The following is a 56158-nucleotide window of genomic DNA, read 5'->3' as shown; positions in this document are numbered from 1 at the left end:
CACGGAGGTGCGGGTTCATGAAACGTCTCTTCTTTTTATTGAATATGCATTCAATATAATCATATTTTGCGTTGAAATGCAATGGTTTGTGGAAATGCTCAGGTTTCAGGGCGAAAATGTCAGCCCCGGTTCCAGCGGAATCCTGCTTCACCGTGATCTCTGAAAACCCCGGAAAATCCGGGTGTTAGCCAGAGTTCCATAACCTCCACCCGTTGCCGGTCACGCTGCAAATCGCGCCGTCCGACAAGGTATTCCGGGGGGCAAGAAAAAGCCCTGCCGTTCGCGTCGGCCACCAGCGGGGCACGCTGGGCAACCCGCTATCCCGGATCAAAATAGTCGATGACCGATTTTGACCGTCTCTGCCCGTATTAATGTTTCAATCCGGTTACATTGCCGGGCTCCCGTCACCTTTCCGTCGTTACAAGGCGCGATTAAATTCGCTTTATCGCAAAAAGAAAATCAACGAAGGGGGTGATGATGCATGCGAAAGTCCAGATCACCAGCAGCAACCGCTTTCAGGCTCCAGAGCGCGCTGACCGCCGCCCGAAGCTGGCGCTTCGCCAGCGTGCCAGCGACCACCCCATGGCAATGTTCATGGCGCTGGCTGCTTGCGCCTTCGCCGGCATGGCGTTCACGCCGACGGTCGGCCCAGCCTTCGCTTCGTTGAATCCGCCCGCCAACATCGTCGAAGGTGCGCCGACCACGACCACGACCGCCCGCCTGCCGATGCCCGCGATCGATTTCGCCTGCAAGGGGCAGGCTTGGGGCGCCGAGAGCGTGGATTGCCTGCGCGCCATTGCCGAGCAGTCCGGAACGCACAAGGCCCGCGCGATCCGCATGATCGCCAACGCCGCGCCGCTGACCAGCACGCCCAACATCTTCTGATTTCTGTCTCTGGATTTGCCTGGCATGATCCCGAAAACCGGTTCCCGTTTGGGGATCATGCCCTGATCTCCCCGAGCGTCCTCCAGCGCTCCCTTCGGCTCCCGCCGCGATGTCGGCCGGGGGCCTCTTTTTTATGCTTTCGACACGGCCTGCTCGGCGATGGTCGAAAGCACGCTGCGCACATCCAGCGTGCTGAACGGTTTTTCGAGGATCTGTGGCCGCTGCTGCGCCGGCAAGGCTTCGATTTCCGCCTTTGCGCCTATGAGGTCGCCGGTGACCAGCACGAAGCGCCGCGCCAGGTCGGGCCGCTCGGCAAGTAGTTCGCGGTAGATCGAAATGCCTGATGTGCCGGGCATGCGCAGATCCGAAAAGACGATGTCCGGCGGCATGTGGCCGCTCAAGGTGGCGGCGCCCGATTCCCAGACCGGCGCGATCCGCGACTTGATGCCCATCAATTCGAGAATGTCGGACAAGGAACCGGCGACGTCGGGTTCGTCATCGATGATCAGGGCATGGCGCAGGCCGCTCGATCGGGGCTGGCTTTCGCCAGCGGCGGCGATGCCCGCCGAGATAGCCGGCAACTGGACGACGAAACGCGCGCCTCTCGGCTGCACTTCCTCGAACCAGACATTGCCATTGTGCCGCTCGATGATGGACTTCGAAATCGACAGGCCGATACCGGTGCCGACGCCGACCGGCTTGGTGGTGAAATAGGATTCGAAAATGCGCGAACGGATGGCCTCGGGAATGCCGGGTCCGTTGTCCTCGACCGAGAAGCCCGGATTGCCCCGGTCGCTGCGGAAGCTCCGTACCTTGATTAGCCGGTCGCCGGCAATGCCAGCCAGAGCATGCTGGCTGTTGATGAGGAAATTGGCCGCCACCTGCGTCACGTGGTCGGCGTCGGCCATGGCCAGCAGGGGACCCGGTGCGAAATCGGTATCGATGATGATGCCGCTCGAGCGCGCCCCGTAGGCGGTCACCTCGAGAGCGGCGCGGATCACCTGGTTGAGATCGGTCTCGGTCTGCGCCGCCGGATGGAGGCGGACCATCGACAGGAAGCTCTTGACGATGCGCCCGCAGCGCTCGGCTGCGGCGCGCACTTTTTCGGCACGGACCTTGGTCTGCGGGTCCGAGGCGAATTCATGCAGCAGCGTCGATTGCGCGACCACCACCGCCAGCGGGTTGTTGAGCTCGTGCGAAACGCCCGCGAGCAGCGAGCCCATCGCCGCCATCTTCTCGTTCTGGTGCAGCTTCTCGCGCTGCCGGTTGATCTCCTCCTCGGCGCGCAGCCTCTCGCGCAGGTCGCGGATGGAGCCGAAGATAAGCCGGCGGTCGGCGACCCGCATCTCGGTCGCCGTCAGCTCGATCGGGAAGACCTCGCCGGCGGCATTCTGCGTCACCGTCTCGAGCCGCTGGCCGACCATCGGCGCGCCGCGGCCGGACATGTAGTCGGCGCCCGAGGCATAACCCTTGCGGTAGTATTCCGGAACGACGGTATCGAGCAGGTCCTTGCCAAGGATATCGCTGCGCTGGAAGCCGAACATCTTTTCCGCAGCCGGATTGAATTCGATGATCGATCCGGCCTCGTCGATGACGATGATGGCATCGAGCGAGGCCTGCAGCATGGTGCGGCGGATCACTTCGCTGGCATGGGCGTCGGAGGGGGAGTGTTCTATGGCGTCGCCGATGGCGAGCGCGATGATGTGCAGCGTCGCCTCTTCCTCGTCGGTCCATTCACGCTCCTCGACGCAATCATTGACGGCGAGCGTGCCCCACAGATGGCCGTGCGCGAAGACGGATACCGACAGGAAGGACTTGATGTTCTGCTTTTCGAAATCGGCTCTCAGGAACCCTTCGAGATCGCGCGTGTGCCCGGCGAAGACCTTGCCCTGCCGCTCATCCTCGGCCAGCCGCTCCAACAGCGGATCCGAATTGACGATCGACTGCATGATGACGGTCGGCGAGGCCAGTTCGCCGCCGAAATCAGGGTCGATCCAGTAGGCGGCGACCGACTGGGCGAAACCTTGGCCGGGCAATTCGCGCAGGCGGAACAGGATACCGCGCTGGCACTCCATGGCGTGGCACAGCGTTTCCAGTATGCCGTCCATTTCGCGCTGCCAGTCGCCGGCCTCGCGCAGCCGGCGCACGACACGCACGGCCGCCATCGCCGCGCCTTGCCTGAAACCCTGCATATCCGTGCTTGCCGTCTCGCCCGTCATTGTCAGCCGTCATTCCAGAGTCACGTCACTTCGATCGGCTGGCAACGGCTGCGGAGCGGAAACCCTGTGGGTCTGACGCTCAGTTGCCGTCGCTGGTCGGCAGCGAGAAGATATAACCTTCGCCGCGCACCGTGCGCAGGAATTTCGGGTTGGCCGGATCAGTCTCGATCTTCTTGCGCAGCCGCATGATGCGGATGTCGACGGCGCGCGATGATTCCGGATCTTCGGTGAAGCCGATCGCCTCGGAGATCGCGGCCCTGGTCAGCAGCCGGTTGGCTCGGGTCAGGAAAACCTCCAGCACGTCGAACTCGCTCTTGGCCATGTCGATCACCGTACCATTGGCGCCGGTGACCAGCCTGCCGTCGAGATCCGCCTGGAAGGGGCCGAAGGCCACGGAACGGCGGTCGGTCCTGGCTTTCCTGTCCTGCGGCTCCGTCGGCTGCGGGACACGGCGCAGCACGCTGCGCACCCTGGCCAGCACTTCGCGCAGTTCATATGGCTTGACGATATAGTCGTCGGCGCCGAGTTCCAGCCCGACGATGCGGTCGAGCGCGGTGCCGGCGGCGGTCGCATAGATGATGCCGATGGGCATTTTCGAGCGCAGCCAGCGGCCGAGCGATAGGCCATCCTCGCCCGGCATGGCGATGTCGAGGATGGCCAGATGGAAGGGCTGCGTCTCGATCAGGCTGCGCGCGGCGGCCGCGGTTTCCGCGGTCGCCACATCATAGCCGGCGGCGCCGAGATATTCGGCGACCGCGTCCCTCAGGTCGGGCTCGTCCTCGACGATGACAATTCTTGCCCGCACGATGCTCTCGCTCCCACTTTCAGTGGAAAGTAGATTGGGTATAAACATGATGTCCAGTACTCATATCCGGTTGCCAGGGAACGGTTGGAAAACATGGCCGCACGAGCCGTCATCGCGCTTGTTTCCGTTGCCGACGTCGTGGCGACCGAGCTTGCCGACCATCTTGAGCGGCGCGGCCATGACGTGCGCCAGGCGCGGCAGCCCTGGGAGGCGGAATCGCTGCTGGCGGGCAGAGGCATCGATGTCGTCGTCGTCGGGGACAGCGTTAGCCAGGCGGAAGGGCGAGATCTGCTCAGGCGTTATGGGGGCCAAAGTGGGGGCGGCGAGCATGGACCGGATTTCATCCTGATATGCCGGCCGGCCGATCTCCTCGACAAGGTGCTGGCGCTCGAGCTTGGCGCCGCCGACGTCGTCGAAAGTCCGCTCAATGTCAGGGAACTCGCCGCGCGTGTCGGCGGCCTGCTTTCGCGGCGCGGCAGGGGCACCCAGGAACTGATCGTGCTGGAGAATGCGACCGTCGATCTGAGATCGGCGATCGTCATGCATCGCTCCGGTACGCAGGAGCAGCTCTCGCCCGGCCAGGTGGCGCTGCTCAGGCTGTTCCTGGCGAGCCCGCGCAAGGTGCTGACGCGTGACGACATTATCGCCGCCGCACCGGCCGAGAATGCCGACGCTTTCGATCGCTCGATCGACTCGCGTATCGTGCGGCTGCGCCGCAAGCTCGACACCGAGACCATCACCACCATACGCGGCGCCGGCTACAGGTTCGATCCGCCACGGCAGTTCGCCGACTGACGGCTGGCTTTTCCAGTTGGCTCCCCGGATGAGCATCGGACTTTCCATTTCCGCGCCGATGCCCGCGAGGTTCAGCGCACCACCAGCAATGACGGGCCCGAGGCCATGTCGCCGCCGGCGGCGAACTCGCTTGCATGAGCGCGCTCCTTGAAGAGCACACTGGCGAGAGCGGCAAAGCCGAGCAGGCCCTGCGCATACAGCAGTGCGGAAAGCACCGAAGCCGCGAGTTTTGTTTTCATATCGGAATTCCCCAAAAAGATGACTGTATCGCGGGTCGCTTCAGGAAACTCCCGAAGTGCCCGCGCCGCCCACGGAGCCCCCCGTCGCGGCGCGGGCCTTCGGTCCTCTCGGCAGCAAGTTGCCGGAGGGGCCGCGCAATGCCAGCAGCCGAAGGCCAACCCGCCAGAGGGCCTTCAACCGGGCGATGCGCAGGCTGGAAACGATCCAGACCGTGGCGCAAAACAGGGCGACGTGCAGGGTCGAAATCTCACTCGAACTCATCGTCGCCAGCTTTGCCATGGGGGCACCGGCAATGGTGCCGATGCCGCCGATGGCCGCCGCCGCGATGCTGATCCTGAAGAGCCAGGACCGCGTGTTCGTTTTCGTTCCCATGGTCGTTGCCGTCTGCTTTCGTTACGTCAACTTTTGCCTCCGGTCCGTATCCGCATCATGCCGCCAAAATCCGCGATTTGTTGCAGTTTGGTTTCGAAATCGATCTGATCTCTTTCATATGGATGGTTCGAACTTTCGTTTCGGGATGAATACCTATGTACTTCATTCTTGATCCCGCGTTTGGGGGCGGGCAGTGCCGAGAATGCGGGGTTTGGCCTGTTAATCAGAGGAAACAGTTTCGAAACACAAACGAGCACTTCGCGAAATCTCTCCGAAACATGCCGCAGGGATAAGCCGCTCATCGAATTGAGCCGGCCGGGCCGGCAGAGAGGGGACATCATGCACACCACTATTTCCGCAAAGCTCATCAACATCACCTTCGCGGCGCTCGTGGGCAGCGCGCTTCTATTCGGCGCCAACGCCGCCCATGCCGCCAACAGCATCGTGGCGCGCGTTTCGCTGTCGCAGCAGGTCATGGAAGTCTCGGTCGACGGCCGGCCGACTTTCGCCTGGAAGGTTTCCACCGGCGACAGGGCGCATGTCACGCCGACCGGTTCGTTCAAGCCGACGCGCATGCATGAGATGTGGTATTCGAAAAAGTACGACAACGCGCCGATGCCGCATTCGGTCTTTTTCAGCGGCGGCTATGCGGTTCACGCCACCTATGCCATCAAGCGCCTCGGCCAGCCGGCCTCGCATGGCTGCGTGCGGCTGCACCCGGACAATGCCGCCGATTTCTACCAGCTCATCGAGACCTTCGGCCCGGCCAACACCAGCATCGTCATCGTCAAGTAGCAGGCAGGTTGCCGCATTCGGCCATGTGCCGGAGTTGCTGGAGCGACCCCCAAAAAAAGAGGCCGGAGAAATCCCGGCCTCTTTTTGTTTCTTGCGCCTTGTGCCTCAGCTCGGCAGCGCCGGCATTAGCTTTGGATCCGGCTTTTCCGCCAGATGCGGCAGGTCCTTGCTGGCGATGAAGGTGTAGAACATAGGCACGACGAACAGCGTGAACATGGTGCCGACCAGGATGCCGGTGAAGATGACCAGGCCCATCGAATAGCGGGCCGCGGCGCCGGCGCCGCTGGAAACGATCAGCGGCACCACGCCCAGCGCCATCGCGGCCGTCGTCATCAGGATCGGCCGCAGGCGCACCTTGGCCGAGGCGATGATGGCGTCACGCCGCCTCATGCCATGCAGTTCGCGCTGCTGGTTGGCGAATTCGACCAGCAGAATGCCGTGCTTGGTGATCAGGCCGATCAGCGTGATCAGGCCGACCTGCGTATAGATGTTGAGCGTGCCGAGGCCCAGATTGAGCGGCACGATCGCGCCGAAGATCGACAATGGCACCGCCATCATGATGATCAGCGGATCGCGGAAGCTTTCAAACTGCGCCGCCAGCACCAGGTAGATGACGATGACGGCCGCGCCGAAAGCGATCAGGATCGTGTTGCCCTGTTCCTTCTCCTGCCGGGATTGGCCGGAATAGTCGATGAAGAAGGTGTCGGGCAGGCTCTCCCTGGCAATGTCCTCGAGGACTTTCAAACCATCGCCGGTGGTAACGCCGGGCAGCGGCAGCGCCGAGATCGTCGATGAATTCAGCTGGTTGAACTGCTCGATTGCCGCTGGCGACGCATTGTTCGAAATCTTCACCACGGCTGATAGCGGCACCATCTCGCCCGTCACACTGCGCACGAAGTACTCGCCGAGCTTTTCGGGGTTGTCGCGGAATTCCTGCGGCACCTGCGGGATGATGTCATAGCTGTTGGAGTCGCGGTCGAACTGCGCCACTTCGGCGCCGCCGACCAGCAGCGTCAGCGTCCGGCCGATGTCGGCGATCGGCAGGTTGAGCGCGGCCGCGCGGTCGCGGTCGATGGTCACCGTCACCTGCGGTGCGTCATAGGCCATCGAATTCTGCACGACGATGAAGCGGCCCGACGCCTGCGCCTTGTTCTTGATCTTCTCGGCTTCCTCGTAGACCTGAGCGGAATCCCCGGTCGAGCGCACCACCATGGATATCGGCAAGCCGCCGCCGGAGCCCGGCAGCGTCGGCGGTGCGAAGACAAACGCCTGGACACCCGCCACCTTGGCAATACGAGCCGTGATGTCGGCCTGCAGCTCCTTCGAATTGCGCTTCCGCTCCGCCCAATCCTTGAAGGCAAAACCGACGAAGGCGCTGTTGGTCGTGCCGCCGAACGCGACGGCCGAGAACTGCGCCCGGGTTTCGGGAATATCCTTGACCAGGCCCAGGATCTGGTTGACGTACGTCTCGGTGTAATCGGAGGTCGCATAGCGCGGCCCCGTCACCAGCGAGAGCAGGAAGCCCTGGTCTTCTTCCGGCGCCAGTTCCGTCGAGGTCTTGGTGAACATGAAGCCGGTCACGCCGACAAGCGCCAGCACGATGAGCAGCGTCAGCGGGCGATAGTTCAAAGAGCCGGTGACGGCGCGCTCATAGACGTGCTCGACGCGCGAGAAGGTGCCGTCGACGATACGCTGGAAACGGCCGGCATTGCCGGGCTTCAGGAGACGCGCCGACATCATCGGCGTGATGGTGATGGCAATGACGCCAGACAGCACCACCGATCCGGCGAGCGTCACCGCGAATTCGCGGAACAGGGCGCCGGTCAGGCCGCCGGTGAAGGCCAGCGGCGCGAACACGGCGGCCAGCGTCATCGTCATGGCGACGATGGCCGACGCGATCTCACGCATGCCGCTGAAGGCCGCCTGCATGGGCGGCATGTGGTCTTCTTCCATGTGGCGATGGATGTTTTCCACCACCACGATGGCGTCGTCGACGACAAGGCCGATCGCCAGCACCATGGCCAGCAGCGACAGAAGGTTGATCGAATAGCCCACCGCGAACAAAAGGAAGCAGACGCCGATCAACGACAGCGGAATGGTGATGATCGGCATCATCACCGAGCGGAACGAACCGAGGAACAGGAGGATGACGACGACGACGATGGCGACCGCCTCGCCGATGGTCTTGAACACTTCTTCGATCGAGGCGCTGATCTGTCCGGTCGCGTCGTAGACGACCTCGATCGTCATGCCTTTGGGCAGCGTCTCCTGGATCTGCGGGACGAGCTTGGTGAGCGCTGCCGCGGTGGTCAGCGGATTGGCTGCCGGGGTCGGGAAGATGGCGAGGAAGGTCCCGGGCTTGCCGTTGAAGGAGACCCTGGTGTCGGTGTTCTCGGCGCCGAGTTCGACACGGGCCACGTCGCGCAGGCGCACGACATTGCCGTCGGTCGAGCGCAATGGCAACTCGGCGAAGGCCTGCGGTGTCTGCAGCGTCGAGCGCACGGTGATCGACGAGACGACATATTCGTTCTGGGTGTTGCCGGGCGCCGACAGGAAGTTGGAATTGTTGATCGCCGTCAGCACTTCTGCCGCCGTCACGCCGCGCGCTGCAAGCCTGACCGGGTCGATCCAGACGCGCATCGAATATTCCTGGGCGCCGAAGATCTGCACGTCGGCGACGCCTTCGACCGTCGACATGCGGGGCCTGATGACGCGCTCGATATACTCCGTCAGCTGCTCCTTGGTCATGTTCGGATTCTGCATCGAGATGTACATCATCGCGAACTGCTGACCCGTACCCTTGACGATGACCGGGTCCTTGGAGGCGTCCGGCAAGGTGCCGCGCACGCCCTGGACCTTGGACAGCACTTCGGTCAGCGCCACGTCGGGATTGGAACCGAGCTTCATCTGCACCGTCACGGTGCTGGAGGACGGCCGGCTGGACGAGGTGACGTAGTCGATGTTCTCGGTCGAGGCGACGGCGCGCGCGATCGGGGCTGAAATGAAGCCCTGGATCAGGTCGGCGCTGGCGCCCGGATAGGCCGTCGTGATGGTGATCGCGGTTTCGTCGACCTTCGGATACTGCCGGATAGACAGGTTGAAGATGCCCTGGAAACCGAGCAGCAGGATCATGCAGGCAAGGACGGTCGAAAGGACCGGCCGGCGGATGAAGAGATCGGAAAAGCTCATTGCTGGTCGGCCTGCTTGTTTGCCGATTTGGTCGGGTCGATGGTGTTGTCGACGTTGACGGTCATGCCGTTGAAGAGGCGGTTCTGACCCGCGGTGACGACCTCGTCGCCGGCCTTGAGCCCTTCGACGATCTCGACCATGCCTTGATTGCGGCGGCCGGGCTTGACGAAGACCTGCGACAGCACCAGCGTGGGCTTCTCACCTTCGGCCGCCGGCTTGGCCGGATCGGCCGCTGCTGGCTTGGCGGCATCGGAAGCGGCCTTGTCCGCGGGCTTGGCGTCCGCCGGCTTGTCGGTGGCCGCAGCGGCTGGCTTTTCGCCCGGCTTGGCCGGCTGCGCCGGGGACGCCCCGGCGGGTTTCGCCGGTTGCACCACGAATATGTAGTCGCCATAGAGGCTGGTGGTCAGCGCCGTCTGCGGCAGGGAGAGCACGTTCTGCTCCGCGGGCAGTTCGACGCGCACCTGTACGAACTGGCCTGGGGTCAACTTCCCTTCGGGATTGGCGACTTCCGCCCGGATGTTCACCAGCCGGCTGGAGGGGTCGATCTTGGGGTCGATGCCCCGAATGGCGCCGGCAAATGGCTTGTCGTCGCCACCAAGGCCGAGCCGAACGGTCTGGCCGATCTTGAGCAGCGGGAGTTGCTGTTCGGGCACTGAAAAGTCGACCCGCATCGTGTCGAGATCCTGGAGCGTCACCACCGAGGTGCCAGGTGACAGGTACTGGCCGAGATCGATCTTCGGGATGCCGACGGTGCCGTTGAAAGGCGCGGTAAGCTGCTTCTGGTCGAGCACGGCCTGCAGCCTGGTGACCTGGGATGCCGAAGCGGACGCCGCCGCACGCGCGGTGTCCAGCGTCGAGTCGGAGCCGACACCACGCTTTGTCAGTTCGATGGCGCGGGTCAGCGTGGTCTGATCGAGCGCCGCCTGCGCCTTCTGCGCATCAAGATCGGCGCGCTCGACGGCGTCGTCGAGTTGCAGCAGCACCGCATTGGCCGCCACCTTCTGGTTGGCATGGAAAGGGATTTGCTTGACGATGCCGGCGGTCTCGACCGTCAGGTCGACACCGCGCACGGCCCGCACCGTACCGATCGCCTCGACGCCCGGCGTCCAGCTCGACGGCTTGACGATGGTCGTCGACACGGTCGCCGCCGGCGGCTTCATGGTGGCGAAATACTGCTTGATGCCGTTGTCGCGCAGGAAATTGAAGCCGACGATGCCGCCGACCACAATGACGAGCACGGCAAGAACCACAATAATGATAAAGACACGGAGTATGCGCTTGAACAAGGAAGTCCCCTCAGTCGAAAATCCGGCGCGAAGCACGGACTCGGGACACATACGGACTGTGGGTCCCGATTTCAAATGGTGGCGGTCTTACTGTACCGTCTGGACGGTCTTGTCAATTGGGCCTAAGCTTGCGATGGGAGGCACCATGAGAGCCCAAAGACCGAACTCGCGCGAGAAGATTCTCGCCGCGGCGGCTGATGTTGCCCGGGAATCCGGGCCCGGTAGCCTGTCGCTCGATGCCGTCGCCAGCCGCGCCGGCGTGTCGAAGGGTGGGCTGCTCTACAATTTTCCGACCAAGGCCAAATTGATGCAGGGCCTCGTCGAAGACTATCTGCGCGATTTCGAGCAAGCGCTGGAAACCGCGAACAGCAACGACAACGGCAAAAATCCCCTCGCCGTCTATATCAGACTGTCAGCCGAGGATTGCGAGGAAAAGCAGCCGTCGGCATCCTGGATTTTTTCGGCGATCGCCGAGGATCCCGATTTCATGACGCCGATAAAGACATTCAAGCGGCAGCTTTTCGAGCGCCTGAAGGGCGAGGCGCCGGACCTCAGATCGCTGCTGGTCTGCTATCTCGCCATCGAAGGACTGCGCAGCATGAACCTGTTCGATTCCGACGTGCTGTCGAAGGACGAGCGCCAACTCTTGGTATCGTCACTTCTCGAGATCGCCAAATAGGCCTGCCTGCGCGGGTGCAGGACGACGCTGTGATCTCAAATCGCCGGCAAGGCCTTGCCTGTCGAGGGGTCGAACAAGCGAAGCGCGGCCTCGTCGAAGGTGAGGTTGCGCTTTTCGCCCTTGGCGAGCTGGGCTCGCGGCGGCAAGCAAGCCGTCAGCCGCTGCGCGCCGATCCGGGCCGTGGTGACCAGTTCAGGGCCAGTCAGTTCGACCACCTCGATCTCCACCGGCAATGACAGGTCCGTGGCGGCTCCGGTCGCCACACGAAGCGCTTCCGGCCTGATGCCGACGACCATTTGTGCGCGCTCACGAGCCGCATTCGCATAGCGCGCGGGCAAAGGGATCCGTACATCGGACCCGGCAATGGCCAGCCTGCCGCCGGCAATGGTGGCCTGAAGCGTATTCATCGACGGCGCGCCGACGAAGCCGGCGACATAGAGTGTTGCCGGGTCGTTGTAGATTTCTTCCGGGGTGCCGAGCTGCTCGATCCTGCCGTCGCGCATGACAGCGATGCGGCTGGCCAGCGTCATCGCCTCGATCTGGTCGTGGGTGACATAGACGACGGTGGTCTGCAGCATCTGGTGCAGGCGCTTCAACTCGGTGCGCATTTCCAGGCGTAGCTTGGCGTCGAGGTTGGACAACGGCTCGTCGAAGAGGAAGACCTGCGGCTTGCGTACCAGCGCTCGGCCGATGGCGACGCGCTGGCGTTGGCCGCCGGACAGCTGGCTCGGCTTGCGGTCGAGCAGAGGTTCGATCTGCAGCAGCCTTGCCGCTTCGTTCACCGCCCTGTCACGCTCGTCGGCCGCGACGCCGCGCATCTCCAGTCCGAAGCCGATGTTGCGGCGCACGGTCAGGTTCGGATAGAGCGCATAGGACTGGAAAACCATGGCTATGTCGCGGTTCTTGGGGTGTACGCCGAGTATCGAGCGGCCGCCGATCAGCACGTCGCCGCTCGTGGCTTCGGCCAGTCCCGCGATGATGTTGAGAAGCGTCGATTTTCCGCAGCCGGATGAGCCGAGCAGCACCAGGAATTCACCGCTCTGCAGCGCGATGTCGATGCCTTTCAGCGTTTCGACACTGCCATAGCTCTTGCGGACGCCGCGGATTTCAAGCGCGCTCATGCATGGGACCCTCGAACTGCATCGGCCCGCCATAGTTGCGGGGCAAGGTGGAAATGGCGCGCGAGGCGACATGCGTCGCGGCGCGGAGGCAGGCGGACAGCGGCTGTTCCTGTGCCAATGCGGCCAGGAAGGCGGCATTGAAGACGTCGCCGGCCCCGATCGTGTCGACGACACGGACATCGGGCGCGACGGCTTCGACAAGCGTATTATCCGGGCCGATGGCGATGGCGCCACGCGGCCCGCGCTTGACCACAAACGTCGCACCTTGCCTCATGCTGGATCGGATTTCACGCGCCGCTTCCTCAGGACCTGGCAATCCCGCCAGGGTCACCGTCTCGACTTCGTTGAACAACGCCAGCGCGCAGCGCGAGAGCCACGCCCTTGTCGCGGCGCAATTGGCCTCGGTCCAGCCATCGATCGGCCAGCCAGTGTCGAGCGCCACTGATATGCCGTGGCTGTCGGTCCAGTCGAAGAAAGCTTCATAGTCGCGCGTGAGGTCCTCGGTCAGGAAGGAGCCGGAGAGCAATGCATAGCCACCGGAAAGCGCGCCGCCGTCGAGAACGGACAAGACATCGCCGAGGCTGAAGCGGGGCAGGTGGCCGCGCGTGGTCAAGAAAGTTCGTTCGCCATCCGGATGGGTCATGCCGACCGACAAGGTCGTACCTTCGGGACGGACCGCCCATTTCTCGGCGCGAAATCCAAACGCTTCGCGAAGCCAGCGGCCGAACTGGTCGTCACCGACATTGGCGGCAATCGCGAAATCGATGCCCAGCGCTTGCCAGGCAAGCCCGGTGTTGCCGGCCTGGCCGCCGACCCGCAATTCGTCATGGTCGACGACGGTCTCGGTTCCCGCCTTCGGCCATGGCGCGATCGGGCCGACAATCAGGTCGACATTGACGTTACCGATTACCGCCAGCGGACGCATCACTCGCTCCTGGTGATCTTGGTGGTGCGCACGGGCGTGCCGGCATTGTCGACGCGGCTGTCGGCGAAGGCGATCATCAGGCGCTGCGCCACCGGCAGCATGGCGAAGACAGCGGCCATCCCCGATGCTGATCTGAACGAGAGCGTGACGGCGCCGACGACAGGCGGTTGCCCGGACGCGTCGAAGATGACCAGCGGCGCGCCGGCCTCTACCACCGAAAGGGCCATGGCGGTGACAAGGTCCGACGTCGGGTCGTCACCACGAAACAGGACGACGCCGATCTGGGGGCCGAGCATCTCCATCGGCCCGTGCCGCAACTGGCCGCCTTCCAGCGAAAAGCAGGGGAGCCGCGACAGTTCGGTCAGCCCAAGCGCCAGGGCTTCGGCCACGCCTTGCAGGCGGCGACCGGAGGTGACGATCGTGTCCACCTTGCCAAGCGCGACAAGTGCGGGGGCGATGACGCAATCCTGCGGAGCCTCGAGCACAGCAAGCGCGGCGGCCGGATCCTCACCCAGAGCAGCCAGGATGGCCAGATGCAGGGCCAGGGTCACGGTCAGGCTGCGGGTCGCGGCGAAAGCCAGCTCAGTGCCACCAGCGCCGACCAGGCAAGGCGCAGTGCGGGCGAGAAATGAACCGCCTTCGAGCGTCAGGCCGAAAATATCCGAGCTGCCGCCGGTCTGCGAAAACCATCTGACGACCTCGGCGCTCTCGCCGGATTGCGAGGTCACGATCACGGTGCGGTCTTCGAGCGGCAGCGGCTGGCCGAGTTGTTCGGACAGCGGCAGCGCCAGCGCATCGATGCCCAGCGTGCGATAGAGCGGCTCAACGGCACGCCCCACCGCATGCGAGCCGCCCATGCCAAGCAGGAGCAGGCGTCCGGTCTTCCTGATCGAGCCGGCGACCTTTAGCGCCATGGCGGTGTTTTGTTCGAATGAAGCGCGCGCATCCGCATGCTGGCGCTGCATTTCGCGATCGATGGCGACCAGTCCGGCCGGCCGAATTCCTGTTGCAGTCATGGTCATCCTTTCACACCGCCGCTGGTCAGGCCCGAGATCAGCGCCCGCTGCATGACAAGGCCGATCAGCACCGGCGGTAGCGCGGCCAGCACCCCGGCCGTGGCGATCAATCCGTAGTCGGAAACACGGCCGCCGGCCAAATCGGCGATGGCGACGGTCAAGGTCTTGGCGCGCTGGTCCGAGGTGAACAGCAGCGCATAGAAAAATTCGTCCCAGGCCAGCAGCACGGCGAACAGCGCCGATGTCGCCATCACCGGTGCCGCCAGCGGCAACGTGATGATGCGCAGTGTCTGGAACAGGCCGGCGCCGTCGATCATCGCCGCCGCCTCGATCTCACGCGGGATGGAATCGAAACCAGATTTCATCAGCCAGGTGGTGAAGGGCGCCAGGATAGTGAGATACACCAGCGCCAGGCCGAAGACATTGTTGAGCAGGCCGAGATGCGACAGGCCCATATAGAGCGGCACGGCCAGCGCCACCGGCGGCAGCATGTAGGTGGCGATGACCATCGACAGCGACCAGCCGATCGCGGGCGTGCGCGACACCGCCCAGCCGGCGGGAATGGCCAAGGCGAGTGCCGCCAGCGTCGCCATGCCGGCGATCTCGAGACTGTTGCGCAGCGAAGAGGTGAAGGCGGCGCCGGCGCTGTTTTCAGCCGTCGACAGCAATAGCTGGTAGCGGGAGAAATCGGCTGCCTGCGGCCACCAGCGCAGCGGCTTGGCGGCAAGATCGGCGGCCGGCGAAATGCTCATGATGAACAGCCAGGCGATGGGCGCAAGGATGATCGCGGCGAGCAGCAGCGCGCAGGCATAGATGAAGATGGTGAAAGTGGGGCTCTTGCGTTCCATCAGGCGGCACTCCCTGCGGTCTTCCTCACCAGGGCCGCATAGGCGACGGCGAGCAGCGTGATGAGCAAGGTGACGATCAGCGCCAGCGACGCGCCCGAGCCGGCACGCTGGAAGGAGAACGCTTCCTGGTAGACGAGGATCGACAGTGTTCGCGTGGTGTTTGCCGGCCCGCCACGGGTCATCACCCAGATGATGTCGAAGACCTTGAAAGCCTCGATGGTGCGCAGCACCAGCGCCACCATCAGCGGGCCTGCGAGATAGGGCAGGATGACGAAACGGAAGCGATTGAACGGTCCCGCGCCGTCGACGAGCGAGGCCGCGGTGATGTCGCGTGGTACCGCCTGCAGGGCGGCGAGCGCGATCAGCGCCACCAGCGGAAAGTTCTTCCAGCAATCGGCGACGATGAGGGCAGCCAGCGCCGTGCCCGGCTCGCCGAGCCAGGACCGATAGGCGTCGATAAGATGCAGTTGCGTCAGCGCGGCGTTGAGCGCGCCATATTCGGGATTGTAGATCAGCCGCCACAGCGTGGCGTTGACCACGGTCGGCAGCGCCCACGGCAGGATCATGAGGGCGCGCAGGATGGCACGGCCGCGAAATTCCTGGTTGAGCAGAAGGGCGGCCAGGACGCCGATCACCATTTCGGCGGCGACCGAAATGACCGCGAACAATGTCGTGGTGATCAGCGTACGCGAGAAATTCGAGCTCGACAGCATGTTGGTGTAATTGTCGACGCCGACGAAATTGCCGGCCGTGCCGACCAGCTTGGCATCGGTAAAGGAGAGCCCGACCGTATCGACCAGCGGCCAGCCGATGACGGCGACCATGACCACGAGCAGCGGCAGCATCAGCAGCCAGGCGCGGGTTGTCATCCAGGTGCTCGACATCGGAGCAGCCTCTTTCAATTCAACACGATTTCAGAAATAGCACGGGCGGCACAAGGCCGCCCGCAATGGGTGGAAATCAGAGGCCGCTGTTCTGCGCGGCGGTTTTCAGGGCATCTTCCGGCGAGGCCGTGCCGAGCAGCGATTCCTGGATTGCCTGCTGCAGGGCGGTCGACAACTCCTGGTACTTCGGGGTGGTCGGGCGCGGATACATGGCGGCCAGGCCAAGCTTGGCGGCGGCGATCAGTTCCTCCTGGCCCTTGGTGACGGCCGGGTCGTCATAGGACGAGGCCCAAATCGGCAGCGAGAGTTTGGCGTACTGGTTCTGCGTTGCCTGCGAGGTCATGAAGGTGATGTACTTCCAGGCCTCGTCCTGATGCTTGGAGACCGCGGTGACGCCGAGACCCATCGAGCCGTTGACGGCCGACACTTCGCTGGTGCCGGCAACGCCCGGCGCCGGCACGACGCCGACCTTGCCGGCTACCTTCGAGTCCTTCGGGTCGTTGGCCATGTTATACATGTAGGTCCAGTTCAGCGCGAAGGCGGCATCGCCGTTTTCGAAGACCTTGCGAACGTCCTCTTCCAGGAATTCCTTGGAATTGGGATTGGTGAGACCCGACTTGTAGCTGTCTACCATGTATTTCAGAGCCAGCAGGCCGCCGCCATTCTGGAAGTCCGGCTTGCCGTCCTTGAGGAAGTCGCCGCCATAGGCGCTGACCAGCGTGGTGTAGTCGCAGATCGCGGCTTCGGCCTGCGACCAGCTCCAGGCGATCGGTGTCTTCAGCAGACCCTTGTCCTGGATGATCTTGGCCTGTGCGCCGAGCTCTTCCCAGGTCTTCGGCGGGGCCTTGATGCCGGCCTTTTCCAGGATGCCCTTGTTGTAGAACAGGTATTTGGTGTCAAGGATCCACGGCATGCCGTAATACTTGCCGTCATACTGGACGGTGGTCCAGGCGCCGGGCAGCACGCCCTTCTTCATGTCGTCTGTGATCTTCGACGACACATCGACCAGCACCTTGTTGGTGGCGTATTCGGCCGGCCAGATGACGTCGAACAGCACGACGTCATAGCCGCCGCCCGACCCTTGGGCGAGCACGGTCTTGTCATGCAGGCCTTCATAGGGAACGAATTCGAGATTGATCTTGACGTCGGGATTGGCCTTGGTGAAGGCATCCGTCATGGCGCGCACGTCGGCCTCGCTGTAGGCGGCCTGCGCCATGAAGAGCGCATTGAGCGTCGTCTCGGCGAAGGCATGGGGGACGAGCAGTCCTCCGGCAAAAACCGCGCCGACCAGTGTCTTGGTGATCGTCCTAAGCATTTTCTTCTCCCATTGCAGCGTTGACGGGCCGGCGCTGCCAGGCATTCGGCATCGTCTTCCCGGATCCGTTTCGCGTGACCTGATGGTTACCCGGCTGACCAGTGGCGACAGGCGGAGGCCTTGGCCATCTTGTTTTTGGGCGCTCGGTTTGCATTAAGTCAATTCGCTTGACTTAATTAGTGATCAATATCCTAATGGAGTCAAGAGGGGAAACGCCGATGGACGACATCAGCCAGATCCGCGCCAAGAGCGGCACCAACCAGGAGGGCACAAGCGCGCATAATCGCCGCGTCATGATCGAGGCACTGCGCCTCAATGGCGCGCTGTCGCGGGCCGACCTCGCGCGAGCGACGCAGCTCACCAAGCAGGCGGTCTCCAACATCATCGAGGACCTGGAAAGCGATGGCCTGGTCGTCGCGCTCAAGGCGGTGCGCAAGGGCCGGGGCCAGCCGTCGACCCCCTACAGGCTGGTTCCTGAAGGCGCTTTCGCCATCGGCCTGCAGATCGACCGTCATCTGACGCGGGCGGTCGCGGTCGACCTGATGGGCAGCGTGCTGACGCGCGCCGAGGCGAACCTGCCTTTCGATGAGCCGTCAAGGGGCGTCGAGGTGATCCTGGACCTGATCGATGGCGTCCGGCGCGAGCTGTCCGGCATCTCCTCGCAGTCGGAAAAACGCCTCGTCGGTCTTGGCGTCGCCATGCCCGGCCCGTTCGGCCTGAAGAATTCGGACGACAAATGGATGATGCCGGCCTGGCAGAAGTTTCCGCTGCTGGACACGCTGGCCAAAGGCACTGGACTGAATGTCGGCCTGCAGAACGATGCCGCGGCCTGCGCGACGGCCGAGCGCATCGTGGGTGCCGCGCATGGCGTCGATCACGCGGTGTGTCTCTATGTCGGCTATGGCATCGGCGCCGGACTGATCCTGAACGGCGAACTGTACAGCGGCGGCCATGGCAATGCAGGCGAAATCGGCATGGCCTTGCTGTCGCCGGCCGGTCCGGGCTCGACGCCGCTGGAACATCGCGCGTCGCTCGCCTCGCTCTACCAGCATCTTGATCTCGATCCTGCCGACGAGGATCTCTACGGAAAGATCGACGCGCTGGTCGCGGCGGATGATCTGAAGATCATGCGCTGGATCGAGGGCGCGGCGCATGACCTGCGCTGGAGCGTGCATCTCATCGAAACCATCTTCGATCCGCAGACAGTCATCCTGACCAGCGGCGCGCCGGAAGCGCTGGCGCGCCGGCTTGTCGAGGCCATGCATCCGCTGCTTTCGTCAATCGCCGACCGGCCGGGCCGGACCTTGCCGCGCCTGCAGCTCGGCACAACCGATCCCTGGTCGATCGCGCTGGGAGCCGCCGCAGCGCCGATCAGCCGAGCCTTCGATCCGCTGTTCTCGGCGATCCTAAAGACACGCTCCGGTCCCGCCTGAAGGAGACCGCGCGAAAGGCCAGGCCTCTCCGGCGTCACACAGGGTTCATCGTCCGGCCATAGCGTCTTTTCCAGTTCTTTGCTGCAATGCAATAGGAGTGGGACATGGTGGACATAGTTTCCAGTGAGGCGGGCATTCCAAGGCCGGATCATCCGCTGGATAGTTCGGGCGGCGCGAAGTGGTTCCTGCCGGTCTTCGGTGTGCTGGTGCTGGTCGGCGTGGTCTATGTCGGCTACGCGCTGAGCCAGGATCTGGCGGTGGCCAGGACGGTGCCGTGGATCCTGCTCGGCATCGCCTTGCTGATCGCGCTCGGCTTCGAATTCGTCAACGGTTTCCATGACACCGCCAATGCGGTGGCGACCGTCATCTACACGCGCTCGCTGCCGGCGGAATTCGCCGTCATGTGGTCGGGCGCCTTCAATTTCCTCGGCGTTCTCACCTCCAGCGGCGCGGTCGCCTTCGGCATCCTGTCGCTGCTGCCGGTCGAGCTGATCCTGCAGGTAGGCTCCTCCTCCGGCTTTGCCATGGTGTTCGCACTGCTGGTGGCCGCGATCCTGTGGAACCTCGGCACCTGGTTCCTCGGCCTGCCGGCGTCGAGCTCGCACACCATGGTCGGCTCGATCATCGGCGTCGGCCTCGCCAACCAATTCATGGCACCTGCCGGCAGCGCCACCAGCGGCGTCGACTGGTCGCAGGCCACCAATGTCGGCGTGACGTTGCTGGTGTCGCCGATCATCGGCTTCTTCGCCGCCGCCATCCTGCTCTACGCGATGAAGCTTCTCGTCCGCAATCCGGCGCTCTACGAGGCGCCGAAAGGCAATGCCCCGCCGCCCTGGTGGATCCGCGCGCTGCTGATCTTCACCTGCACCGGCGTCAGCTTCGCGCATGGCTCCAATGACGGACAAAAGGGCATGGGCCTGATCATGCTGATCCTGATCGGCGTGGTGCCGACGGCCTATGCGCTCAACCGCACGCCCGACATCAACTATCTCGAAGCCTACAAGTCGGCTTCGGTCAGCGTGGAGACCGCGCTAGGCAAATATGTGAAGCCCGGTGTCACCGTCGCCGATGCGAAGGATGCCAAGGCTGCCGTGCAGGATGCCGTGCGCACCCGGAGCTGGAGCGACAAGACGACCGTCGCTCTGCAGAGCTACATCCACAACACGACGGCCGAGTTGCAGCCTTACGCTTCGGTCGACAACGTGCCGACAGATCTGGTCAGCAACGCCCGCAACGACATCTATCTGATCGGCGAGGCGCTTAAGCTGATCGACAAGAAGAAGTTGCTGCCGATGGAGGCCGCCGATCTCAAGGCGGTCACCGACTATCACAAGGCCGTCGACAATGCGACGAAGTTCATCCCGATATGGGTGAAGGTTGCGGTGGCCCTGGCGCTTGGCCTGGGCACCATGGTCGGCTGGAAACGCATCGTCGTCACGGTCGGCGAGAAGATCGGCAAAAGCCACCTGACCTATGGCCAGGGCGCTGCCGCCGAACTCGTGGCGATGGTCACTATCGGCATGGCCGACCGCCTGGGTCTGCCGGTGTCGACGACCCATGTGCTGTCGTCCGGCGTCGCCGGAACCATGGCTGCCAACGGCTCGGGTCTGCAATGGTCGACGGTTCGCAACCTGCTGCTCGCCTGGGTGCTGACCCTGCCCTGCTCGATCACGCTCGCCTTTGTGCTGTTCATCGTCTTCCGCCAGGTGTTCTGAGCGGGCGAAGCGACGACACTAACGACGGCGCCACATTGGCGCCGTCTCGTTTTCCGGCGACAGGTTCGCGACGATTTCGGGCGGCAGTCATGAACGACGCATCGCATCTGGCCCTGCTTGCCGTCGACGACCAGCATCCGGCGCCTGGCCTGGTCTGGGCCTGTCACGGCTTGCCAGGCAAACCGCCGGTGGCGCTTGCTCCGCGCGACATCGCCACAGCACTGGCGATGCCGGAAGGCTGGGTGTGGCTGCATGTCGATCTCGTCGACCAGCGCGCCCATTCCTGGGTCAGCCGTACCTGCGACTTGCCGGCCCGCCCGAAACTCAGGTCGGATCTTCGCGATGCAGGTCGTGGATGGTGACGCCGTCGGCATTGGTCGGCAGCATCAGCCATTTCTTGTGACGCAGCGTGCGCTCGGTGTCCTCGAGGCCCATCTCCCAATGCTCGCGCATCGAGGTGCCCGAAAACTCATAGTCCTTGGCGTGGCCCTCATAGCCTTTGTGCTGGTAGATCAGGTGGACGATGTTGACCACGCCGGCGTTGGAATAGTCGGCGATCAACTCCTGCTCGCCTTCCCTAAGCTGCTCCGGCGGCACGCGCTTCAGCGCATCGAGCAGCTTCATCTTCAGCGCATGGATGCGCTCGAAGTTATCGGTGTTCTGCCGCGTACGGCTCGAATACATGATGTCCTTGTGGCGCGACAGCACGTCGGCCATGCCGCGCGGCAGCACGCCGCGGGCGCTGAACAGATCGACCTGGAAGACCAGCGAGGAACGGTCCTCTTCCTGGTCGAGCAGATATTGCAGCGGCGTGTTGGAGACGATGCCGCCATCCCAGTAATACTCGCCCTCGATGCGGATCGAGGGGAAGGCCGGCGGCAGCGCGCCGCTCGCCATGATGTGCTCCGGCTCGATACGCACGTTCTCGGTGTCGAAATAGACGAAGTTACCGGTCCTGACATTGACCGCGCCGACGCTCAGCCGCTTCTTGCCGTCGTTCAGCACGTCGAAATCGATCAGGCTCTCCAGCGTGTCCTTCAACTCGGCGGTGTCGTAGAAGCTGGTGGCGCCTTCCGCTCCCGACAGCTGGAACCAGGGATTGGGATTGCGCGGCTTGAAGAAGCCGGGCTGGCCCATCGTCATCGTCATCAACGACGAGGTCTGGTTGCGGATGTCGCGGTAGATGTCACCTTCGGGCGTGTAGGACCAGATCTTGCGGCCGGAAATCGTCTGCCAGAACTGTTCCAGCCGTTGCAGCCGGCGGCTCGGTTCATTGCCGGCGATGATCGCGGCGTTGATGGCGCCGATTGAGACGCCTGATAGCCAGCTCGGCTCGCAGCCTGCGTCGGCCAGCGCCTGGTAGACCCCTGCCTGATAGGCGCCGAGCGCGCCGCCGCCCTGAAAGACCAGCGCGATACGGTCATACTGCGCCGTGATTTCCTCGATGGTGGCGGCGGCTGCCTTGTTGCGGTTACGCTCAAGCACCGACTTTCTCCAGCTCGGTTGCGCTGGCAGCGGATCGGCTGTGGTCAGGGAGGTAATCGTGCACGACTTCGCCCAGGCCGAGCGTCAGATCGGCCTTGAAGTGAACCGCCGACACGATGTCAAGCACAGGCAGCTTCGCCACGTCGGCCATGACATGAGGCCGCAGATCGAGCGCGGCCGGCGCCGTCCAGGCTTCCTTGAGCGTGATATCAGTGAGGTAGTAGCGGACCAGCTCGCAAATGCGCGGCGTGCCGTCGACATGCGGGATAATCTTGATCAGGAAATTGGGGGCGGCGAGCGAAGCGAGCACCTGGTCATGATCAGCCTCACTGTGCTTGTAACCCATCGTGCCGGTGGCGCAGAGCACGCTACCATAGTGCAGCGTGCCGACGATCACCTCGCCTTCATGAACGATCTTGGGATTGGCAAGCTTTTTCGGGAAACCCCACAGTTCACGCCCGCCGGCGATCGGCGCGTCGTCGTCGAGATACATCGAATGGACATAGCCGCCATGTTGGCCCTTGTAGCGTACCGGGATGACCTGGCCGGTCTCGGTGTAGTCGCCGAAGCCGGTCGAATCCGGCATGCGGATGAACTCGTACTTGACCAGCGGCTCGTCGATCTCCAGCGGCGCCGGCACGACGGCTTCGAGCGCCTCGCGTGTCGTGCGGTAGGTGATGATGATGTATTCGCGGTCGAAGAAACGATAAGGACCCGGCGGGAAGGAGGGATTGGTGAGCGGCATCGCATAGGCGCGCTTCACGACATCGGCGATTTCCATCCAGGTGCCCCCAACGGTTCGAAAATGACCCCGCGCGAATGCGCTGGCAAATATGTTGCACGGCACCATGACAATGCCGTGTCACCTCGAAGGCGCCTTCTCACGGAGCTGGCAAAGGCCGTCGCGGGGCTGTAATCGAGCCGACATATGGCCGTGGCATTGTCGTGTTGCGTCGCACAAACTATTCTCATCAGTTCCTCCCACCTCTTGCGAGATCTCCCATGGGTTCCCTGTCTTCGAAGAATGCGCTTGTCACCGGCTCGACCAGCGGCATCGGCTTGGCAATCGCCCGCGCCTTTGCCGCCGAGGGCGCCAACGTCACCATCAATGGCCTGGGCGACGCCGCCGCCATCGAGCAGGAGCGCGCCGGCATCGAGAAGGATTTCGGCGTCAAGTGCCGCTACTCCGATGCCAATATGATGGACGGCGCCGCCGTCACCGCCATGGTCCATGACGCCGAAGAGGCATTCGGCAGCCTGGACATCCTGGTCAACAATGCCGGCATCCAGCATGTGGCGCCGATCGAGGTGTTTCCCGACGACAAGTGGGAAGCCATCATCCGCATCAACCTTTTGGCCGCCTTCTACGCCATCAAGGCGGTGGTGCCAGGCATGAAGAGCCGCAAATGGGGCCGCATCATCAACACGGCCTCGGCGCATGCGCTCGTCGCCTCGCCATTCAAGTCGGCCTATGTCTCGGCCAAGCATGGCATATCGGGCCTGACCAAGACGGTGGCGCTGGAAGTCGCGCAGGACGGCATCACCGTCAACGCGATCGCGCCCGGCTATGTCTGGACGCCGCTGGTCGAGAAGCAGATCCCCGACACGATGAAGGCGCGCGGCATGACCGAGGAACAGGTCAAGCACGACGTGCTCTTGGCCGCGCAGCCGACCAAGGAATTCGTCACCGTGGAAGAGCTTGCGGCGCTGACGCTGTTCCTGTGCTCGGATGCAGCCAAGCAGATCACCGGCACGACCTTGCCGATGGACGGCGGCTGGACGGCACAGTAGAGCTGGTCGAGAGATAACGCCTTCAGGCCGACGCCAGGGCGGCGGCAGGAAGCAGTGCGCGGGCCATGAAAATCATCCAGCTCTCCGATCCGCATCTGATGGCGCCGGGTGGTCGTCTCCATGGCTCCGATCCGCTCGACCGGCTGGAGGCCTGCCTGGCGGACATCGGCAGGAACCATGCCGATGCCGATCTGGTGGTGATATCAGGCGACCTGACCAATGATGGCGAGCGCGCCGCCTATGCGGCATTGAGGGAGGCGCTGTCGGGGTTCGTGCCGCCTTGCCGGCTGATGCTCGGCAACCACGACGACCGTGCCCTTTTTGTCGAGATGTTCCCGCAAACGCCAGCCGAGCGCGGGTTCGTCCAGAGCGTTTTCGATGGCAGCGATGGCCGCCTGATCCTGCTCGATACGCTGGACAGCGGACATGTCGAGGGCAGGCTGTGCCCGGCACGGCTGGACTGGCTGGACGAGAAGTTGCAGGAAGCCCGCGACCGGCCGGTCTTCCTCTTCATGCACCATCCGCCGTTCCGGATCCACATGCCGGTGCTTGACGAGGTCAAGCTCGCCGATGCCGATACCTTCCATGACGTTCTCCTGCGCCACGGCAATGTCGGCCACATCTTTGCCGGCCACGTCCACAGGCTGATCGCCGGCAGCTGGCGCGGCATACCGGTCAGCACGCTGCGCAGCACCAACCATCAGAGCGCCCTCGATTTTTCGGACAGCTGGCGGCTGGGCCACGAGCCACCCGCTTATGCCGTGATCTTCATCGATGCCGATGGAGTGGTCGTCCATTTTCACGATTTTCCTGCCGGATAACACCGCCAACAGGAGCAGGACGCCGACCGCTCAACTGTGAGCCCGAGTGGGCCAATGAATTCCGCGATTTGCCGGCTTTCCAGACCTCTTTCCCACCCTGCGGTGGACCCCGGGAAAGTGCCGCAAAAGCACACGGATTTGGACATTAGTCTTGACAGAAATACAGATGTTCAATACCCGTCAGGCAATTGAACAGGCCTGCATTATGGGAGGAATGAGTGGTATGGCTTCCAATGTTTCGTTGACGGGCCTTGCCCGCGACCTCGAGGAACGCGGCAAATCGGGCAAGCCGATCCGCATCGGTCTGATCGGGTCGGGCGAGATGGGAACCGACATCGTCACCCGTGTCGCCCATATGTCGGGCATCGAGATCGGTGCGATCTCCGAACTGAACCTGCCCGCCGCCAGCAAGGCGGTGGACATCGCCTTCCAGGAAACCGGCCATGCGCGCGAAGTTTCGAACGCTTCGGCGATGACGGCTGCCATGGAGGCCGGCAAGGTGGCGGTGACCAACGACGCCAGCCTGGTCATCAACAACGATCTCATCGACGTCGTCATCGATGCCACCGGCGTTCCCGCCGTCGGCGCAGAGATCGGTTTGCGCGCCATGGAGCATGGCAAGCATCTGGTGATGATGAATGTCGAGGCCGACGTCACCATCGGCGCTTATCTCAAGAGCGAGGCCGACCGGCTCGGCGTCACCTATTCGCTGGGCGCCGGCGACGAGCCGTCCTCCTGCATGGAGCTGATCGAATTCGTTTCGGCCATGGGCCACCCGATCGTCGCCGCCGGCAAGGGCAAGAACAACCCGCTCAACATCGACGCCACGCCGCCCGCCTATGAGGAAGAGGCCAGGCGCCGGCACATGAATGTGCGCATGCTGGTCGAGTTTGTCGACGGTTCCAAGACCATGGTCGAGATGGCGGCGATCGCCAACGCCACCGGCCTGGTGCCCGACAGGGCCGGCATGCATGGCCCGGCCGCGACGCTCGGCGAATTGAACAAGGTGCTGGTGCCGCAGAAGGACGGCGGCGTGTTGTCCAGGGTCGGCGTCGTCGACTATTCGATCGGCAAGGGTGTCGCGCCCGGCGTCTTCGTCGTCGCCGACATGTCGCATCCGCGCATCTCGGAACGCATGGAAGATTTGAAGATGGGCAAGGGTCCGTACTTCACCTTCCACCGCCCCTATCACCTGACGTCGCTCGAAGTGCCGCTGACCTGCGCCCGCGTCGTGCTCTACGGCAAGGCCGACATGGTGCCGCTGGCAAAGCCGGTGGCCGAAGTCTGCGCGGTGGCCAAGAAAGACATGCAGCCGGGCGAAAAGCTCGATGCGATCGGCGAATATTGCTATCGCGCCTGGATCATGACGGCGCCGGAAGCGCATGCCGCCAGGGCCATTCCCTGCGGCCTGCTGCAGGGCGGTTCGGTGACGGCGCCGATCAAGAAGGGCGAACTCATCACCTACGCCAATGCCGCCCCGGCAGCGGGCTCCAAGATCGCCGAATTGCGCGCCCGCCAGGACAAGCTCGTCTACGGAACGGTGGAGGCCTGATCATGGCCGGAGCCAGCAAAGCCGTCGCGGACAGCCGCGCCAACCTGCCCTTCGTCTATCGCCAATACAGCGCCGAGCAACTGAAGCAGGTGCTCTACAAGATGTACCTCATCCGCCGCTTCGAAGAGGGCGCGGAGGAAAGCTACACGCGGGGCTTCATCCACGGCACCATGCATCTGTCGATCGGCCAGGAGGCCAGCGCCATGGGCATATGCATGCCGCTTGGCGAGGATGACCAGATCACCTCGACCCATCGCGGCCACGGCCATTGCATCGCCAAAGGCGCCGAGGTCAAGCGCATGTTCGCCGAGTTCTTCGGCAAGACCACCGGCTACTGCAAGGGCCGTGGCGGTTCGATGCACATTGCCGATGTCGCCAAGGGCAATCTCGGCGCCAACGGCATTGTCGGCGGCGGCATTCCGATCGCCGTCGGTGCCGCGCTCTCCTCCAAGATGATGAAGACCGGCAAGGTCGTGGTCTCCTTCTTCGGCGACGGCGCCAACAATGAAGGCGCCTTCCACGAGGCGCTCAACATGGCGGCGGTCTGGAAGTTGCCGGTGATTTTCGTCTGCGAGAACAATGGCTACGGCATGTCGACGTCGACGGCCCGCTCCACCGCTGTCAAGAACATCGCCGACCGCGCCGCCGCGTATTCGATGCCGGGCGTCATCGTCAACGGCAACATCTTCTCCGAGGTTGCCGAGGCTTCGTACAAGGCGGTCGAGCGGGCACGTGCGGGCGAGGGGCCGACGCTGATCGAATCCAAGACCTATCGCCATCGCGGCCATTCCAAGAGCGACCGCAATCGCTACCGAACCAAGGAGGAGATCGAGGACTGGATGTCCAACCGCGATCCGATCACGCTCTTCGAGACCGACCTGCGGGAATTCGGTTTCATCGACGACAAGGGCATCGAGGCCATCCGCGAGGCGGTGGTGCGGGAGATCGCCGACGGCATCGAGTTCGCCAAGGCGAGCCCTTCGCCCGACGTCAGCGAGACCGGAGATTACGTGTATACGGAGCAGGCGTGATGGACGCGATGGTGCGTGAACTGAGCTACGCCCAGGCGATCCAGGAGGCCATGGCGATTGCCATGGACATGGACGACCGCGTCTTCCTGATGGGCGAGGATATCGGCGTCTACGGCGGCGCCTTCCAGGTGACCGGCGACCTGGTCGAGCGCTATGGCGCTGAGCGGGTGCTGGACACACCGATCTCTGAACTGGGCGGTGCGGGCGTTGCTGTCGGCGCCGCGCTAACCGGCATGCGGCCGATCTTCGAATTCCAGTTTTCCGATTTCGCCACGCTCGCCATGGAGCAGATCGTCAACCAGGCCGCGAAGATGCGCTTCATGCTGGGCGGCGAGGTTTCAGTGCCGGTGGTGATGCGGTTTCCCGCCGGCTCCGGCACGGGTGCGGCGGCGCAGCACAGCCAGAGCCTGGAAGCCTGGCTCGGCCATGTGCCAGGTCTGAAGGTCATCCAGCCGGCGACACCCTATGATGCCAAGGGCATGCTTCTGGCTGCCGTCGCCGATCCCGATCCGGTGATGATCTTCGAGCACAAGCTGCTCTACAAGATGAAGGGGCCGGTGCCGGAAGGCTACTACACCGTGCCGATCGGCAGGGCCGACATCCGCCGCGAGGGCCGCGACCTCACGATCGTCGCCACCTCGATCATGGTGCAGAAGGCGCTCGACGCCGCCGCCACGCTGGAGGCCGAAGGCATCGACGTCGAAGTCGTCGATCTCCGGACCATCCGGCCGATGGACAAGCAGACGGTCATCGATAGCGTCAAGAAGACGTCGCGGCTGATGTGCGTCTATGAAGCAGTCAAAACGCTGGGCATCGGCGCCGAGGTCAGCGCCATGATCGCCGAGAGCGAGGCGTTCGACTACCTCGACGCTCCGATCGTGCGGCTGGGTGGCGCGGAAACGCCAATCCCGTACAATCCGGAGCTGGAAAAGGCCACGGTGCCGCAAGTTCCCGACATCATCACCGCCGCGCGCGACCTCGTGAAAGGGGTTCGCTGAGACATGCCGACCGAAGTCATTCTTCCCAAGGTCGACATGGACATGGCGACCGGACAGATCTCGCGCTGGTTCGCCGAGGAAGGCGCGCACGTCAAGAAGGGCGACGTGCTGTTCGAGATCGAGACCGACAAGGCGGCGATGGAAATCGATGCACCGGCCAGTGGCGTGTTGCGCGACGTGACGGGCAAGGAAGGTGTCGACATTCCGGTCGGCGCGCCGGTTGCGTGGATCTATGCGGAGAATGAGACGTATGGGGACAAGGCGCCAATCTTCCCCCTCGTGGGGGAGATGCCGGCGGAGCCGACAGAAGGGGGCGCTGTCCCGCCAACGCCTCATTCCGTCACGCCCCCCTCTGCCCTGCCGGGTGTCTCCCCCACAGGCGGGGAGATTGGCCAGTCGCCGTCGGGCGGACGCGCGACACCGCTGGCTCGCCGTCTGGCGCGCGAGGCGGGCCTCACCCTTTCAGCCATATCCGGCACCGGCCCGTATGGCCGGGTGGTCAAGGCGGATATCGACGCGGCGATCGCCAAGGGGGACGCCAAGGAAGTTCCAGCCATCGCTCCCGAAGCTCCCATCCCTGCCGCTTCTGCTCCGGCGGTGAAGCCAATGTCGGACGACCAGATGCTGAAGCTGTTCGAGGAAGGCTCCTACGAACTCATTGCGCATGACAACATGCGCAAGACCATCGCGCGGCGCCTGGTCGAAGCCAAAACCACCATCCCGCATTTCTACCTGACGCTCGACTGCGAACTCGATGCGCTGCTGGCCCTGCGCACGCAACTCAATGCCGCCGCGCCGGTGAAGAAGACCGACAAGGGTGAGGCGCCTGCCTACAAGCTGTCGGTCAACGACATGGTGATCAAGGCGATGGCCATGGCGCTGAAGGCGGTGCCGGATGCCAATGCCTCGTGGACCGAGAGCGCCATGGTCAAGCACAAGCATGCCGATGTCGGCGTTGCCGTGTCGATCCCCGGCGGCCTGATCACGCCGATCATCCGGCATGCGGACGAAAAGACGCTGTCCGTCATCTCCAACGAGATGAAGGATCTGGCCAGCCGCGCCCGCAGCCGCAAGCTGAAGCCCGAGGAGTATCAGGGTGGTACGACGGCGGTCTCCAATCTCGGCATGTTCGGCATCAAGGATTTTGCCGCGGTGATCAACCCGCCGCATGCGACGATCCTGGCGGTCGGCGCCGGCGAGGAGCGGGCGGTGGTCAAGAACGGCGAGATCAAAATAGCCACGGTGATGTCGGTGACGCTGTCGACCGATCATCGCGCCGTCGACGGCGCGCTTGGGGCCGAACTGCTGGTCGCCTTCAAGAAGCTGATCGAAAATCCGATGGGCATGCTGGTCTAGCACCGATCTCCGGGTTCTGATGACCTCCCGCCCAGATTCCTCCCGGCGGAGCCTTACACAAAGCGCCCGTTGGGCGTCGACGTGCCTCTCGCGCGAGAAGGCGGCCTGATCTCATCTTGATCCAAGCCTTGATGCGCTGTGTCATCCACCAGTCATATGCGACGTGCAGGGAGGAAGAGACGGGGTGCTGGTCAGGGGCCAGGCCGGTCATGCACAGACAGGACAGGAGGTCTCATGAAGACGCTATTCATCAAGCTGTTGGCCAGCCAGCTGGCGCTCGCGGCAACTTTGTTCGCCGGCGTGGCAAATGCCGAAACACTGACGCTCTACACATCCCAGCCGGAAGCGGACGCGGCCAAGACCGTGGATGCCTTCAAGAAGGCGCAGCCCGGCATCGACGTCACCATCTATCGCTCCGGAACCAGCGACATCCTGACCAAGATGGCGGCCGAGTTCGCCGCAGGCAGCCCGCAGCCCGACGTGCTGCTCATCGCCGACGCGGTCTCGATGGAACTGCTGAAGAAGGACGACAGGCTGATGGCCTATCCCGAGGCCAAGCTCGACGGGGTCGACGCGGATGCCTATGATGCCGACAAGACCTATTTCGGCAGCAAGCTGATCACCACCGGCATCGTCTACAACACCGCCGCCGCCGAAAAGCCGCAGCATTGGGCCGATCTCGCCAAGCCGGCCTATGCCGATGGCCTGGTCATGCCAAGCCCGCTCTATTCGGGTGCGGCCGCCTACCTGCTTTCGGGCTTCGCCGGCGATACTAACTATGGCTGGGATTTCTTCCAGAAGCTGAAGACCAACAATACCGTCAGCGTGCGCGGCAATGGCGCGGTGCTGAAGTCGGTGGCTTCGGGCGAGAAGCCCTATGGCATCCTCGTCGATTTCATGGCGATGAACGCCAAGAAGAAGGGCTCGCCGGTCGAGTTCGTGTTCCCCAGCGAAGGCGTGCCTGCCGTGACCGAGCCGGTCGCCATCATGAAGACCGCCAAGAACGTCGATGGCGCCAAGAAGTTCGTCGACTTCATTCTGTCCGATGAGGGCCAGAAGCTGGCGCTGTCTATGGGCTACCTGCCGGCACGCGCCTCGGTCGGCCGTCCCGACTGGCTGCCGGAAGGCGTCAAGGTCAAGGTGATGAAGTTCGACACCAAGGCGATCGTCGCCAAGACCGACGCCGACAAGGCAAAATTCCAGGAACTGTTCGGCGGCTGAACCGTCGATCGCGGCGGGTGCCGGCAGCGGCATCCCGCTCGCTTCGCCAGAGCAATTCCAGGAAAAGTGCGAAGCGTTTTCCGTCCGGAATTGCGCCGAAATGAACCGCACCCGGTCGCATTGACCCCAGGAAACGCAATCATGCCGACACGCATCAGGGAAAGCCGTGGCCAGGAAATGGTCCTGACGGTGGCGGCGACCGTCGTCATCGTCCTGCTTTCGATGTTGCCCATGCTGCGCCTCGTCAAGGAGATCGTGGCGCCCGGCGGTATCTTGTCGACCGCGGCCGTGGAAGCCGGGCTGAGAAGCCCGGCAACCTGGATCGCGACGTGGCACACGCTGGTCGTCGGCATTGGCGGCACGCTTCTGGCGGTGCTTTCGGGAACACTGGTGGCCGTGCTCGTCTCGCTGACCGACATACGCTGCCGAAGCGCCCTGGTGCTCTGCTACGTCATGCCGCTGATGATCGCGCCGCAGGTGACGGCGCTGGCCTGGCTGCAACTGTTTGGTCCGGCGAGCCCGTTCCTCAAGCTTTTCGGGGCGGCTCCCCCGCTCGGCACGAAGAACCCGCTCTATTCGACCTCGGGCATCATCCTGCTGCTTGGCGTACAGTACGGGCCGCTGGTCTTCCTGCTGGTGCGGGCCGGCTTGCGCAAGCTGCCGCGCGAACTGGTCGAAGCCGCACGTGCCGGCGGTGCAAACTGGTTCACCGTACTGGCTACCATCGTGCTGCCCTTGATGACGCCCTCCATCATGGCGGCGGCAGCACTTGCCTTCGTCTCCTGCGTCGGCAATTTCGGCATTCCGGCGTTTCTCGGCATTCCCGCCAACTACCTGGTGCTGCCGACGCTCATCTATCAGAAGCTGGCCGGCGGCGGTCCGGCGGTGCTCGGCGAGACCGCGTTCCTGTCCGTGCTGATCGGCATCATCGCCATGGCCGGCATCCTCGCCCAGGAGGTGATGAGCCGCCGCCGCGACTACCGCATCTCTTCGACAGCGCTGCCGGCCGAACCTTATGAACTGGGCCGCTGGCGGCCGGTCGTCCAGGCCGGCATGTGGCTGCCCATCGTATCGGTGCTGGTCCTGCCGCTGTTAGGGCTGGTATTGACCTCGCTGGTCCCGGGCTACGGCATTGCGCTCACCGCCAAGACGGCGACGCTCGACAATTACCGTTTCGTGCTGTTCGAGCATGATGCCGCCACCCGCGCCTTCTTCAACAGTTTCTGGCTGTCGATTGCTGCAGCGTTCGTCGCCGTCATCGTTGCCGTGCTGGTTGGCTATCTCATCGCCTGGGGCAAGCAGCGCTGGGTGCGGCTGCTCAATCTCTCGGTCGAACTGCCCTACGCCTTGCCCGGCGTTGTGCTGGCGATCGCTTCGCTGCTCTTGTTCCTGCGGCCGATCCCGCTGACCGGCATCCAGCTCTACAACACTGTCTGGATCATCCTCTATGCCTATCTCGCCCGCTTCCTGGTGCTGGCGCTGCGGCCGACCATCAGCGGCTATCACCAGATCGACCGGGCACTGGAGGAGGCAGCGCAGGTGGCTGGCGCCGGCCTGTTCACGCGCATGCGCACCATCCTCTTTCCGCTGGTCGCGCCGGCTGCGGTCGCCGGTGGCCTTTTGATCTTCATGACGGCGCTCAGTGAACTCACGGTCTCGGCATTGTTGTGGTCCTCGGGTTCGGAGACCATCGGCGTGGTGATGTTTTCCTTCGAGCAGGGCGGCGATCCCAACTACGCGGCGGCGATGTCCGTCATCACGGTCGCGGTTAGCTTCGTGCTGATGCTGGTGACCAACCTGCTTGCCCCTCATCTTCCGAGCGGAGTTCTGCCATGGCGCGACTGACCCTGGACCACGTGACCAAGAGCTTCGCCGATTTCGATGCCGTGAAGGATGTCTCGATCGACGTCGGCGACGGCGAGTTTCTGGCGGTGCTCGGACCTTCCGGCTGCGGCAAGACGACGTTGCTGCGGCTGATCGCCGGTTTCGAGAAAGTGACCTCGGGCGAAATCCGCATCGGCGGCGATGTCGTTTCGAACAGCGGCGGCAGCATCGCGCCGGAAAAGCGGCGCGTCGGCATCGTCTTCCAGAATTACGCCCTGTGGCCGCACATGAGTGTCGCCGAGAACATCGGCTATTCGCTGAAGGTGGCCAAACTCGACAAGGCGGTTGCGCGCCAAAAAGTGGAAGACGCGCTTGCCTTGGTCAATCTGCAGGGCCTCGGTGAGCGCAGGCCCGCCAATCTTTCCGGCGGCCAACGCCAGCGCGTGGCATTGGCGCGTTGCCTGGTGGCGGCACCCTCGCTGGTGCTGTTCGACGAGCCGCTCGCCAATCTCGACGTGCATCTCAGGGCCTCGATGGAGGACGAGTTCGCCGCCTTCCACAAGCGCACGGGCACGACCATCGTCTACATTACCCATGACCAGACCGAGGCGATGGCGCTGGCCGACCGCATCGCGGTGATGGATCGTGGACGCCTGGCGCAGCTTGCGAGGCCGCGCGACCTCTATCATGAGCCGGCAAATGAAATGGTCGCTTCCTTCATTTCGCAAGGCATCCTGCTGCCGGCGGAGGTGCTGACGGGCGAGGAAAGCGGCTATTGCAAGGTCCGGGTACTCGGAAGCGAGCTGGTGGTCCGCTGCCGGCGTGGCGAGCGGCCGCGCGCCGGCGCCAGGATCTGCTGCCGCTCCGCCGACATCGAGATTTCGGCCGATGCCTCGGGCTTCGACGGTCTCGTCAAGCGGGCGGTCTACCAAGGCGGAGCGGCGCGCATCGAATTCACGCCCAAGGCCGGTCCCGACCTCACCTTGCATTTCGAACAGCCCGATCCGGTTGTGCTGGAGAACGGGGCGCAAGCGCGCCTGCGCATAAAATCCGGCTGGCTGATCCCGGCGGCGGGAGCAGCCTCGTGATGACTGAACCGGCTTGGCGGTTTCGGCGAAAAGGGTGGCACCCGCCCTCGCCGTGAGCAGCGGCAATGATCGCATCCTGCTCGATGTCGTGCCGACGCCTCGCTAACACGGCCCTGCCCGTGGTGATCCAGATCACCAACCTGTCAGCGGCCAAATTGCGCCAATCCAATGCTTATGCTTGAAGCCGCCGCTATTTCATTCCACATCGGTCAGGATGAAGGGCGAGACAGGAGAGCGGCGTCGGAATTTGCTGTGGGGTATCCCCGCATCGCTGATCCTGCATGCGCTTGTCGCGGGGCTCCTGATCTATGGCCTGCCCACGCCTCGCCAACAGCCGCAGGAGGAGGAACCGGTCAATGTCGCGCTCGTGCCCCCGCCCGAGCAGCCAAAACCGAAACCGGCCCCTGTACCGTCCCCTAAGCCACCGGAACCGAGGGTTGAAAAACCGCCTGAGCAGAAAGTTGAAAAGCCGGCTCCGCAACCTCGGAAGCCTCTGCCAATCGAGGTGCTGAAGCCTGTTTTTCAGTTCGGCGACAAGGATGCGGGCCCCCGGAAATCCCTGGATGGGGCCAGCGCTCAAGACAGTTCGCCGTCGCCGACCAAGGATGAGGAATCGAAGCCGCCGGTCGTGCAGAAGCCTGCTGAGACCCAATCCGACGTGCCGGCAGGGACCGAGAAGCCGCCGGATTTAGCTGAGGCCGGCGAAAAGCCGGTAGCCGACGCGAAGGATACCCAGCCCGCGCAGGACAAGCAGGCAACTCTGACCCAGGACGCAGATAAGCAGCAGGACGCCAAACAACAGGCGGGAGTGCAGGACGCCGCCAAGCAGACAGGCGCGGCACCAACGCCGCTGGCCACAGACGGGGGCGGTGAGGTCGAGCTTCCAATATCGGCTGCGAAGCCGGAGCCTAAACCGACAAATACACCGAAGCCCAGTTCTTCAAAGGTTGCGAAGTCCCGAAATGGGGGCGCCGGAAGCCCAGGTTCCACTGATGTAGCCAGCGCCGCATCGCGCAGGTATTCAGGCCTTCCGGGCGTTCGCAGGCTTTACTCGCAGGGCGCTACGGGTGACGCGCTGGCCACGACCTCGATGGGTGGCGTGCCTCGCGGTCAGCGTGGGGCTAAACTTTGCGCCAGCGCGTTGCAGCAGCAATTGCTGGACGCCTCCTATTTTCCTATCTTGATTCCAAGTGTTCCGCTGAAGGCCGGCAATGTTCTTGACGCCCCTGACGTTGCTTTCCGTACCTCAACCACGTGGTTCCATCTGGGCTTCCGCTGCGAGGTCGACAGCGACGCGACCAGGGTCTTGTCCTTCGACTTCCGTGTCGGAGCTGTGATTCCGCCTGGCGAATGGGCGCGCCTTGGACTACCCGCTCGCTAGGCCGATACACCCAGCCCCGACAATTGCCGGCTAACTTCATTCCAGTCGGCGCAGATGAAATCGGCACCGGCGGCCGTCAGCCGTGCGGCATGTTCCGCATAAGTATGTCCGCCACCGGTATAGCCGATCGCGGTCATGCCGGCGGCGACCGCGCCCTCGATGCCGAAAGGTGAATCCTCGATGACAATGCAGTCCGCCGGGTTGGCCCCCATCTTCGCAGCGGCGAACAGGAAAATATCAGGCGCCGGCTTGCCGTTCTTGACCATCGAGGAGCTGTAGATCGCATCGCCAAAGAACCGCGCCAGTCCGGTGATGGTCAGGCTGTGGTCGATACGCTCGACGGAGGACGACGAGGCAACGCAACTGCCGCCCTCGAGCGTTTCCAGGAATGCGGTGATTCCCGGTGTCGGCTTCAATTCCTGCGAAAACAGGGCTTTAGTCTCGGCCCAGATATCGCCATCGGCCGTCGCGGGAAACTGATGGCCGGTCAATTCCTTGATCCTGACGATGATGTCGGCCTGCTTCATGCCGACGCACTGGGCGATGATACCGCCGTGAACGCCCGGCATGCCATGCTTATCGTAGACACGTTCATAGGCCTTGGCGGCCAGTGGCTCGCTGTCGACGAGAACGCCGTCGCAATCGAAAATGATCAGTCTTGACGGCGCCACGCGTTTCTCCCGGCCTCTGTCAGAATTGGCACATCGCTATCGACAAAAAGTCAAATGTTCAATAGCGGGCACTTGCGGCCTCTCGAATAGGGGGCAATAGAGGCCAATTCAAAGCTGGCGCAAGGCATCGCTGGCGCGGGAGGACCCCAACGCTCGTTGCATGGCCTGCCGCGACTGCGCGCGGTCGGGCGTGATCCAGTTCGGTTCCGCGCCCAGGAAGCGGTCGAGGAAAGCCACGGCATAGGCCGGCATTTCGGTGACGTTTTCGCGATAGGACCACCAGGTGCGCAGGTCGTCGGCGCATTTGTCGATGCTAGGCGCTGAACCGAACTCCTGCTCGTAAATGGCCGAAATCACCGAGACGCAGTAGTTGGTGTAGAGAAAGCCTTCCGGCCAGAAGCGGATGATGTCCAGCGTGCCGGCATTCTGATCCGTTTCGATGAGGTGTCTAAGGCCGGAGATCTCCCTGGCCGGCGCCTGCTTGATCAGTTCGCGCAGCACGAGGCCGGCGGCAAAGACGATGAAATCGGCGCGGTCGATCGTGGCGAAGCGCTTCTGCGCTTCCATCACCTCGACCCAGTCGAGAAAAGCCCGGGTCAGCTTCGCCTCGTCGATTTCGAAGCGTACGCCGAATGTGTCCGAAACCACCTTGGCGCTGCCGCGGAAGGTGGCCCGGAACCATCGCAACTGCCGAAGCCGGTGGCGCAGATCGGGCATGAGGGCCAGTTCATCCCTGAAGGGCAGTTCCATTTCCTGTATCCCGTTTCCCCACAGGCTAGCACAGTCGTGCCCCCGCCGAAATCGCGCGGCGGCCCTGTGGATGACCGTGGTTGAGGCCAATATCATACATATTGACATTCGCGGAAACAAATGTTCTCACTTTGTTGTTGTCGCGTGCCGGTCCAAGGTGCGCCTCGACTAAGGCTTCGGGAGGAGAACCGAATGGCGATTTGGCAGTGGGGACTGCTCCTGCTGGTTATTGTGTGGGCGTTGCAGTCGCTCGGCGTCTGGCTGCAGATGCGGCACTATTCGGATGTCTTTCGGGGCGTCACCGATCAGTACAAGGATGGCTTCGTCGGCGCTGGCAATTTTCGCGGCCGATTTGCCAAGGGAACAATCGCGCTGGTCGTGGTTACGCCCGACCTGATCGTGCGCCGCATGATGGTGATGAGCGGCCGTTCCGTGTTCACCAAATTCAAGCGACATGAAGAATTCGAGGGTGTCCCCCTCGATCGACTCCGGTCCAACCCTGCGATCATGGGGGAGGGGGAACCCGGTGTGGCCGAGGCCGTGAAGCGGGCGATCGAACAGATCGACAAAGCACGATCGGAGCCGGGGAAGAAGCCGGGCCTGGCCGGCTTGAATGTAGCAAGGGCCTAGAGTCGGATGATTTCCAGGTCAAATCGACCTGAAATCTGAATCCGCCTCTGGATCAAAGGGATAGAGGAGGCCGTGCGCCGACTGGGATCAACCGGCGGGCCGGCATAAGGAGGAGAAATGTCTGTATTTTCGTTGTTGGCGCAGCATGCCGACATGGCCGTGCATAACCTGCATATCGCGGGTGCCATGGTTTCGGACGCTGCATTGCATGGCAGGCTCGCCGTCGAGCATGCTTCCGATCATCTCGTGATCCTTGCGCAGGCGCAGACCGACGGGGCGCCGGTTACCGCCGAGCAGCTGAAGGAACAGCTGAAAAATGTGCAGCAGGAAGAGCAGCTTGGCTGGCTCACTGCCATCGGCAAGTACTTCATCGGCATCTTCCAGAAGGGCGGCGAGGTTTTCGCCGGCTTTGTCACCGGCATCATCCCGACCCTTGTCGTGCTGATGACAGCCTTCTACGCCGTCACCGAACTGGTCGGCGAAGAGCGTGTCCACGGCCTGGCGCGTGGTGCTGGCCGCATCGCGCTGACCCGCTATACCGTGCTACCGCTGCTGGCGGTGTTTTTCCTCACCAACCCGATGGCCTACACCTTCGGGTCGTTCCTGGAAGAGAAGCACAAGCCCGCCTTCTACGACGCGGCCGTGTCCTACGTGCATCCGCCGCTCGGCCTCTTCCCGCACATCAACCCTGGCGAATATTTCGTCTGGGGAGGCATGCTCGTTGCCTTGCTCGATCTCGAGAAGCGGGGCGTTGTCGTCGCCGGTTACCACGTCAAGGTGGCGATCTGGTACGCGATCGTTGGTCTCGTCGTGATCCTGCTCAAGGGCATGCTGACCGAGCGCATCACAGCCATCATGGCACGCCGCCAGGGCGTTGAACTGTAAGGGCGGGGAGGACATCATGACCAAGACATACAAAGCCGTAAAAGTCTCCCGGGGTTCCACCGGCTGGGGCGGCCCGCTCGTCATCGAGCCGACCGCGCAGCGCGACAAGGTCGTCTCCGTGACCGGTGGCGGGATCCATCCCGTGGCCCAGCTCATCGCCGACATGACCGGCGCCACAGCCGTAGACGGTTTCAAGGCGCCGCCGGTGGAAGGCGAGATGGCGGTTGTCGTCGTCGATTGCGGTGGCACCGCGCGATGCGGCGTCTATCCGCGCAAGCGTATCCCGACCGTCAACCTGACGCCGGTCGGCCAGGCTGGGCCGCTCGCCCAGTTCATCACCGAGGATATCTATGTTTCGGGCGTGAAACCGGCCAATGTCACAATGGCGGACGGTTCCGAGGCGGTCACAACTGCAGGGGGAGCAGCGTCGATGAGCTCAAACAACAGCACTGCGACGCCGACGGCGCTGCCCAGCGAGGGTGGCTTGATCGGGTTCATCAGCACGATCGGTCGCGTCATGGGTCGTGTCGTCGGCATTTTCTTCAATGCCGGCCGCCGAACCATCGACCAGGTCGTCCGCAACGTGCTGCCGTTCATGGCCTTCGTGACCATGCTTATCGGCCTGATCCTGTACACCGGCATCGGCGACGTGCTGGCGCAGCCGATGGGACCGCTGGCCAACAACATCGTCGGCCTGCTGGTCATCTCGGCCATCTGCGGCCTGCCGTTCCTGTCGCCCATCCTGGGGCCAGGCGCCGTCATCGCGCAGGTCATCGGCGTCGCCATTATCGGCCCGCAGATCGCCAACGGCACGATTTCGCCGGCAATGGCGCTGCCGGCGCTGTTTGCCTACAACACCCAAGTCGGCTGCGACTTCGTTCCTGTCGGCCTTGCACTGGGTGAAGCCAAGCCGAAAACCATCGAAATCGGCGTGCCGGCGGTGCTCATCAGCCGCCAGATCATGGGTCCGGTCTCGGTGCTGATCGCCTGGATCGTCTCCCTGATCGTGTTCTAGACACCAGAAATAACGAGGTTCGCCATATGTCGGTTCTTCTCAAGACACGGGTCACGGCAATAGGACCCGAAGTGGCGGACCTCGCCGAGGGCGGCGTGGTCATCCTGTTCGCGGATGGCTCGCCACCGGAGCTTGCCGAGGTTTCCGTGCTCCACAAGACGGAGATCGGACCCAGCGACGGCGCGCCTGAAAAGGGCGCGTCGATCACCCTTGGCCCGGTTTCGGCCGTTATAACCGCCGTCGGCTCCAGCGCCTGGAGCAAGGTCCTCGAGATGGGCCACGTCGTCATCTCGTTCAATGGCGCCAGTGAGGCCGAAAGGCCGGGCGAGATCTGTGCATCGCAGGTCGATACGCAAGCGCTCGTGGCCGCCCTGAAAACAGACGCGATCATCACCATCGCCGCCTGAAAGCATTCGCGCCCCAGCCGGTCTGGCTTTGGCGCCCAAAAAAGCAGAGTATTTGCCATGGAACGCTCGACCATCGTCAGAGTGCATGAAGGTTTGCACGCCCGTCCCGCCACGCGCTTCGTCAAGCTCGCCAAGGCTTTCGAATCCGACGTCGAACTGGTCAAGGACGGCAAGGCGGTCAGCGCCAAGAGCTCGGTCAAGCTGATGCTGTTGGCGGTCAAGGAAAACCAGGAAGTCACCGTGCGGGCGAACGGCGCCGATGCCATCGAGGCGATCGAGGCGCTGATCGGCTATCTCGAGAACCCCAAGGCGGGTCTCGACGACGACGAAGCCCACGCCCCGGCGAATGACGCAGGCAAGGAAGCGGCGCCTGCGTCCCAATCCGCGCCGGCGGCACCAGCCGAAGCGAATGGTTTGCGTGGTGTCGCCGCAAGCGAGGGCGTTGCCGTCGGGCCGGCATTCGCGCATTTCCCGCCTGACATCGCCGGACAGGGCCGCATGTTGCAAGCCGATGAGATCGCCGGCGAAATCGACAGGTTCCGCGCCGCCGTCGCCGCTGTCCAGGCGCGTATGGATCGGGCGCTGGCGCAGGATAGTCTGTCGGCCGGTGAGCGGGGCATCGTGGCGGCGCTCAGGGATATCGCGGCCGACGACAGCCTGACCGGCGAGGCCGAGAAGGCGATCAAGGGCGGCAATGACGCGGTCTCGGCCATGATCACCGCCGCTTCCACCATCGCCGCCGATTTCAGCGCCGTCGACGATCATTACCTCAATGCGCGGGCGGACGATGTCCATGCGGTCGGACGGCAGATCTGCCTGGCGCTGCTGGGTCAAGACGACGTCAGCCTCGAAAATATTTCGCAAGGTGCGATCCTGATCGCCGACGACATCGGCGCCTGGGACCTGGCGCGTGCGCCGCTGAAACGCATCGGCGGCGTGGTGTGCGGCCATGGCGGCGCCACTTCGCACATCGCCATCATCGCTCGCTCGCATCGCATTCCGGCGGTACTGGGCCTTGGCGACCGGATCAATGCCTTGCGCACGGCGCAAGAAGTAGCGCTCGACGGCAATACCGGCCAGGTGATCATCGATCCCGATGCGGCGACACGCGCCGATTTCGCCAGCCGGGTCGAAGCGGCGGCGAAGGAACGTGCCGGCCTGGCCGCCTTCAAGACGGTGACGCCGAAGCTGGCGGACGGCAAGGTGATCGAAGTCGCGGCCAATATAGGCTCGCTCGAGGAGATCGAGGCGGCGCAGGAAGCCGGCGCCATGGGTGTCGGCCTGTTCCGCACCGAGCTCCTGTTCATGCGTCACATGCACCTGCCGTCGGAAGACATGCAGGCCGAGACCTATGCGGCGCTGGCCAAGGCCTTCGCGCCTTATCCGGTCATCGTGCGCACGCTCGACATCGGCGGCGACAAGCCGATTGCCGGCATCGAGTTTCCCGACGAGGAAAATCCGTTCCTCGGCTGGCGCGGCATCCGCATGTGCCTCGACCGGCCCGATATCTTCAAGCGCCAACTCAGGGCGCTGCTAAGGGCCGCCGTACACGGCAACATTAAGGTGATGCTGCCGATGGTTTCCGATCTTGGCGAGGTGCGGCAGACGCGCGTTCTTGTCGACGAATGCGCCGCCGAACTCCAGGCCGAAGGCGTGCCGCACGCGACGTTCGATCTCGGCGTGATGATCGAAACCCCGGCTGCGGTGCTGATCGCCCCGGCACTGGCCAAGGAGGTGGCTTTCTTCTCGATAGGCACCAACGACCTGACCCAGTACATCATGGCCGCCGACCGGCTCAACCCGACCGTTGCGAAGCTCAACGACGTCACCAATCCAGCCGTCATGTCTGCGATCGAACTGACGGCAAGGGCCGGCGTCGCCGCCGGTATCATGGTGGGCATGTGCGGCGAGGCGGCGGGCCGGCCGGATCTCATCCCCGCCTTCCTGGAGATGGGTCTCACCGAACTGTCGATGAGCCCGGCCTCGATTCAGCGCGCCAAGAAGACGATCACGGCGATGGCGGCCGGGGAGTAGCCCTGCGGCCGCTCTGTTTTCTGGAACTGCGCCAGGAGGCCTTATGGCAAATGCGCAAGCAAGGTGGCGAAGATAGGTGTCAATTCATCGGCCGGGCTCGTTTTGGCGCAGGCCTGGATGATGCGGTCGCGGCGGATATCGGTGGCCAGGATCGCGATTTCCAGCATGTCGGGCTCCGGCGCGTCGTTGCGGCCGTTTGTCGCCAGCCCGCAGGCCAGGATGACCGGCGCCAGGCAGCTTATGTCGAGCGCCCTATCACTCATTGCCGTCGCTTCCGGGGCGGTGTCATCAAAACGGATCGGGCGATGGCCGAGGCACTCGATCAGCAACGCCGAACACGTCGCCGCGATCGCCTGCAGTCCAGCACCAGGCGCGGCCAGCGCAGCCAACAGATCGCCATGGCGCCTGCGCATGGCCGCGTGGACGGCGGCGAACCCGGCTTCATGGATACGGGCATGGTCGATCTTCAGCCCGGCAAGCACCGCCTTGGTCAGATAATACATGTCGCGCCGGAACAGGCGCTCGGCGCTCAATTGCTGGTCTTCGTCCCCTGCCGGGAAATAGGTGCCGAGGCCTTTTACGGTCGTTCCGTCGACCCTTATCGGACGTTCATGCGGGACGAAGGATTCGGCGATCGACAGCGCTTCGTCGACGGCACTCGCGGCATGGCTGAGCAGGCCTTCGATGCCTTTGCCCGGAAACGGCGGCAGATGGCTGGTCGCTTCGTGCAGCAGGCTGGCCTCGCTGGCGCCGTCATGGCGGCTCTGGCGGATGATGTCACGGACTTCCCGCAGCCGGTCCTTGAGGTTGACGCGGACATCTTCGGAGATTTGTCGGAGCATCGCGGTTCGCCTCGAATGTGCCGTGCGGAGCCACCTGCAATGGCCGGCCCACCGACTCTACATTGTTCCTATCGATTGGTAGATCAATAGGCGATACTAGACCAGCACGCAGAATCGGCGACGGCGCGCGCGTCCGCCGCCGCGGGGGAGGGATCATTTGGCCAGGGGACGACAAACCGACGAAAGGCGGGCCGACGAAAGGCGGGCAGGAGCCGAAGCGACCGAGCAGGTCGTCAGCGAGAGCCGGACGGACCGCCTCAGGATCCGCGCCGCCTGGATGTATTTCGTCGAGCAGATGACGCAGAACGAGATCGCCGACGTGCTTGGGGTCGGCCGTGTCACCATCGTGCGCATGCTGGCGGAGGCGCGGTCGCGCAACGAGGTCAAGATCACCATCGAGAGCGAGCTTCTGGAGATCGTGCGGCTGGAACGCGCGCTCGAAAAGACCTTCGGCCTGCAGCAGGCGCTGGTGGCGCCGCTGACAGCGGCCAATGCCGACCCGATCCCGGCAATCGCCGCCAAGACCGGCATGTTCCTGTCCGATGCGATGAAGTCCGGCATGCAGGTTGGCGTCGGCTGGGGCAATACGCTGTTCCACACCTTGCCGTTCATCAGCGCCAAATCGCTGACCGATTTCAAGGTGATTTCGCTGCTTGGCGGCGTCGGCATCGCACGCCGGACCAACCCGGCCGAGTTCGCCTGGCGCTTCGCCCAAATCTTCCAGGGCGACGGCTATCTGATGCCGACGCCGGCCGTCGTCGACAGCGTCGAGACCAAGATCGCGCTGGTCGAACGTTGCGGTCTGCAGGAGGTTTTTGAAATGGCCGACGCGCTCGATGCCGTTCTGCTGAGTGTTGGCGGCATCGCTTCAGCCACCACCTTCTCGCGCGGCGGCTTCCTCAGGGAAGCGGACCGGGAGGCGCTGCTGGCGCGCGGCGCCGTCGGCGACCTCCTGTTCCATTTCTACGACCGCAATGGCGATCTGGTCGACCATCCCGTCAACAACCATGTGATGTCGGTGAACGTCGACCGGCTGCGCAAGGCGCCGATCCGCATTCTGACCTCCGGCGGCGCGGAAAAGACCGATGCGCTGCTCGGCGCCATGAACCTGATTGTGCCGACAATCCTGATCACCGACGAGGAAAGCGCAAGACGGATGCTGGAAGCGGTCAGCGAAAGCTGAACGAATTCGTGGTGTAATCCGGCCGGGCCTTGTGTTCGTCGAAAACAGCGGCAAGGTCAGGCGTGCCGGCCAGTATTCCACCCAGCACCAGCGCCGTTGCGATTCCGACACCATTGCCGCCTGCAACATCGTGTTCGACACTGTCGCCGACGCAGATCACGCTGCCGTGCTCTGGTTCGCCGGCCAGTGCGAGTGCCGCCTCGAAGATCGCCGGATAGGGCTTGCCGATGCGGGTGACACCGCCGCCCAGGGTTTCGTAGAGATCGGCGATCTCGCCGGCGCCGAAGCGAGGCCCGACCGCCGTCAGCATGATCTTGTCGGGATTGGTGCAGAAGCACGGTACTTGCCGCGCCGCCGCCGGGGCGAGCAGCCGGCGATAGTGGTCGAGGTCGTGGCGGTCCCCCTCGCTGGCCGAAATCAGCACCAGATCGGCGTCTTCGCCAGCCTCCGCCAGCCCGAAGGGCAGGCCTTCGATCGCGCTGCGGTCGCCGTCGCGGCTGATCAGCAGGCACCTCGTGCCGGACCGCAAGGCTCCGATCGCCGCCATCTCGTGGAAACGTCGCCACGCCACCTCGCCGGAGGACACGAAATGGTCCCAACTGCCGGCCTCGAAGCCAAGCTTCAGCAGGCGTGCCTCGTTGGGCCGGGCGCGCTTGCCGGAATTGGAGATCAGCACCACGGTCTTGCCGGCGCGCTTCAGCGTGGACAGTGCCGCCACCGCGCCGGGATAGGGAGCCTGCCCGTCATGCAGCACGCCAAACTGGTCGAGCAGGAAGACCTGATAGCGTTCCGCCAGCGGCCCGATGCCGTCGAGACGTTCGAGCTTTCTCGTATTCATAGAAGCCCTGCCTCGCTTGCGCCTTTCAGCGCCAGCCGCGCCGTACCCGCGGCGGCCTCGTCCGACAATGCCGGCAGGAACGCGACGCCGAGCTTGCGCTGCCGGATCGCGCTCCATACCGGGTTAGCGGCGCCGCCACCGACGCTGCGAATGGAGGTCAGGGCCGGCGCGCCAAGTTCGGCCAGCCTGCTGTAACCAAGCGCCTCAATCGCCGCCATGCCCTCGAACATCGCCTTGAGGTAGTCGGCATCGTCAGCGGGCCGTGGGGTGAGACGCGGCGCCAAGGCCGGATCGGCCACGGGAAACCGTTCGCCAGCCGCACCAAGCGGATAGTAGTCGAGGCCGGTCTCGGTCGTGGGGTCGATGATCGCGCTGAGTTCGATGATCCGCGCGAGCGGAAAATGCTGCGCCAGCACCTTGCCGCCGGAATTCGAGGCGCCGCCCGCCAGCCACACATCGCCGAGCCGATGGCTGTAGATGCCGAAGCGCGGCGCCGAGATCGGCCGTTCGGACAGGATCTTGATGGTTAGCGAGGAGCCCAAAGCGGTGACGCCGTCGCCGGCCTCGGTGGCGCCCGTCGCCAGGAAAGAGGCACAGCCGTCCGTAGTGCCGGCAACCACCAGCACATCGCGCGGCAGGCCGAAAAGCTCCGCGGCGGCCGCGGTGAGCGTGCCGGTGACATCGCCCGGTTCGACGACATCAGGCAGCAGGTCCATGCGCATGCCGGCGGTCGCGATCCAGTCTGGCCAGCGGCGGGCCTCGACATCATAGCCGGTCTTGAGCGCATTGTTCTCGTCGCTGACGCCGAAGCGTCCGGACAGGTTGCCGGCGATCCAGTCGGCCTGGTGCAGCACGGCCGCTATGCCGGGCTGATGCTGGAACCGCAAGGCTTTGGCGAGGCCGGAAGTCGCTCCGTGGGCGGCGCTCGCTGCCGGCGCCTCACGGGCGACCATGGCCAGGATGTCGGCGTCATCGACCTTGTCGTTGTACATCAGTGGCTCGGCCAGCGGCCGCCCATCGATGTCGACCGGCAGCAGCGTGCCCGACGTGCCGTCGACGGCGACGGCCCGGATCGCGGCGCGGTCAATGCCCGAAAGCAGATCCGCCAGCGCCGCCTGGACCGCTTGCCACCAAGTCCGGGGGTCACGGGGGTTCTGGCCAAATCTGTCGAGTGGCACCGCGGATTGGCCGGCGATGGAAAAATCCTGACGCATGGCGACGGCCCGGGCGCCGGAGGTGCCGATGTCGATGCCGACGACAAGTGGCGTCATGTCGTCCGTCCCCTGTTAGGCCGTGCTGGCGGCGTTTAGCTTCTGGCGATACTGCTCGGCGTCCCAGTTGACCAGCTCGTCATTCTCGGCGGCGGTGAGATAGTTCAGCCGCGCCTTGCCATCGACGCGCGCGGTCACGTCGGCGAGGCAACGCTGCATGGCGTCGGCACCGGCGCTGGCGTCGCCGCGCATCAGCACGCCGGCGCGGGGAAACAGGATTGCCACGGGCGCCGCGCCGACCCGCGCGATGACGCCGGCCACGTCCTCGCCCGGTTTCGCAACGACCGAGCCCTGGCCGAGGAAGATGACATGGTCCGGATAGAGGCTGCCGGCTTCGGCCATCTCCAGGCTTTCCGCATCGAGCGCGACCGCGTGCGCTTCGACATCCGCCGGCAATCGGTAGTCGCCGGCCAGCGCCGTCAAGGCGGCGATATCAGGTGCTGCGGTCGTGCGCGGCTGCCGCGCCAGCAGCGACCGGACGCGATGCAGCAAGGCTTCCGCCGCGGCGACGGTTTCGGCGGCGACCACCAGCCCGTGATTGCCAAGGATGAGCACGTCGACCCCCGGCCGCAATTTCTCGGCAATGCCGCGGGCGAGCGGTAGGCCTGGCCGGAAATAGGGCACCCAGGCCCATTCGATGTCGCCCAGCCGCCTGGCGACCTCGGCCTCGCCATCGGCTTGGACGGCAAGCGAAATCGTGTCGACGCAGTGGACATGCAGAACCACGCGTTGCGGCATCAAGGCATGCACCGTGGTCTCGATCGACGGGCGCAGGCCACGCGGATTGAGGTCTTCGATGGCGAAGGCCTGTGGTTTGTCGGCGGCTGGATCACGCTGCTCGACGGCCTTGAGCAGCGGTGCCATCGCCACCGGCACCATGATGTCGTCGCTGAGGGCATCCTTCAGCCAGGTTCCCGAGGCCTTGATCCACAGCGTGTCGCCGGCCTTGAACGAGGTGTTGCCGCCCGCCGCCTGTGTCATATGCGGGTTCAGTCCGATGCTGGCCGAAAGCGCCCGCAAGGCGGCCAGTTCCTGTGCATCAGCTTGGGTTGCCATGGCCCTTTTCTCCAGCGCTCGCACAGAATCCCGTCGTCGGGACCGGTGTTGGCGATGGTATCGCAGATGTGAGTGATCTGCGTCAATGCTGATCTACTATCGTCAAATCAGCTTGCAATCCGACTAATGTTGAGTAAGTTACACCAATTGCCACGAAAATGCGTCAGGGAGGAAGGTTGAACGACCTCGGCCGCCAGCGTCAGATCATCGAATTGCTGCGGGACCGCCCGTTCGCCTCCGTGCGCGAGTTGCAGGAGCGGCTCGGTGTCTCGGCGGCAACGGTCAGGCGCGATATCGACCGAATCGATGAGGCCGGTGAAGCCCGCAAGGTCTATGGCGGTATCTCGGCACTCGACGGCGCTTCGCATGCGGGCGTCGCCTATGCCCGACCCTATGACGAGAACCGTGACCTTGCCGTCGAGGCCAAGCGGCAGATCGCGGCGGTCGCCGCGACCATGGTACGCGATGGCGATGCCGTCATCGTCCATGGCGGCTCGACCTGCTTTCATCTCGGCGTCAAGCTCGCCGACCGCAACATCCGGCTCTACACCAACTCGATGCCGCTCGCGGCCTATCTCAGCGATCATGGCCATTGCAGCCTGACGGTTGCCGGCGGCGACCTGCACCGCGAGCCAGGCATCATCCATTCGCTGACCCAGGCAACGCCGTTCTATGCCTCGAAATTCTTTCTCGGCACGCAAGGCCTCAACCAGGAAGGGCTGCTGGAATCGCATCCGCTGCTGGTGCGCTCCATCGTCGACCTCAGCCTCTGCGCCGATCAGATCGTGGTGCTGGCCGATAGCCGCAAACTGTCGATCCACGCCCGCAATGTCGCGCTGCCCCTGTCGCGCATCGGCACGCTGGTCACCGATGACGGGCTCTCCGATGCCGATGCGCGCATGCTGGAGGATGCCGGCGTCATGGTGCGGATTGCTTCAACCTCGGGAGCCCTCGCGTGAACGTGGCGGTGCTCGACTTCGGCAAGACCAATTCGAAGCTGTTCGTCTTCGGCCAGGACGGACGCATCCTCGACGAGCGCCGCACGCAGCCGAAATGGACGCGACAAGGCGGTTTCAGCGTACTCGACGATGCCGCCCTCCATGGCTGGGCGTTCGGTGCCGTCACCGACGCGGTCGAGAGCCACGGTGTGGAAGGAGTGATGGTGTCGGGCCATGGCTGCACCTTCGCCCTTGTCGACGACGAGGCGCTGACCCATCCGATCCTCGACTACGAGCAGGAGCCGCCGGCCGAAATCGCGGCGCGGATCGACCGCCGTATCCCGGATTTCGCCGAGACGTTCTCTCCCCGCCTGCCGCTCGGCTTCAACTATGGCCGTCACATGCTGTGGCTGCAGGAAGTCGATCCCAACACGTTCGCGGCGGCGAAATGGTTCCTCGGCTATCCCCAGTACTGGAGCTGGCGTCTCGGCGGCCTGCCGGTCTGCGAAGTGTCCTATCTCGGTTGCCATTCGCATTTGTGGGCGCCGCGCGAACGTGATTTTTCCTCGCTGGTCGACGCCGAAGGCTGGCGCGGCCAGATGCCGGCTTTCGAACGCGCCGGCGCCGTCATCGGCGAGCAGCGCTTCGGCAGTACCGGGCGATCGATCGCTATCCACAACGGCGTCCACGACTCCAATGCTGCGCTGTACGCCTATCGACGGCAAGGGCTTGGACCGCTGACCGTCGTGTCGACCGGCACCTGGGTCGTCGTACTCAATCCCGACTGTCCGCTCGAAGCGCTCGACCGCGACCGCGACATGCTGGTCAATGTCGATGTCGACGGCGGTCCGGTGCCGACCATCCGTTTCATGGGCGGGCGCGAATTCGCCGTCATCAGCGGCGGCTGGCAAGGCGCGATCCCGCATGGCCCGATACAGCAGGCGATCGATGCCAGCCTCATGGCGCTGCCGAGCTTCGCTCCGGGCGGGCCGATGCCGGATCGCCCTGGCCGGCTGGTCGGGCGCACGCCCGATGCCGGTGAACGCGCGGCGGTGGCGCTGCTTTACGTGGCGCTGATGATCGATCTCTGCCTCGACCTCAGCCATTCCGATAATATCGTCATCGTCGATGGCGGACTGAACACTGGCGGCCTGCTCGCCGGGCTGCTGGCGCAGCTGCGTCCCGGTCAGGCCTTCCTGCAAGGTGCCTCGCTGGAAGGCAGCGCCACGGGCGCCGCGGCGCTCGCCTTCGGGAGCGTGGGCCGAGACTTCGCTGCCGAGCCGCCGGAGCCGGTGCAGGCGACACAATTCGGCGGCCTCGCCGGCTATCGCGACACCTGGCGCGATCGCGTTGCCGGGCATGATAGCGCCGCCAAGACGGCAGCGGGTGCGCGATGAGCGCGGCAGTCCGGACGCTAGCGGCGCGCCAGCCGGTGCTGCAGATGCGCCACATCTCCAAGACCTTTGGCGCGATACGCGCCCTGCAGGACGTCTCGCTCAGCGTCCACGCAGGCGAACTGCACGCGCTGATGGGCGAGAACGGCGCCGGCAAGTCGACGCTGATGAAGGTGCTGTCCGGCGCCTATCGGCCGGATCCCGGCGGTGAGATCCTGATCGATGGCGCGCCCGCCGCGACCGGCGATCCGATCAAGGCGCGCGCCGCCGGCATCGCGGTGATCTACCAGGAACTGTCACTGGCGCCGAATCTGACGGTGGCGCAGAACATTTTCCTCGGCAACGAGCCGCGCCGGTTCGGCGTCGTCGACCGCGACCAGTGCAACCGGCGCGCCGCCGAGATCGTCGGCCGGCTCGGTGTCTCCTTCTCGGCGCGTGCCCTGGTTTCCAGCCTGTCGCTCGGCGAGCGCCAGCTGGTCGAGATCGCCCGGGCGCTGTCGACCAATGCGCGCATCATCGTCATGGACGAGCCGACCACGTCGCTGACCTCGCGCGAGACCGACCGCCTGTTCGAGGTGATCGCGACGCTGAAAGCGCAAGGGATTGCGATCATCTACATCAGCCACCGCATGGAGGAGGTCTACCAACTCGCCGACCGCGTCAGTGTGCTGCGCGACAGCGGCTATGTCGGCACGCTCGATCGCGCCGACCTCAACGCGTCGCGCCTGGTCTCGATGATGGTCGGCCGCGATCTCTCCGCCTTCTACAAGAAGGATCATCGCCCGCCGGACGAGAAACGCGCCGTCGCGCTCTCGGTGCGCGGCATGTCCGACGGGCGTCTGCTGAAGAACTGTTCGTTCGACCTCCATCACGGTGAGGTGCTGGCACTGGCAGGCCTCGTCGGCTCGGGCCGCACCGAGCTTGCCAGGCTGATCTTTGGCGCCGACAAGCGCAGCGCCGGCACGATGGAACTCGACGGCAAGCCGGTGACCATCGGCTCGCCGCGCGAGGCGCTCGACGCCGGCATCGCCTATCTCACCGAGGACCGCAAGGAACTCGGCCTGTTCCTCGACATGTCGATTTCGGACAACATCAGCATGGGCGTGCTGGCCAGGGATGCGCGAGCCGGCGGCTTTCGCGATTTCACCGCCGCCGACAGGAGAGCGGCAAAGGCCATTGCCGACCTGTCCATCCGCACCGGCTCGGCACAGGCCAATGCCGGCTCGCTGTCGGGCGGCAACCAGCAGAAGGTGCTGCTCGCGCGCCTCTTGGAGACCGAGCCGAAGGTCGTCATCCTCGACGAGCCGACCCGCGGCGTCGATGTCGGCGCCAAGTCGGAAATCTACCGGCTGATCGACAATCTCGCCAACAAGGGCATCGCCATCCTGATGATCTCCAGCGAATTGCCCGAGGTGATCGGCGTCGCCGACCGCGTGCTGGTGATGCGCGATGGCGCGATCGCTGGCGAGGTGACGGCATCCGAAGGCGAGCCGCTTCGCCAGGAAGCGATCATGGAACTTGCGACGGGAGCGTCTCAGCGATGACAGACAGGACGACCGGGACGAAGAGCGTGGATCAGGCGGCGGTCAGAAGCCGGCGGCTGCGCACCGCGCTTGCGGCGCTTGGCATGCTGCCGGTGCTGGTGCTGCTTGCCGCCGGCTTCCAGTTCATCAATCCGCGCTTTCTGACCGGCACCAACCTGCTCATCGTCACGCAACAATCGTCGATCAACATCGTGCTTGCCGCCGGCATGACCTTCGTCATCCTGACCGGCGGCATCGACCTGTCGGTCGGCTCCATTCTCGCCGCCTCGGCGATGGTGGCGGTGCTGGTGTCGCTGGTGCCGGACTGGGGCCTGCTCGGCGTGCCGGCGGCCATCCTGGTCGGTTTCGGTTTCGGGCTCATCAACGGGCTGCTGGTCGCCTATATCAGGCTGCCGCCGTTCATCGTCACGTTGGGTTCGCTGACCGCCGTGCGCGGCGTTGCCCGCCTGCTCGGGCAGGACACGACGGTGTTCAACTCCGACCTGCCGTTCGACTTCATCGGCAACGGTTCGGTGCTCGGCATCCCCTGGCTGGTCATCATCGCGCTATCGGTGGTGGTGCTGTCCTGGCTGGTGCTGAAGCGCACCGTGCTCGGCACCTGGATCTACGCCGTCGGCGGCAATGCCGAGGCAGCCAGACTGACCGGTATCAAGGTGCCGCTGGTGCTGCTCTTCGTCTACGGCGTTTCCGGCCTGCTCGCCGGTCTCGGCGGCGCGATGTCGGCGGCCCGGCTCTACGCCGCCAACGGCTTACAACTCGGGCAGAGCTATGAACTCGACGCCATCGCCGCCGTCATCCTCGGCGGCACCAGCTTCGTCGGCGGCGTCGGGTCGATCTGGGGCACGCTGATCGGCGGTCTGATCATCGCGGTGCTGTCCAACGGGCTCATCTTGGCCGGTGTCTCTGATATCTGGCAGTACATCATCAAGGGATTGGTCATCATCGTGGCGGTCGCCCTCGACCGCTACCGGCTCCAAGCAGGGGCGAGAACGTGAGTGACCTGGTCGCCGGCACTAAAGACCGGCTTGTAACGCACCGTGAGAGGCGCGGGGCATCAGGAGGAAGTAAGCGTAATGAAGACCATCGCCAAACTGCTCTGCGGCGCCGCCCTCGCGGCCGTCGCCATCGTGCCGGCATCGGCCAAGGACCTCAACAAGGTCGGCATCTCGGTCGGCCTGCTCGGCAACCCCTTCTTCGTCGCCACCATCAAGGGCATCGAGGATGCGGCCAGGAAGATCAATCCGAAGGTCGAGGTGACGTCGGTGTCGGCCGACTATGACCTCAACAAGCAGGTCTCGCAGGTCGATTCCTTCATCGCCGCCGGCGTCGACGTGATCATGCTCAACGCGGTCGACGCCAAGGCAATCGCTCCCGCGGTGAAGAAGGCGCAGGCCGCCGGCATCGTCGTCGCCGCATTCGACGTTTCGGCACCGGGCGCCGACGTCACTGTGATGACCAACAACGTCAAGGCCGGCGAGGAAGCCTGCCAATACCTGGTCGACCACACCGGCGGTAAGGGCGACTACGTCATCCTCAACGGACCGGCGTCTTCGTCGATCCTGGAGCGGGTGAAGGGCTGCAAGAACGTGCTTGCCCAGCATCCCGACATCAAGATCCTGTCCGACGACCAGAATGCCGAAGGCTCGCGTGACGGCGGCCTGAAAGTGTTCCAGTCGCTGCTCACTCGTTTTGACAAGATCGACGCGGTATTCGCCATCAACGATCCGACGGCGATCGGCGCCGAACTCGCCGCCAAGCAGCTCAACCGTTCCGAGTTCGTCTTCACGGCAGTCGATGGCGCACCCGATATCGAGAAGGAACTGGCGTCCGGCAAATCGATGATCAAGGCCTCGGCCTCGCAGGATCCCTATGTGATGGCCGGCCAATCGCTGACCATGGCGGCCGATCTGCTGGCCGGCAAGAAGCCCGCTGAGCCGACGGTGCTACTTGACCCGAAGCTGATCACTGCCGAGAACCTGAAGGATTACAAGGGCTGGACCGCGGCCCGCTAAGCCTCCCACGGCTGGTGCGGCCGGGGCGATCCCGGCCGCACCCATTCTCATCCCATCTCAATGCCGGAGACGATCATGTCGCGCATCGGAATCCATTCCTTCGTCTGGTCGGCAAGCTCGGCGCAGGGCGAGCTCGAACGCACGCTGGCCAATACCAAGAAGGCCGGGTTCGACCTGATCGAATTCTCCTATCTCGACCCCGCCAATGTCGATATCGGCGCGCTTGCCAAACGCATCGCCGCTCTTGATCTCGGCGTCGCGATCAGCATTGGATTGCCTGGAGATGGCGATATTTCGAGTGCCGACAAGGCGATCGCCGCGCGCGGCGTCGAGATCCTCAACGACACCATCGCGCTGACGCGCGATCTTGGCGGCCGCAAGGTCGCCGGCATTCTTTCGACCAGCCATGGGCTGCAGGTCGAGGCGCCGACACGCGATCAATGGAACCGCAGCGCGGCAACGCTGGCACAGGTCGCCGAGACGGCGAAGGCCGCCGGCGTGACGCTCAACCTCGAAATCGTCAATCGCTTCGAGAGCAACCTGCTCAACACCGCCGCGCAGGGCCTCGCCTTCATCGAGGACACCGGGTCGGACAACATCTTCCTGCATCTCGACACTTTCCACATGAACATCGAGGAGGCCGATGTCGGTCTCGCCATCCGCCACGCGGCGGCCAAGATCGGCTATGTCCATATAGGCGAGAGCCATCGCGGCTTCCTCGGCACCGGCAACATCGACTTCGCCGGAATATTCGATGCGCTGACCGCCATCGGCTACGCCGACGACCTCAGCTTCGAATCCTTCTCCTCGGAGATCGTCGACGAAAACCTGTCGAAGAAGACCGCCATCTGGCGCAATCTGTGGACCGACAATATGGCCCTCGCCAAGCACGCGCGCGCCTTCATCGGCCTCGGGCTGGAGACGGCGCAACGCAGGGCGGAGTTGGTCTCGGCACGGCACAAGCCATAGCACTCCAAGTCGGCGCGGGCAGCGGGCGGGTCATGCCCGGATGCGCGGCCGCACCTGTTTCGCATGGCACGGCATTGCTCCCGTCATGTGCATCGGCTATCCGACCGCGAACACACGAAGCAAACGGAGCCCGACATGACGAACAAAACCATCTTCAAATTCGGCGCGGTCGAGCACGCGGAAGCCGGCGATCTGCCTGGCTGGATCGTGGTCGAGGGCCAGCCGACCATGCAGACCGCCGTCCAGCACACGACAGAAGACGGCAAGGTGATATCCGGAACCTGGCGGGCGTCGCCCGGCACCTATCATGCGACCTACACAGACTATGAGTTCGTGCACATGATCGCCGGCCGCATCATCATCACGCCCGACGGCGGCACGCCGGTCGAAGTTGGCCCAGGCGACGCCTTCGTGGTGGAAGCCGATTTCAAGGGCACCTGGAAGATCATCGAGCCGGTGACCAAGCATTTTGTCGTCCGGGTCGGCTGAGCCGGCCTGATCGCATCCGAAGCGTGAAAAATCCCGCCATGGTTCGCCATGGCGGGTGAGCACGGCCAGCTTTGCGCACATTGCGGCATAGCTACGCGCCCCCCGCCACTTCGCTCTACCTGCTCCGTCATCGAACGGGTTTGCTCCCCGCATGCATCTCCGCACCTGAGGTCTCTGCCGCTTCCGGTTGTGGAACATTCAGCCGGCGCCGGCGTTCTTACCTCACGCTGTCTTTCAGAGATGCAATGCAGTCGCGCGCGACTGGCTTTGGAGGCACTACCATGGCCCGCAACCCACAAAGCACCGCAAGTATAGCCGGCCATCCGATCCATCCCATGCTGATCCCGTTCCCGATCGCTTTCTTCGTCGCCACCTTCGTTTGCGACCTGATCTTCTGGCGAACGGGCAATCCGGGATGGGTCACCGGTAGTCTTTGGTTGCTCGGGGCGGGTTTGATAATGGCCGCCTTGGCAGCTCTTGCCGGGCTGACCGATGTCTTGGGCGATGTTCAAATCCGCAATCTGCGTGACGCGTGGCTCCACGCTGGCGGCAATGTGGTCGTCGTCCTGATCGAACTCTACAATTGGTATTCGCGCTATGCCCATGGCGAGGCGGCGGTGATGCCCACCGGCCTTGTCCTCTCGCTGATCGTGGTTCTCATCCTTCTGTTCACGGGTTGGAAGGGATGGGAAATGGTCTACCGTCATCGCGTCGGTGTCGCCGATGGCTCAGACGAAGTGCGCTGACTCTGCGCGGACTATCCTTCGGGGCTGGCAGGTGCCCTTGAGCACGACAGGGGCCGTCCGGCCTAGTCGATAGAGCCGCACGAGGGGGCGGCTATAGGCAACGGGTCGCCCATTGCCGGAACATGCCCAGGGCCTATATCCCCTAGCAAATTTGTGATCGGCCCGACCCGGAATTGTCCGCCCCACTAGTGGTGTTCCGCTACGGTCGTGCCTTCCGCAGCCAGAGGATGCCCATATGAAAAGGTTCAATCCCACGATCAGGCTGACGGCCATGACGGTCTTGATGGGTTTTTATCAAGGCGTGGCAATGGCGCAGATGCCGGCGCAGCAGCCGGATGCAAAATCATTCAAGCTTGGCAAGCTCGACATCGTTGCACTGCACGACGCCCAGTTCGTCAAACCCAACGATGGCAAGACCTTCGGCCTCGATCACAGCCCCGCGGAAGTCGGCGAACTGCTCAAGGCGGCGGGGGCGCCGACCGATACCATCACGCTGAGCGTCGACGCCCTGCTGGTCAAATCGAAGACCAGTGTCGTGCTGATCGACACCGGTGTCGGCGGCGCGCTGCAGGACAGCCTGACCAAGGCCGGTGTCAAACCCGGTGACGTCAACGAGATATTGATCACCCATTCTCATCCCGATCACATCGGCGGCCTGGTCAAGGATGGCAAACCGGCTTTTCCCAATGCCACCATAAGGATGTCGGACGTGGAGTGGGATTTTGCCAAGTCCAACAAGGATGCGGCCGATATCGTCAGTGTCATCGCCGACCATGTGAAAGCATTCAAGGCCGGCGTCCAAATTGCGCCTGGCATCACGTCGGTAGCGCTCAAGGGCCATACACCTGGCCATGTCGGCTACCAGATCAAATCCGGAAAAGAACGGCTGTTCGATATTGGTGACACGGTGCACAGCTCAATCATCTCGCTCGCCAAGCCGGACTGGGCCTTGGCCTTCGACAGCGACAAGCCGGAAGCGGAGCAGAACAGGGCCAAGACCCTGACGACGCTGGCCGAGGACCACGAGATGATCTTCGCACCACACTTCCCGTTCCCGGGTGTCGGACAGATCGAGAAGGACGGCGACCACTTCAAATGGGTGCCAAGCGACAAGCCTCGGTAGGAATTGCTTCAGGCAATGGAGATGCCAGCCGCTTGAACCTGAGTGGTGATCCCGACAGGAATCGAACCTGTGACCTACAGATTAGGAATCTGCCGCTCTATCCTACTGAGCTACGGGACCACGCGGCCCGACACATAGCCGCTTCGGATCGTTTCGCCAAGAGGGCCGGCCGAACGCAATTCGGCCGGCGTTTTTACTGACCGGCCTCAAGCGGCTAGAGTCTTTCATGTTTTGACGGAAGCGTATCCGGCGTTTTCGAAGTAGTTCTTGCATTCGGCTGCCTCGATGGTT

53 protein-coding genes and 1 tRNA gene (1 of these 54 cut by a window edge) are annotated in these 56158 nt (G+C 63.9%); 32 read left to right on the top strand and 22 right to left on the bottom strand.

The window, feature by feature from the left end; all coding sequences use genetic code 11:
• On the bottom strand, positions 1–19 hold the start of the coding sequence (locus FJ960_RS07515) for an aromatic ring-hydroxylating dioxygenase subunit alpha (RefSeq protein WP_140712895.1). Its footprint begins 1184 nt before the window's first position; 19 of the gene's 1203 nt are visible here — the first part of the coding sequence; its start codon is at positions 17–19; the stop codon falls past the left edge of the window.
• 458 nt (positions 20–477) lie between these two features.
• Here FJ960_RS07515 and FJ960_RS07510 point away from each other — a divergent pair, with 458 nt between their 5' ends.
• On the top strand, positions 478–885 hold the full coding sequence (locus FJ960_RS07510; protein ID WP_140712893.1) for a hypothetical protein: 408 nt from the start codon (positions 478–480) through the stop codon (positions 883–885).
• 131 nt (positions 886–1016) lie between these two features.
• On the opposite strand, the gene FJ960_RS07505 is transcribed toward FJ960_RS07510, so the two are convergent.
• Together FJ960_RS07505 and FJ960_RS07500 are read right to left on the bottom strand one after the other, a co-directional pair.
• Positions 1017–3104: a PAS domain S-box protein gene (locus FJ960_RS07505; RefSeq protein ID WP_181166624.1), complete on the bottom strand. Its 2088-nt coding sequence runs from the start codon at positions 3102–3104 to the stop codon at positions 1017–1019.
• Between the two features lie 79 nt (positions 3105–3183).
• Positions 3184–3957 carry a response regulator transcription factor gene (locus FJ960_RS07500; protein WP_181174175.1) on the bottom strand — a complete coding sequence of 258 codons (774 nt, stop codon included), beginning with the start codon at positions 3955–3957 and terminating at the stop codon, positions 3184–3186.
• A gap of 45 nt (positions 3958–4002) precedes the next feature.
• Here FJ960_RS07500 and FJ960_RS07495 point away from each other — a divergent pair, with 45 nt between their 5' ends.
• Positions 4003–4704 carry a response regulator transcription factor gene (locus tag FJ960_RS07495; RefSeq protein ID WP_140509798.1) on the top strand — a complete coding sequence of 234 codons (702 nt, stop codon included), beginning with the start codon at positions 4003–4005 and terminating at the stop codon, positions 4702–4704.
• 71 nt (positions 4705–4775) lie between these two features.
• Here the strand turns inward: FJ960_RS07495 and FJ960_RS29425 are convergent, their stop codons facing one another.
• Together FJ960_RS29425 and FJ960_RS07490 are read right to left on the bottom strand one after the other, a co-directional pair.
• Positions 4776–4943 carry a hypothetical protein gene (locus FJ960_RS29425; protein ID WP_181174174.1) on the bottom strand — a complete coding sequence of 56 codons (168 nt, stop codon included), beginning with the start codon at positions 4941–4943 and terminating at the stop codon, positions 4776–4778.
• Between the two features lie 40 nt (positions 4944–4983).
• Complete coding sequence (locus FJ960_RS07490; protein WP_140712889.1) at positions 4984–5316, bottom strand: hypothetical protein; 333 nt, start codon at positions 5314–5316, stop codon at positions 4984–4986.
• A gap of 339 nt (positions 5317–5655) precedes the next feature.
• On the opposite strand from FJ960_RS07490, the gene FJ960_RS07485 reads away from it, so the two are divergent.
• Positions 5656–6111 (top strand): L,D-transpeptidase, encoded by a 456-nt coding sequence (locus FJ960_RS07485; protein WP_140712887.1) that lies wholly within the window; start codon positions 5656–5658, stop codon positions 6109–6111.
• Between the two features lie 105 nt (positions 6112–6216).
• Here the strand turns inward: FJ960_RS07485 and FJ960_RS07480 are convergent, their stop codons facing one another.
• Positions 6217–9300, bottom strand: coding sequence for an efflux RND transporter permease subunit (locus FJ960_RS07480; RefSeq protein ID WP_140712885.1), 3084 nt, complete (start codon positions 9298–9300; stop codon positions 6217–6219).
• Positions 9297–10586, bottom strand: coding sequence for an efflux RND transporter periplasmic adaptor subunit (locus FJ960_RS07475; RefSeq protein ID WP_140712883.1), 1290 nt, complete (start codon positions 10584–10586; stop codon positions 9297–9299). Before FJ960_RS07475 ends, FJ960_RS07480 begins: the two co-directional genes overlap by 4 nt.
• A 145-nt stretch (positions 10587–10731) precedes the next feature.
• Here FJ960_RS07475 and FJ960_RS07470 point away from each other — a divergent pair, with 145 nt between their 5' ends.
• Positions 10732–11265, top strand: coding sequence for a TetR/AcrR family transcriptional regulator (locus tag FJ960_RS07470; protein WP_140509808.1), 534 nt, complete (start codon positions 10732–10734; stop codon positions 11263–11265).
• 35 nt (positions 11266–11300) lie between these two features.
• Here the strand turns inward: FJ960_RS07470 and ugpC are convergent, their stop codons facing one another.
• The 6 genes from ugpC to FJ960_RS07440 all read right to left on the bottom strand — a co-directional run bounded on the left by ugpC (position 11301) and on the right by FJ960_RS07440 (position 17374).
• Entirely contained in the window at positions 11301–12386 is a 1086-nt protein-coding gene (gene ugpC / locus FJ960_RS07465; RefSeq protein ID WP_140712881.1) for a sn-glycerol-3-phosphate ABC transporter ATP-binding protein UgpC, read from the bottom strand.
• Positions 12373–13311: a PfkB family carbohydrate kinase gene (locus FJ960_RS07460; protein ID WP_140503440.1), complete on the bottom strand. Its 939-nt coding sequence runs from the start codon at positions 13309–13311 to the stop codon at positions 12373–12375. Before FJ960_RS07460 ends, ugpC begins: the two co-directional genes overlap by 14 nt.
• Positions 13311–14333: an SIS domain-containing protein gene (locus tag FJ960_RS07455; RefSeq protein WP_140503438.1), complete on the bottom strand. Its 1023-nt coding sequence runs from the start codon at positions 14331–14333 to the stop codon at positions 13311–13313. Before FJ960_RS07455 ends, FJ960_RS07460 begins: the two co-directional genes overlap by 1 nt.
• Positions 14330–15175, bottom strand: coding sequence for a carbohydrate ABC transporter permease (locus tag FJ960_RS07450; RefSeq protein ID WP_140712879.1), 846 nt, complete (start codon positions 15173–15175; stop codon positions 14330–14332). The genes FJ960_RS07455 and FJ960_RS07450 overlap by 4 nt, the downstream gene beginning before the upstream one ends.
• The gene (locus FJ960_RS07445) at positions 15175–16059 is read right to left on the bottom strand and encodes a sugar ABC transporter permease (RefSeq protein ID WP_140712878.1); all 885 of its coding nucleotides are present in this window, start codon (positions 16057–16059) and stop codon (positions 15175–15177) included. The genes FJ960_RS07450 and FJ960_RS07445 overlap by 1 nt, the downstream gene beginning before the upstream one ends.
• A 76-nt stretch (positions 16060–16135) precedes the next feature.
• Positions 16136–17374, bottom strand: coding sequence for an extracellular solute-binding protein (locus FJ960_RS07440; protein ID WP_140503433.1), 1239 nt, complete (start codon positions 17372–17374; stop codon positions 16136–16138).
• Positions 17375–17592: 218 nt separating this feature from the next.
• Here FJ960_RS07440 and FJ960_RS07435 point away from each other — a divergent pair, with 218 nt between their 5' ends.
• The 3 genes from FJ960_RS07435 to FJ960_RS07425 all read left to right on the top strand — a co-directional run bounded on the left by FJ960_RS07435 (position 17593) and on the right by FJ960_RS07425 (position 20884).
• Positions 17593–18807: an ROK family transcriptional regulator gene (locus FJ960_RS07435; protein ID WP_140712876.1), complete on the top strand. Its 1215-nt coding sequence runs from the start codon at positions 17593–17595 to the stop codon at positions 18805–18807.
• Positions 18808–18911: 104 nt separating this feature from the next.
• A complete protein-coding gene (locus FJ960_RS07430; RefSeq protein WP_140712874.1) occupies positions 18912–20522 on the top strand; it encodes an inorganic phosphate transporter in 1611 nt (536 codons plus the stop codon).
• 89 nt (positions 20523–20611) lie between these two features.
• The gene (locus FJ960_RS07425) at positions 20612–20884 is read left to right on the top strand and encodes a hypothetical protein (protein WP_140712872.1); all 273 of its coding nucleotides are present in this window, start codon (positions 20612–20614) and stop codon (positions 20882–20884) included.
• Here FJ960_RS07425 and FJ960_RS07420 read toward each other — a convergent pair.
• Positions 20847–22007, bottom strand: coding sequence for a patatin-like phospholipase family protein (locus tag FJ960_RS07420; protein WP_140712870.1), 1161 nt, complete (start codon positions 22005–22007; stop codon positions 20847–20849). The two genes, FJ960_RS07425 and FJ960_RS07420, sit on opposite strands and share 38 nt — an antisense overlap.
• Positions 22000–22788 (bottom strand): acetoacetate decarboxylase, encoded by a 789-nt coding sequence (locus tag FJ960_RS07415; RefSeq protein ID WP_140503424.1) that lies wholly within the window; start codon positions 22786–22788, stop codon positions 22000–22002. Before FJ960_RS07415 ends, FJ960_RS07420 begins: the two co-directional genes overlap by 8 nt.
• A 221-nt stretch (positions 22789–23009) precedes the next feature.
• On the opposite strand from FJ960_RS07415, the gene FJ960_RS07410 reads away from it, so the two are divergent.
• The 10 genes from FJ960_RS07410 (at position 23010) to FJ960_RS07365 (ending at position 35070) form a co-directional block, all read left to right on the top strand.
• A complete protein-coding gene (locus FJ960_RS07410; protein ID WP_140712868.1) occupies positions 23010–23798 on the top strand; it encodes a 3-hydroxybutyrate dehydrogenase in 789 nt (262 codons plus the stop codon).
• A gap of 65 nt (positions 23799–23863) precedes the next feature.
• Entirely contained in the window at positions 23864–24619 is a 756-nt protein-coding gene (locus FJ960_RS07405) for a phosphodiesterase (protein WP_140712866.1), read from the top strand.
• Between the two features lie 223 nt (positions 24620–24842).
• Positions 24843–26171 carry an NAD(P)H-dependent oxidoreductase gene (locus tag FJ960_RS07400; protein WP_140712864.1) on the top strand — a complete coding sequence of 443 codons (1329 nt, stop codon included), beginning with the start codon at positions 24843–24845 and terminating at the stop codon, positions 26169–26171.
• Between the two features lie 2 nt (positions 26172–26173).
• Positions 26174–27202, top strand: a complete 1029-nt coding sequence (locus FJ960_RS07395; RefSeq protein WP_140712862.1) for a thiamine pyrophosphate-dependent dehydrogenase E1 component subunit alpha — start codon at positions 26174–26176, stop codon at positions 27200–27202.
• On the top strand, positions 27202–28200 hold the full coding sequence (locus FJ960_RS07390; RefSeq protein ID WP_140503416.1) for an alpha-ketoacid dehydrogenase subunit beta: 999 nt from the start codon (positions 27202–27204) through the stop codon (positions 28198–28200). Before FJ960_RS07395 ends, FJ960_RS07390 begins: the two co-directional genes overlap by 1 nt.
• A 3-nt stretch (positions 28201–28203) precedes the next feature.
• A complete protein-coding gene (locus tag FJ960_RS07385) occupies positions 28204–29556 on the top strand; it encodes a pyruvate dehydrogenase complex dihydrolipoamide acetyltransferase (RefSeq protein WP_140712860.1) in 1353 nt (450 codons plus the stop codon).
• Between the two features lie 234 nt (positions 29557–29790).
• A complete protein-coding gene (locus tag FJ960_RS07380) occupies positions 29791–30777 on the top strand; it encodes an ABC transporter substrate-binding protein (protein WP_140503412.1) in 987 nt (328 codons plus the stop codon).
• Positions 30778–30918: 141 nt separating this feature from the next.
• Positions 30919–32622 (top strand): iron ABC transporter permease, encoded by a 1704-nt coding sequence (locus FJ960_RS07375; RefSeq protein WP_140712858.1) that lies wholly within the window; start codon positions 30919–30921, stop codon positions 32620–32622.
• Complete coding sequence (locus FJ960_RS07370; protein ID WP_140712856.1) at positions 32610–33689, top strand: ABC transporter ATP-binding protein; 1080 nt, start codon at positions 32610–32612, stop codon at positions 33687–33689. Before FJ960_RS07375 ends, FJ960_RS07370 begins: the two co-directional genes overlap by 13 nt.
• A 214-nt stretch (positions 33690–33903) precedes the next feature.
• The gene (locus FJ960_RS07365) at positions 33904–35070 is read left to right on the top strand and encodes a DUF930 domain-containing protein (RefSeq protein ID WP_140503474.1); all 1167 of its coding nucleotides are present in this window, start codon (positions 33904–33906) and stop codon (positions 35068–35070) included.
• Here FJ960_RS07365 and FJ960_RS07360 read toward each other — a convergent pair.
• Both FJ960_RS07360 and FJ960_RS07355 read right to left on the bottom strand, forming a co-directional pair.
• A complete protein-coding gene (locus FJ960_RS07360) occupies positions 35067–35741 on the bottom strand; it encodes an HAD family phosphatase (RefSeq protein ID WP_140712854.1) in 675 nt (224 codons plus the stop codon). The genes FJ960_RS07365 and FJ960_RS07360 overlap by 4 nt on opposite strands.
• Positions 35742–35849: 108 nt before the next feature.
• A complete protein-coding gene (locus FJ960_RS07355) occupies positions 35850–36491 on the bottom strand; it encodes a hypothetical protein (protein ID WP_140712852.1) in 642 nt (213 codons plus the stop codon).
• A gap of 192 nt (positions 36492–36683) precedes the next feature.
• On the opposite strand from FJ960_RS07355, the gene FJ960_RS07350 reads away from it, so the two are divergent.
• The 5 genes from FJ960_RS07350 to ptsP all read left to right on the top strand — a co-directional run bounded on the left by FJ960_RS07350 (position 36684) and on the right by ptsP (position 41462).
• Positions 36684–37121 (top strand): transcriptional regulator GutM, encoded by a 438-nt coding sequence (locus FJ960_RS07350; RefSeq protein WP_015315467.1) that lies wholly within the window; start codon positions 36684–36686, stop codon positions 37119–37121.
• A gap of 117 nt (positions 37122–37238) precedes the next feature.
• Entirely contained in the window at positions 37239–38006 is a 768-nt protein-coding gene (locus FJ960_RS07345; RefSeq protein WP_027143558.1) for a PTS glucitol/sorbitol transporter subunit IIC, read from the top strand.
• A 16-nt stretch (positions 38007–38022) separates the two neighbouring features.
• The gene (locus tag FJ960_RS07340) at positions 38023–39021 is read left to right on the top strand and encodes a PTS glucitol/sorbitol transporter subunit IIB (protein ID WP_140503400.1); all 999 of its coding nucleotides are present in this window, start codon (positions 38023–38025) and stop codon (positions 39019–39021) included.
• A 26-nt stretch (positions 39022–39047) separates the two neighbouring features.
• Complete coding sequence (locus FJ960_RS07335) at positions 39048–39428, top strand: PTS glucitol/sorbitol transporter subunit IIA (RefSeq protein ID WP_140503398.1); 381 nt, start codon at positions 39048–39050, stop codon at positions 39426–39428.
• Positions 39429–39485: 57 nt separating this feature from the next.
• Positions 39486–41462: a phosphoenolpyruvate--protein phosphotransferase gene (ptsP, locus tag FJ960_RS07330; protein ID WP_140712850.1), complete on the top strand. Its 1977-nt coding sequence runs from the start codon at positions 39486–39488 to the stop codon at positions 41460–41462.
• 41 nt (positions 41463–41503) lie between these two features.
• Here ptsP and FJ960_RS07325 read toward each other — a convergent pair whose 3' ends face one another.
• Positions 41504–42304 carry a hypothetical protein gene (locus tag FJ960_RS07325; RefSeq protein ID WP_140712848.1) on the bottom strand — a complete coding sequence of 267 codons (801 nt, stop codon included), beginning with the start codon at positions 42302–42304 and terminating at the stop codon, positions 41504–41506.
• 157 nt (positions 42305–42461) lie between these two features.
• On the opposite strand from FJ960_RS07325, the gene FJ960_RS07320 reads away from it, so the two are divergent.
• Positions 42462–43487 carry a sugar-binding transcriptional regulator gene (locus FJ960_RS07320; protein ID WP_140503392.1) on the top strand — a complete coding sequence of 342 codons (1026 nt, stop codon included), beginning with the start codon at positions 42462–42464 and terminating at the stop codon, positions 43485–43487.
• Here the strand turns inward: FJ960_RS07320 and FJ960_RS07315 are convergent.
• The 3 genes from FJ960_RS07315 to FJ960_RS07305 are packed head-to-tail and all read right to left on the bottom strand — an operon-like array spanning position 43474 to position 46652.
• Entirely contained in the window at positions 43474–44325 is an 852-nt protein-coding gene (locus tag FJ960_RS07315) for a TIGR01459 family HAD-type hydrolase (RefSeq protein WP_140712846.1), read from the bottom strand. The two genes, FJ960_RS07320 and FJ960_RS07315, sit on opposite strands and share 14 nt — an antisense overlap.
• Positions 44322–45596, bottom strand: a complete 1275-nt coding sequence (locus FJ960_RS07310; protein WP_140712844.1) for an FGGY-family carbohydrate kinase — start codon at positions 45594–45596, stop codon at positions 44322–44324. Before FJ960_RS07310 ends, FJ960_RS07315 begins: the two co-directional genes overlap by 4 nt.
• Positions 45597–45611: 15 nt before the next feature.
• On the bottom strand, positions 45612–46652 hold the full coding sequence (locus FJ960_RS07305; protein WP_140712842.1) for a class II aldolase/adducin family protein: 1041 nt from the start codon (positions 46650–46652) through the stop codon (positions 45612–45614).
• 176 nt (positions 46653–46828) lie between these two features.
• Here FJ960_RS07305 and FJ960_RS07300 point away from each other — a divergent pair, with 176 nt between their 5' ends.
• The 9 genes from FJ960_RS07300 to FJ960_RS07260 all read left to right on the top strand — a co-directional run bounded on the left by FJ960_RS07300 (position 46829) and on the right by FJ960_RS07260 (position 55867).
• A complete protein-coding gene (locus FJ960_RS07300; protein ID WP_140503385.1) occupies positions 46829–47611 on the top strand; it encodes a DeoR/GlpR family DNA-binding transcription regulator in 783 nt (260 codons plus the stop codon).
• Positions 47608–48987 carry a carbohydrate kinase gene (locus FJ960_RS07295; protein ID WP_140712840.1) on the top strand — a complete coding sequence of 460 codons (1380 nt, stop codon included), beginning with the start codon at positions 47608–47610 and terminating at the stop codon, positions 48985–48987. Before FJ960_RS07300 ends, FJ960_RS07295 begins: the two co-directional genes overlap by 4 nt.
• Positions 48984–50528: a sugar ABC transporter ATP-binding protein gene (locus FJ960_RS07290; protein ID WP_140712838.1), complete on the top strand. Its 1545-nt coding sequence runs from the start codon at positions 48984–48986 to the stop codon at positions 50526–50528. The genes FJ960_RS07295 and FJ960_RS07290 overlap by 4 nt, the downstream gene beginning before the upstream one ends.
• Positions 50525–51523 carry a ribose ABC transporter permease gene (locus FJ960_RS07285; protein WP_140503380.1) on the top strand — a complete coding sequence of 333 codons (999 nt, stop codon included), beginning with the start codon at positions 50525–50527 and terminating at the stop codon, positions 51521–51523. Before FJ960_RS07290 ends, FJ960_RS07285 begins: the two co-directional genes overlap by 4 nt.
• 78 nt (positions 51524–51601) lie before the next feature.
• A complete protein-coding gene (locus FJ960_RS07280) occupies positions 51602–52540 on the top strand; it encodes an ABC transporter substrate-binding protein (protein WP_140503378.1) in 939 nt (312 codons plus the stop codon).
• Between the two features lie 75 nt (positions 52541–52615).
• Positions 52616–53509 carry a sugar phosphate isomerase/epimerase gene (locus tag FJ960_RS07275; RefSeq protein ID WP_140712836.1) on the top strand — a complete coding sequence of 298 codons (894 nt, stop codon included), beginning with the start codon at positions 52616–52618 and terminating at the stop codon, positions 53507–53509.
• A gap of 135 nt (positions 53510–53644) precedes the next feature.
• Positions 53645–53998, top strand: a complete 354-nt coding sequence (locus FJ960_RS07270) for a cupin domain-containing protein (RefSeq protein WP_027143543.1) — start codon at positions 53645–53647, stop codon at positions 53996–53998.
• 281 nt (positions 53999–54279) lie between these two features.
• On the top strand, positions 54280–54744 hold the full coding sequence (locus FJ960_RS07265; protein WP_140713238.1) for a DUF2231 domain-containing protein: 465 nt from the start codon (positions 54280–54282) through the stop codon (positions 54742–54744).
• 235 nt (positions 54745–54979) lie between these two features.
• Positions 54980–55867: an MBL fold metallo-hydrolase gene (locus tag FJ960_RS07260; protein WP_140712834.1), complete on the top strand. Its 888-nt coding sequence runs from the start codon at positions 54980–54982 to the stop codon at positions 55865–55867.
• A 43-nt stretch (positions 55868–55910) separates the two neighbouring features.
• Here the strand turns inward: FJ960_RS07260 and FJ960_RS07255 are convergent.
• Positions 55911–55987 (bottom strand) — tRNA-Arg (locus tag FJ960_RS07255).
• Positions 55988–56158: the final 171 nt, after the last annotated feature.

The sequence above is a fragment of the Mesorhizobium sp. B2-3-11 genome (assembly GCF_006442215.1).
GTDB lineage: Bacteria > Pseudomonadota > Alphaproteobacteria > Rhizobiales > Rhizobiaceae > Mesorhizobium > Mesorhizobium salmacidum.
Note: the sequence above shows the minus strand (reverse complement) of the source record. Positions and strands in the feature narration are given on the sequence as shown.

What these genes read in the sequence shown, in the direction of transcription:
- FJ960_RS07510 (WP_140712893.1), top strand. Translation starts at nt 478, where the DNA reads ATGCATGCGAAAGTCCAGATCACCAGCAGCAACCGCTTTCAGGCTCCA.
- FJ960_RS07505 (WP_181166624.1), bottom strand. Translation starts at nt 3,104, where the DNA reads ATGACGGGCGAGACGGCAAGCACGGATATGCAGGGTTTCAGGCAAGGC.
- FJ960_RS07500 (WP_181174175.1), bottom strand. Translation starts at nt 3,957, where the DNA reads ATGTTTATACCCAATCTACTTTCCACTGAAAGTGGGAGCGAGAGCATC.
- FJ960_RS07495 (WP_140509798.1), top strand. Translation starts at nt 4,003, where the DNA reads ATGGCCGCACGAGCCGTCATCGCGCTTGTTTCCGTTGCCGACGTCGTG.
- FJ960_RS29425 (WP_181174174.1), bottom strand. Translation starts at nt 4,943, where the DNA reads ATGAAAACAAAACTCGCGGCTTCGGTGCTTTCCGCACTGCTGTATGCG.
- FJ960_RS07490 (WP_140712889.1), bottom strand. Translation starts at nt 5,316, where the DNA reads ATGGGAACGAAAACGAACACGCGGTCCTGGCTCTTCAGGATCAGCATC.
- FJ960_RS07485 (WP_140712887.1), top strand. Translation starts at nt 5,656, where the DNA reads ATGCACACCACTATTTCCGCAAAGCTCATCAACATCACCTTCGCGGCG.
- FJ960_RS07480 (WP_140712885.1), bottom strand. Translation starts at nt 9,300, where the DNA reads ATGAGCTTTTCCGATCTCTTCATCCGCCGGCCGGTCCTTTCGACCGTC.
- FJ960_RS07470 (WP_140509808.1), top strand. Translation starts at nt 10,732, where the DNA reads ATGAGAGCCCAAAGACCGAACTCGCGCGAGAAGATTCTCGCCGCGGCG.
- ugpC (WP_140712881.1), bottom strand. Translation starts at nt 12,386, where the DNA reads ATGAGCGCGCTTGAAATCCGCGGCGTCCGCAAGAGCTATGGCAGTGTC.
- FJ960_RS07460 (WP_140503440.1), bottom strand. Translation starts at nt 13,311, where the DNA reads ATGCGTCCGCTGGCGGTAATCGGTAACGTCAATGTCGACCTGATTGTC.
- FJ960_RS07455 (WP_140503438.1), bottom strand. Translation starts at nt 14,333, where the DNA reads ATGACCATGACTGCAACAGGAATTCGGCCGGCCGGACTGGTCGCCATC.
- FJ960_RS07450 (WP_140712879.1), bottom strand. Translation starts at nt 15,175, where the DNA reads ATGGAACGCAAGAGCCCCACTTTCACCATCTTCATCTATGCCTGCGCG.
- FJ960_RS07445 (WP_140712878.1), bottom strand. Translation starts at nt 16,059, where the DNA reads ATGTCGAGCACCTGGATGACAACCCGCGCCTGGCTGCTGATGCTGCCG.
- FJ960_RS07440 (WP_140503433.1), bottom strand. Translation starts at nt 17,374, where the DNA reads ATGCTTAGGACGATCACCAAGACACTGGTCGGCGCGGTTTTTGCCGGA.
- FJ960_RS07435 (WP_140712876.1), top strand. Translation starts at nt 17,593, where the DNA reads ATGGACGACATCAGCCAGATCCGCGCCAAGAGCGGCACCAACCAGGAG.
- FJ960_RS07430 (WP_140712874.1), top strand. Translation starts at nt 18,912, where the DNA reads ATGGTGGACATAGTTTCCAGTGAGGCGGGCATTCCAAGGCCGGATCAT.
- FJ960_RS07425 (WP_140712872.1), top strand. Translation starts at nt 20,612, where the DNA reads ATGAACGACGCATCGCATCTGGCCCTGCTTGCCGTCGACGACCAGCAT.
- FJ960_RS07415 (WP_140503424.1), bottom strand. Translation starts at nt 22,788, where the DNA reads ATGGAAATCGCCGATGTCGTGAAGCGCGCCTATGCGATGCCGCTCACC.
- FJ960_RS07410 (WP_140712868.1), top strand. Translation starts at nt 23,010, where the DNA reads ATGGGTTCCCTGTCTTCGAAGAATGCGCTTGTCACCGGCTCGACCAGC.
- FJ960_RS07405 (WP_140712866.1), top strand. Translation starts at nt 23,864, where the DNA reads ATGAAAATCATCCAGCTCTCCGATCCGCATCTGATGGCGCCGGGTGGT.
- FJ960_RS07400 (WP_140712864.1), top strand. Translation starts at nt 24,843, where the DNA reads ATGGCTTCCAATGTTTCGTTGACGGGCCTTGCCCGCGACCTCGAGGAA.
- FJ960_RS07395 (WP_140712862.1), top strand. Translation starts at nt 26,174, where the DNA reads ATGGCCGGAGCCAGCAAAGCCGTCGCGGACAGCCGCGCCAACCTGCCC.
- FJ960_RS07390 (WP_140503416.1), top strand. Translation starts at nt 27,202, where the DNA reads ATGGACGCGATGGTGCGTGAACTGAGCTACGCCCAGGCGATCCAGGAG.
- FJ960_RS07385 (WP_140712860.1), top strand. Translation starts at nt 28,204, where the DNA reads ATGCCGACCGAAGTCATTCTTCCCAAGGTCGACATGGACATGGCGACC.
- FJ960_RS07380 (WP_140503412.1), top strand. Translation starts at nt 29,791, where the DNA reads ATGAAGACGCTATTCATCAAGCTGTTGGCCAGCCAGCTGGCGCTCGCG.
- FJ960_RS07375 (WP_140712858.1), top strand. Translation starts at nt 30,919, where the DNA reads ATGCCGACACGCATCAGGGAAAGCCGTGGCCAGGAAATGGTCCTGACG.
- FJ960_RS07370 (WP_140712856.1), top strand. Translation starts at nt 32,610, where the DNA reads ATGGCGCGACTGACCCTGGACCACGTGACCAAGAGCTTCGCCGATTTC.
- FJ960_RS07365 (WP_140503474.1), top strand. Translation starts at nt 33,904, where the DNA reads ATGAAGGGCGAGACAGGAGAGCGGCGTCGGAATTTGCTGTGGGGTATC.
- FJ960_RS07355 (WP_140712852.1), bottom strand. Translation starts at nt 36,491, where the DNA reads ATGGAACTGCCCTTCAGGGATGAACTGGCCCTCATGCCCGATCTGCGC.
- FJ960_RS07350 (WP_015315467.1), top strand. Translation starts at nt 36,684, where the DNA reads ATGGCGATTTGGCAGTGGGGACTGCTCCTGCTGGTTATTGTGTGGGCG.
- FJ960_RS07345 (WP_027143558.1), top strand. Translation starts at nt 37,239, where the DNA reads ATGTCTGTATTTTCGTTGTTGGCGCAGCATGCCGACATGGCCGTGCAT.
- FJ960_RS07340 (WP_140503400.1), top strand. Translation starts at nt 38,023, where the DNA reads ATGACCAAGACATACAAAGCCGTAAAAGTCTCCCGGGGTTCCACCGGC.
- FJ960_RS07335 (WP_140503398.1), top strand. Translation starts at nt 39,048, where the DNA reads ATGTCGGTTCTTCTCAAGACACGGGTCACGGCAATAGGACCCGAAGTG.
- ptsP (WP_140712850.1), top strand. Translation starts at nt 39,486, where the DNA reads ATGGAACGCTCGACCATCGTCAGAGTGCATGAAGGTTTGCACGCCCGT.
- FJ960_RS07325 (WP_140712848.1), bottom strand. Translation starts at nt 42,304, where the DNA reads ATGCTCCGACAAATCTCCGAAGATGTCCGCGTCAACCTCAAGGACCGG.
- FJ960_RS07315 (WP_140712846.1), bottom strand. Translation starts at nt 44,325, where the DNA reads ATGAATACGAGAAAGCTCGAACGTCTCGACGGCATCGGGCCGCTGGCG.
- FJ960_RS07310 (WP_140712844.1), bottom strand. Translation starts at nt 45,596, where the DNA reads ATGACGCCACTTGTCGTCGGCATCGACATCGGCACCTCCGGCGCCCGG.
- FJ960_RS07305 (WP_140712842.1), bottom strand. Translation starts at nt 46,652, where the DNA reads ATGGCAACCCAAGCTGATGCACAGGAACTGGCCGCCTTGCGGGCGCTT.
- FJ960_RS07290 (WP_140712838.1), top strand. Translation starts at nt 48,984, where the DNA reads ATGAGCGCGGCAGTCCGGACGCTAGCGGCGCGCCAGCCGGTGCTGCAG.
- FJ960_RS07285 (WP_140503380.1), top strand. Translation starts at nt 50,525, where the DNA reads ATGACAGACAGGACGACCGGGACGAAGAGCGTGGATCAGGCGGCGGTC.
- FJ960_RS07280 (WP_140503378.1), top strand. Translation starts at nt 51,602, where the DNA reads ATGAAGACCATCGCCAAACTGCTCTGCGGCGCCGCCCTCGCGGCCGTC.
- FJ960_RS07275 (WP_140712836.1), top strand. Translation starts at nt 52,616, where the DNA reads ATGTCGCGCATCGGAATCCATTCCTTCGTCTGGTCGGCAAGCTCGGCG.
- FJ960_RS07270 (WP_027143543.1), top strand. Translation starts at nt 53,645, where the DNA reads ATGACGAACAAAACCATCTTCAAATTCGGCGCGGTCGAGCACGCGGAA.
- FJ960_RS07265 (WP_140713238.1), top strand. Translation starts at nt 54,280, where the DNA reads ATGGCCCGCAACCCACAAAGCACCGCAAGTATAGCCGGCCATCCGATC.
- FJ960_RS07260 (WP_140712834.1), top strand. Translation starts at nt 54,980, where the DNA reads ATGAAAAGGTTCAATCCCACGATCAGGCTGACGGCCATGACGGTCTTG.